50 protein-coding genes (2 of these 50 only partly in view) are annotated in these 57,671 nt (G+C 70.9%); 20 read left to right on the top strand and 30 right to left on the bottom strand.

What is annotated here, in order from left to right:
• Positions 1–2,644, top strand: partial view of a hypothetical protein gene (locus AB0B72_RS11695; protein WP_367738558.1) — the 3' portion only. Its footprint begins 212 nt before the window's first position; the window shows 2,644 of its 2,856 coding nt (coding positions 213–2,856); its start codon lies off the left edge, out of view; it ends in the stop codon at positions 2,642–2,644.
• Positions 2,645–3,091: 447 nt separating this feature from the next.
• Here AB0B72_RS11695 and AB0B72_RS11690 read toward each other — a convergent pair whose 3' ends face one another.
• Positions 3,092–3,724 (bottom strand): NAD(P)-dependent oxidoreductase, encoded by a 633-nt coding sequence (locus AB0B72_RS11690; RefSeq protein ID WP_367738557.1) that lies wholly within the window; start codon positions 3,722–3,724, stop codon positions 3,092–3,094.
• 391 nt (positions 3,725–4,115) lie between these two features.
• Between AB0B72_RS11690 and AB0B72_RS11685 the strand changes: the two genes are divergently transcribed.
• The gene (locus AB0B72_RS11685) at positions 4,116–4,607 is read left to right on the top strand and encodes a nitroreductase family deazaflavin-dependent oxidoreductase (RefSeq protein ID WP_367738556.1); all 492 of its coding nucleotides are present in this window, start codon (positions 4,116–4,118) and stop codon (positions 4,605–4,607) included.
• Between the two features lie 8 nt (positions 4,608–4,615).
• Here the strand turns inward: AB0B72_RS11685 and AB0B72_RS11680 are convergent, their stop codons facing one another.
• Complete coding sequence (locus tag AB0B72_RS11680; RefSeq protein ID WP_367738555.1) at positions 4,616–5,269, bottom strand: TetR/AcrR family transcriptional regulator; 654 nt, start codon at positions 5,267–5,269, stop codon at positions 4,616–4,618.
• A gap of 266 nt (positions 5,270–5,535) precedes the next feature.
• Here AB0B72_RS11680 and AB0B72_RS11675 point away from each other — a divergent pair, with 266 nt between their 5' ends.
• Positions 5,536–6,249, top strand: coding sequence for a hypothetical protein (locus AB0B72_RS11675; RefSeq protein WP_367738554.1), 714 nt, complete (start codon positions 5,536–5,538; stop codon positions 6,247–6,249).
• Positions 6,250–6,283: 34 nt separating this feature from the next.
• On the opposite strand, the gene AB0B72_RS11670 is transcribed toward AB0B72_RS11675, so the two are convergent.
• On the bottom strand, positions 6,284–6,814 hold the full coding sequence (locus AB0B72_RS11670; protein ID WP_367738553.1) for a TetR/AcrR family transcriptional regulator: 531 nt from the start codon (positions 6,812–6,814) through the stop codon (positions 6,284–6,286).
• A gap of 76 nt (positions 6,815–6,890) precedes the next feature.
• Here AB0B72_RS11670 and AB0B72_RS11665 point away from each other — a divergent pair, with 76 nt between their 5' ends.
• Positions 6,891–7,688, top strand: coding sequence for an NAD(P)H-binding protein (locus AB0B72_RS11665; RefSeq protein WP_367738552.1), 798 nt, complete (start codon positions 6,891–6,893; stop codon positions 7,686–7,688).
• A gap of 37 nt (positions 7,689–7,725) precedes the next feature.
• On the opposite strand, the gene AB0B72_RS11660 is transcribed toward AB0B72_RS11665, so the two are convergent.
• Together AB0B72_RS11660 and AB0B72_RS11655 are read right to left on the bottom strand one after the other, a co-directional pair.
• Complete coding sequence (locus tag AB0B72_RS11660; protein ID WP_367738551.1) at positions 7,726–8,745, bottom strand: MBL fold metallo-hydrolase; 1,020 nt, start codon at positions 8,743–8,745, stop codon at positions 7,726–7,728.
• 73 nt (positions 8,746–8,818) lie between these two features.
• A complete protein-coding gene (locus AB0B72_RS11655) occupies positions 8,819–9,241 on the bottom strand; it encodes a hypothetical protein (protein WP_367738550.1) in 423 nt (140 codons plus the stop codon).
• A gap of 350 nt (positions 9,242–9,591) precedes the next feature.
• Here AB0B72_RS11655 and AB0B72_RS11650 point away from each other — a divergent pair, with 350 nt between their 5' ends.
• Positions 9,592–13,293, top strand: a complete 3,702-nt coding sequence (locus tag AB0B72_RS11650) for a S8 family serine peptidase (RefSeq protein WP_367738549.1) — start codon at positions 9,592–9,594, stop codon at positions 13,291–13,293.
• 215 nt (positions 13,294–13,508) lie between these two features.
• On the top strand, positions 13,509–14,108 hold the full coding sequence (locus AB0B72_RS11645; RefSeq protein WP_367738548.1) for an HAD family hydrolase: 600 nt from the start codon (positions 13,509–13,511) through the stop codon (positions 14,106–14,108).
• On the opposite strand, the gene AB0B72_RS11640 is transcribed toward AB0B72_RS11645, so the two are convergent.
• Together AB0B72_RS11640 and mshB are read right to left on the bottom strand one after the other, a co-directional pair.
• The gene (locus AB0B72_RS11640; protein ID WP_367738547.1) at positions 14,105–14,587 is read right to left on the bottom strand and encodes a DUF6113 family protein; all 483 of its coding nucleotides are present in this window, start codon (positions 14,585–14,587) and stop codon (positions 14,105–14,107) included. The two genes, AB0B72_RS11645 and AB0B72_RS11640, sit on opposite strands and share 4 nt — an antisense overlap.
• 10 nt (positions 14,588–14,597) lie before the next feature.
• A complete protein-coding gene (gene mshB, locus AB0B72_RS11635) occupies positions 14,598–15,506 on the bottom strand; it encodes an N-acetyl-1-D-myo-inositol-2-amino-2-deoxy-alpha-D-glucopyranoside deacetylase (RefSeq protein WP_367738546.1) in 909 nt (302 codons plus the stop codon).
• Positions 15,507–15,583: 77 nt separating this feature from the next.
• Between mshB and AB0B72_RS11630 the strand changes: the two genes are divergently transcribed.
• Positions 15,584–17,659 carry a DPP IV N-terminal domain-containing protein gene (locus AB0B72_RS11630; RefSeq protein WP_367738545.1) on the top strand — a complete coding sequence of 692 codons (2,076 nt, stop codon included), beginning with the start codon at positions 15,584–15,586 and terminating at the stop codon, positions 17,657–17,659.
• 238 nt (positions 17,660–17,897) lie between these two features.
• On the opposite strand, the gene AB0B72_RS11625 is transcribed toward AB0B72_RS11630, so the two are convergent.
• Together AB0B72_RS11625 and AB0B72_RS11620 are read right to left on the bottom strand one after the other, a co-directional pair.
• The gene (locus tag AB0B72_RS11625) at positions 17,898–19,646 is read right to left on the bottom strand and encodes an ABC transporter ATP-binding protein (RefSeq protein ID WP_367738544.1); all 1,749 of its coding nucleotides are present in this window, start codon (positions 19,644–19,646) and stop codon (positions 17,898–17,900) included.
• A gap of 2 nt (positions 19,647–19,648) precedes the next feature.
• A complete protein-coding gene (locus AB0B72_RS11620) occupies positions 19,649–21,355 on the bottom strand; it encodes an ABC transporter ATP-binding protein (protein ID WP_367738543.1) in 1,707 nt (568 codons plus the stop codon).
• A 104-nt stretch (positions 21,356–21,459) separates the two neighbouring features.
• On the opposite strand from AB0B72_RS11620, the gene AB0B72_RS11615 reads away from it, so the two are divergent.
• Positions 21,460–21,693, top strand: coding sequence for an RNA polymerase subunit sigma-70 (locus AB0B72_RS11615; protein WP_367738542.1), 234 nt, complete (start codon positions 21,460–21,462; stop codon positions 21,691–21,693).
• Positions 21,694–21,695: 2 nt separating this feature from the next.
• The gene (locus tag AB0B72_RS11610; RefSeq protein WP_367738541.1) at positions 21,696–22,256 is read left to right on the top strand and encodes a Clp protease N-terminal domain-containing protein; all 561 of its coding nucleotides are present in this window, start codon (positions 21,696–21,698) and stop codon (positions 22,254–22,256) included.
• 81 nt (positions 22,257–22,337) lie between these two features.
• Here the strand turns inward: AB0B72_RS11610 and AB0B72_RS11605 are convergent, their stop codons facing one another.
• The gene (locus AB0B72_RS11605) at positions 22,338–23,309 is read right to left on the bottom strand and encodes a zinc-binding dehydrogenase (protein ID WP_367738612.1); all 972 of its coding nucleotides are present in this window, start codon (positions 23,307–23,309) and stop codon (positions 22,338–22,340) included.
• 125 nt (positions 23,310–23,434) lie between these two features.
• Here AB0B72_RS11605 and AB0B72_RS11600 point away from each other — a divergent pair, with 125 nt between their 5' ends.
• From AB0B72_RS11600 to AB0B72_RS11590, 3 genes are all read left to right on the top strand, one after another.
• Entirely contained in the window at positions 23,435–23,665 is a 231-nt protein-coding gene (locus AB0B72_RS11600) for a hypothetical protein (protein ID WP_367738540.1), read from the top strand.
• A gap of 2 nt (positions 23,666–23,667) precedes the next feature.
• The gene (locus AB0B72_RS11595) at positions 23,668–24,156 is read left to right on the top strand and encodes a Clp protease N-terminal domain-containing protein (RefSeq protein ID WP_367738539.1); all 489 of its coding nucleotides are present in this window, start codon (positions 23,668–23,670) and stop codon (positions 24,154–24,156) included.
• A gap of 209 nt (positions 24,157–24,365) precedes the next feature.
• Positions 24,366–24,707 (top strand): STAS domain-containing protein, encoded by a 342-nt coding sequence (locus AB0B72_RS11590; RefSeq protein WP_367738538.1) that lies wholly within the window; start codon positions 24,366–24,368, stop codon positions 24,705–24,707.
• A 12-nt stretch (positions 24,708–24,719) separates the two neighbouring features.
• On the opposite strand, the gene AB0B72_RS11585 is transcribed toward AB0B72_RS11590, so the two are convergent.
• From AB0B72_RS11585 to AB0B72_RS11570, 4 genes are all read right to left on the bottom strand, one after another.
• Positions 24,720–25,130 carry an STAS domain-containing protein gene (locus AB0B72_RS11585; RefSeq protein WP_367738537.1) on the bottom strand — a complete coding sequence of 137 codons (411 nt, stop codon included), beginning with the start codon at positions 25,128–25,130 and terminating at the stop codon, positions 24,720–24,722.
• A gap of 154 nt (positions 25,131–25,284) precedes the next feature.
• A complete protein-coding gene (locus AB0B72_RS11580; RefSeq protein WP_367738536.1) occupies positions 25,285–26,025 on the bottom strand; it encodes a succinate dehydrogenase/fumarate reductase iron-sulfur subunit in 741 nt (246 codons plus the stop codon).
• Positions 26,022–27,947, bottom strand: a complete 1,926-nt coding sequence (locus tag AB0B72_RS11575; RefSeq protein ID WP_367738535.1) for a fumarate reductase/succinate dehydrogenase flavoprotein subunit — start codon at positions 27,945–27,947, stop codon at positions 26,022–26,024. Before AB0B72_RS11575 ends, AB0B72_RS11580 begins: the two co-directional genes overlap by 4 nt.
• Complete coding sequence (locus AB0B72_RS11570) at positions 27,944–28,747, bottom strand: succinate dehydrogenase cytochrome b subunit (RefSeq protein WP_367738534.1); 804 nt, start codon at positions 28,745–28,747, stop codon at positions 27,944–27,946. The genes AB0B72_RS11575 and AB0B72_RS11570 overlap by 4 nt, the downstream gene beginning before the upstream one ends.
• 186 nt (positions 28,748–28,933) lie before the next feature.
• Between AB0B72_RS11570 and AB0B72_RS11565 the strand changes: the two genes are divergently transcribed.
• The 7 genes from AB0B72_RS11565 (at position 28,934) to AB0B72_RS11535 (ending at position 36,832) form a co-directional block, all read left to right on the top strand.
• Positions 28,934–29,863, top strand: coding sequence for a LysR family transcriptional regulator (locus tag AB0B72_RS11565; protein WP_367738533.1), 930 nt, complete (start codon positions 28,934–28,936; stop codon positions 29,861–29,863).
• Positions 29,864–29,933: 70 nt separating this feature from the next.
• Positions 29,934–31,253: a PP2C family protein-serine/threonine phosphatase gene (locus tag AB0B72_RS11560; RefSeq protein ID WP_367738532.1), complete on the top strand. Its 1,320-nt coding sequence runs from the start codon at positions 29,934–29,936 to the stop codon at positions 31,251–31,253.
• The gene (locus tag AB0B72_RS11555) at positions 31,250–32,821 is read left to right on the top strand and encodes an ATP-binding protein (protein WP_367738531.1); all 1,572 of its coding nucleotides are present in this window, start codon (positions 31,250–31,252) and stop codon (positions 32,819–32,821) included. The genes AB0B72_RS11560 and AB0B72_RS11555 overlap by 4 nt, the downstream gene beginning before the upstream one ends.
• The gene (locus AB0B72_RS11550) at positions 32,814–33,251 is read left to right on the top strand and encodes a response regulator (RefSeq protein ID WP_367738530.1); all 438 of its coding nucleotides are present in this window, start codon (positions 32,814–32,816) and stop codon (positions 33,249–33,251) included. Before AB0B72_RS11555 ends, AB0B72_RS11550 begins: the two co-directional genes overlap by 8 nt.
• Before the next feature lie 146 nt (positions 33,252–33,397).
• Positions 33,398–34,183, top strand: coding sequence for a hypothetical protein (locus AB0B72_RS11545; RefSeq protein ID WP_367738529.1), 786 nt, complete (start codon positions 33,398–33,400; stop codon positions 34,181–34,183).
• The gene (locus AB0B72_RS11540) at positions 34,155–36,080 is read left to right on the top strand and encodes a fumarate reductase/succinate dehydrogenase flavoprotein subunit (RefSeq protein ID WP_367738528.1); all 1,926 of its coding nucleotides are present in this window, start codon (positions 34,155–34,157) and stop codon (positions 36,078–36,080) included. Before AB0B72_RS11545 ends, AB0B72_RS11540 begins: the two co-directional genes overlap by 29 nt.
• Positions 36,080–36,832 (top strand): succinate dehydrogenase/fumarate reductase iron-sulfur subunit, encoded by a 753-nt coding sequence (locus tag AB0B72_RS11535; protein WP_367738527.1) that lies wholly within the window; start codon positions 36,080–36,082, stop codon positions 36,830–36,832. Before AB0B72_RS11540 ends, AB0B72_RS11535 begins: the two co-directional genes overlap by 1 nt.
• Before the next feature lie 136 nt (positions 36,833–36,968).
• On the opposite strand, the gene AB0B72_RS11530 is transcribed toward AB0B72_RS11535, so the two are convergent.
• Complete coding sequence (locus AB0B72_RS11530; RefSeq protein ID WP_367738526.1) at positions 36,969–37,445, bottom strand: MarR family winged helix-turn-helix transcriptional regulator; 477 nt, start codon at positions 37,443–37,445, stop codon at positions 36,969–36,971.
• A gap of 43 nt (positions 37,446–37,488) precedes the next feature.
• Between AB0B72_RS11530 and AB0B72_RS11525 the strand changes: the two genes are divergently transcribed.
• On the top strand, positions 37,489–38,412 hold the full coding sequence (locus tag AB0B72_RS11525) for an alpha/beta hydrolase (RefSeq protein ID WP_367738525.1): 924 nt from the start codon (positions 37,489–37,491) through the stop codon (positions 38,410–38,412).
• Positions 38,413–38,515: 103 nt separating this feature from the next.
• Here the strand turns inward: AB0B72_RS11525 and AB0B72_RS11520 are convergent, their stop codons facing one another.
• The 15 genes from AB0B72_RS11520 to AB0B72_RS11450 form a co-directional block, all read right to left on the bottom strand.
• Positions 38,516–39,646 carry a hypothetical protein gene (locus AB0B72_RS11520; protein WP_367738524.1) on the bottom strand — a complete coding sequence of 377 codons (1,131 nt, stop codon included), beginning with the start codon at positions 39,644–39,646 and terminating at the stop codon, positions 38,516–38,518.
• 151 nt (positions 39,647–39,797) lie between these two features.
• Complete coding sequence (locus AB0B72_RS11515) at positions 39,798–40,196, bottom strand: (deoxy)nucleoside triphosphate pyrophosphohydrolase (RefSeq protein ID WP_367738611.1); 399 nt, start codon at positions 40,194–40,196, stop codon at positions 39,798–39,800.
• A gap of 15 nt (positions 40,197–40,211) precedes the next feature.
• The gene (locus AB0B72_RS11510) at positions 40,212–41,360 is read right to left on the bottom strand and encodes an NlpC/P60 family protein (protein WP_367738523.1); all 1,149 of its coding nucleotides are present in this window, start codon (positions 41,358–41,360) and stop codon (positions 40,212–40,214) included.
• Positions 41,357–42,010, bottom strand: coding sequence for a hypothetical protein (locus AB0B72_RS11505; protein WP_367738522.1), 654 nt, complete (start codon positions 42,008–42,010; stop codon positions 41,357–41,359). The genes AB0B72_RS11510 and AB0B72_RS11505 overlap by 4 nt, the downstream gene beginning before the upstream one ends.
• 27 nt (positions 42,011–42,037) lie before the next feature.
• Complete coding sequence (locus AB0B72_RS11500) at positions 42,038–44,614, bottom strand: type IV secretion system protein (protein WP_367738521.1); 2,577 nt, start codon at positions 44,612–44,614, stop codon at positions 42,038–42,040.
• The gene (locus AB0B72_RS11495; protein WP_367738520.1) at positions 44,611–47,088 is read right to left on the bottom strand and encodes an ATP-binding protein; all 2,478 of its coding nucleotides are present in this window, start codon (positions 47,086–47,088) and stop codon (positions 44,611–44,613) included. The genes AB0B72_RS11500 and AB0B72_RS11495 overlap by 4 nt, the downstream gene beginning before the upstream one ends.
• Positions 47,089–47,301: 213 nt before the next feature.
• On the bottom strand, positions 47,302–50,835 hold the full coding sequence (locus AB0B72_RS11490) for a TcpE family conjugal transfer membrane protein (RefSeq protein WP_367738519.1): 3,534 nt from the start codon (positions 50,833–50,835) through the stop codon (positions 47,302–47,304).
• 23 nt (positions 50,836–50,858) lie between these two features.
• Complete coding sequence (locus AB0B72_RS11485) at positions 50,859–51,131, bottom strand: hypothetical protein (RefSeq protein WP_367738610.1); 273 nt, start codon at positions 51,129–51,131, stop codon at positions 50,859–50,861.
• Positions 51,132–51,196: 65 nt separating this feature from the next.
• Positions 51,197–52,126, bottom strand: a complete 930-nt coding sequence (locus tag AB0B72_RS11480; protein ID WP_367738518.1) for a conjugal transfer protein — start codon at positions 52,124–52,126, stop codon at positions 51,197–51,199.
• A 539-nt stretch (positions 52,127–52,665) separates the two neighbouring features.
• A complete protein-coding gene (locus AB0B72_RS11475) occupies positions 52,666–53,685 on the bottom strand; it encodes a hypothetical protein (protein ID WP_367738517.1) in 1,020 nt (339 codons plus the stop codon).
• A gap of 482 nt (positions 53,686–54,167) precedes the next feature.
• Complete coding sequence (locus AB0B72_RS11470) at positions 54,168–54,626, bottom strand: carboxymuconolactone decarboxylase family protein (RefSeq protein WP_367738516.1); 459 nt, start codon at positions 54,624–54,626, stop codon at positions 54,168–54,170.
• A 118-nt stretch (positions 54,627–54,744) separates the two neighbouring features.
• On the bottom strand, positions 54,745–55,200 hold the full coding sequence (locus AB0B72_RS11465; protein WP_367738609.1) for a cupin domain-containing protein: 456 nt from the start codon (positions 55,198–55,200) through the stop codon (positions 54,745–54,747).
• A gap of 24 nt (positions 55,201–55,224) precedes the next feature.
• Positions 55,225–56,145 carry an NADP-dependent oxidoreductase gene (locus AB0B72_RS11460; protein WP_367738515.1) on the bottom strand — a complete coding sequence of 307 codons (921 nt, stop codon included), beginning with the start codon at positions 56,143–56,145 and terminating at the stop codon, positions 55,225–55,227.
• A 203-nt stretch (positions 56,146–56,348) separates the two neighbouring features.
• Positions 56,349–57,239, bottom strand: a complete 891-nt coding sequence (sigJ, locus tag AB0B72_RS11455; protein ID WP_367738514.1) for an RNA polymerase sigma factor SigJ — start codon at positions 57,237–57,239, stop codon at positions 56,349–56,351.
• Positions 57,240–57,632: 393 nt separating this feature from the next.
• A protein-coding gene (locus AB0B72_RS11450; RefSeq protein WP_367738513.1) for a hypothetical protein crosses the window boundary here: on the bottom strand, positions 57,633–57,671 show its 3' end. Its footprint extends 333 nt past the window's final position; only the last 39 of its 372 coding nucleotides appear in the window; its start codon lies beyond the right edge, outside the window; its stop codon occupies positions 57,633–57,635.

The following is a 57,671-nucleotide window of genomic DNA, read 5'->3' as shown; positions in this document are numbered from 1 at the left end:
GGTCTCAGCGGACGACTACCTGCGGCTCAGCCTGCAGCGCATCGCCCAGCCCGACAAGCTTCCGGCGGAGTACCGCCCGAAGGACAGCCTGCCCTCATCGGCAGGGCTGGCGCTCGGTTACGCCCTGTCGCAACGGAGGGGCGATTCCAAGAACAAGGACTCATCGATCGACACGCAGCTATCCGTCACCGAGACCAAGTCCGCCGCCGCCGCGTCCACGAGCTGGCCCGACTGCGACGCAATGGACTGGGAATATCTCACTCACCAGTTCGACTGCAAGAAAACGTATATCCAGATGTCGAAGGAATTCAACATCTACTACAGCGTCACGGGAGTCCACAATTTCACAGGCGTGCCGGCGGTCGACGGCAACGCCAACGGCGTCCCCGACGCCATCGACGAATTCATCGGCCACCTGTCGACGGCCTGGACCACCTACAAGGCGTGGGGCTACGACGTACTCGGCAGCTATGTCAGCGTTTATTTCGGGTTCAATGAGAACAACAATCCCGGAGTGACGCTGCCCTTCGGCGATCACATAATCGATAAGCTGGAGGGTTCGGTGATCCTTCTTCCCTCCGACCCGGGAGCCGACAGGTATCGATACCTGGCCTACCACGAGTTCTTCCATGTGATGCAGTACACCTTCATACCGAAGCTCAACCTGATCGCCGACCTGCCCGCCGTCACCTGGTGGATGGAGGCGACCGCCGAGTGGGCCACACATCGCATGTACAACCAAATAGACCCATACGCGACGGGCTGGGACTTATACAGCACCAATATTTCCCTGTTTCTCAGCGAGCCGTACAAGGCCATCAACTCGAGCACCTGGCCCTGGGGGCCGAAGAAGCGGCAGTACGGCGCCTTCATCTTCGCGCAGTACCTGTCGGAGCAGACCGACGTGAATTTCGTTCTGCACTCCTGGGAAGAGATGAACATCACCCGGCTTCCCCTAGAGGTCATTCAGGAGGTGGTGGAAGGCTACGGCCTCACCATGCAGAACATGCTGATCGGTTTCTGGATGGCGACCTACCGGCTGAACGGAGACGCTCCCGATCTGAGCAGGTATCTGGGCACAGCCACGGGGTATCGCGACCCTCACGCGCCCACCCTATGGGCGTCCGGGTTACCGGGCCTGCGGCCCACGAGAGCCGTCGAGCGGACTCTATTGTCGGGAGGATCGGCCAATGGAGAAACGGCCATAGCCCCGGGGGGTGCCGCCTATCTGGAGTTCACCGGGTCATCCACCACATCCAGCTTGCTCACCCTGCACCTCACGCAGCAAGGCACGGAGATGAGTCCAGACGCTGACATGCGTTATCTGCTGGTGAGCTGGCCGGCCGGCGCCGGCGGTCCCTTCGATACGCCATCCCGCTGGAGCCGGTCCACGGGCGACGGAGACATCAGCGTGACGCTGAACCCGGGTGAGATCGCAACGCTGATAGCAGTACGCACCGATCTCATGGAGCATTCCGGCGACGCCGACGCTGCGCTGGTCGGGATCAACTGGAGCGCGTCCATGGCGGACAGCGGGCCACGGCTCACCAGCGCTCTCAACACGATGTGGGCCAATCGATCGTCCTCCGCCGGCTGCGCCGACTGGAGCGGCGGTGACGCCGTCCAGTCGACCCCGTTGCCGAACGGAGCCCGAGCATGGTTCTTCTCCGACACCTTCCTCGGAGATCCGGCCAAACGCTCACCGGGCAGCGCGGTCAGCTACATTCGCAACTCCATTGTCGTCCAGCAGGGTTCCGGCCTCCGTACTGTCACGGGCGGGCGCACCTGTCAGGAGACGAACACCGCCACGGACGCCTGGGATCGGTACGCGAAGACCCCCGCGGGCGAGGGCGGGCAGTACTGGACCGGAGACGCCAAGATGCTCAGCGCCCCCGCCGGGACTCCGGACCTGGTCAAGTTCTACTACGAGGGCGTCGGCGACGAGAACACCCGTGGCGCTTACGCCCGGTTCTCGCAGACCGAGCTGCTGAACTCCGACACGGTGAGCCTCGTACCGACGAAGCTCCAGGACTGCTCCGTCAGGCCGCCTTATCCCATCATCTGGGGAGCATCTCTACTGGACCGAGCGGGGATGACCTACATCTATGGATGGGAGGCGGATGCCGCGAGCGCGGAGAAATCACTCTACTTGGCACGTACGGCGAGCACGGCGGATCCCGCCGACCAGAGCCGTTGGCAGTACTTCGCCGGCACCGCCGCCGACGGGTCGGCGCAGTGGTCCGCGTCCTGCAGCGCCTCCAAGCCTCTGCAGCCGAAGTCTGAGGTCGACTTCAGCGTCATCTATCTCAACGAGCGGTTCTGGCTCGTGCATCACACGCCCGCCTCGCAGGCGCCCGGGAAGATCGTCGCGCAGCCCGCCACCTCGGCATGGGGCTTCGGCTCGGACCAGGTGGACATTTACACTCCTCCAGAGACAAAGACCATTCCCAAATACTCGTCCGTGTACGGAGCACGCGTGCATACGAACGTTCTTCCGACCGACGGCAGGGTTGTCATTTCCTACACCGTGAGCACGAGCGCGACAGATTTGACCTGCTGGCCCAGAGGGCTCGCCTTCCCCGACGACTACCGGCCGCGCTTCTTCGACGTCCCCACGTCGGCGTTCTTCAGCCAGATAACATGATCAGTAAAGATGAGACGGTAATGAGCCGCAGGAAAAGTCGGCTGCGGGCCGGGGCGATGCTCGTGATGACTCTCGCTCTGGTGGCGTGCCAACCCTCCGCAAGTGAGTTCTTCATCATCTCCAATGAGACGGACGAGAATGTCGTCGTCCGCTGGAACGACGGGAACCAGTACGCCAGCCTTCCTCCAGGGAAGTCAAAGGAGGCGGGGTACAGTCCAGCCAACTGCCGTCACCCTCCCTTGCCCGTCGAGAAACTCACGGCCACGACGGAGAGCGGGAAGCGCTACATCTGGGATCGGCCCCTCTGCCCAGGCAAGACATGGCACATACGCGAGACACCGAAAGCCTCACCGTCGTGAGCCATGTCTTACAGCAGCTTGCGGCGCAGTACGAATCGGGAGAAGCGGATCATCGGCGGGTCCCGCTCGGTTCCCCTGATTGGCGAAGTCAGTATCCAAGTGAGATGGCGGCGTTGATCGGTTCGCGCTGGAGCAGGCACCGCAGGATGCAGTCGGCCAGGTCGGCGCGCGAGACGCGGAGTGCGCCGCGCACGTTGCGATCGACGGCGGTGCGGTAGACGCCGGTGTGGGGTCCGTCGGTCAGCATCGGGGGACGCACGATCGTCCACTCCAGACCACTGGCGCGCACGACGTCCTCCATCCGGCGCTTGTCGGCGATGGTGTGCTTGAGCAGGTTGCCCAGGAGGGGCTTCATGATCAGGCGGGTCAGTGGCCCGTCGCCCTCGGTGGTGAGAGTGCCGGCGCTGACCACGACGAGCCGCCGGACGCGTGCCGTGCGCATGGCCTGAACGATGCCGGCCGTGCCGTCGGCACAGACGGTGGTCGGCACCCGCCCGTCGCGTGAGCCCAGCGCCGACACCACCGCGTCACACCCCTCGACGGCCGGGCGGAGCGTGGCGGGATCCGTCACGTCGGCCCGCAGCACGGTCAGGTGGGGATGCGACTCGGTGAGCCGGGCCGGGTCCCGGACCACCGCGGTGACCTCGTCCCCCGCCTCGCAGATCTGCCGGATCAACTGCCGGCCGGTGCCTCCGGTCGCACCGAAAAGCGCGATCTTCATCGTTTCTCCTCTGTCATGAACCGGGATCGAGGCGGGGGTCCTGGGGTCTGGCACCGCTACACCGACGCCGCCTGCCGCAGCAGGGGAACGGCACCAGCGCGCGCAGGCCCAGCCCGTGCACTGAGTCACGATGCCGGACCCAGGCGGTCGTGGTCGTCGGACAGGGGACGCGTTCGCCTCTACCACTCGCGAGGCCTGGATCGGCGACGGCTACGTGCGGGGATGTAGCCGTGGCTACATCTCCCACCCGATGTGCGGCTCAGCGTGAACGTCTACCGTGCGTTCATGGGGCGACAAGGGCGCCGAACGCCGTCCGGTCCCCTCCCCGACGCTTTCCCGCGATGGCGGGCCCCAGGCCGTCCGGCCGACATCTTCCCGGGAAGGATTCACCGTGAGCGCACGCAGCACGATCTCGCCCAGGCACCGGGTGCGCAACCGCGTTTTCGCCTTCTTGCACCGCGTCGGCGTGCCGGTCGGCCCGACGTACCTCCTGACGGTCCCCGGGCGGAAGAGCGGCCTTCCGCGTACCACTCCGGTGGCTCCGGTGGTCGTCGACGGTGTTCGCTATGTCCTCCAGGCGTATCCGAACTCCGATTGGGCCAAGAACGCCCGGGCCGCGCGGCATGGTGTGCTCACACGCGGACGCCGGAGCCAGGCCGTGGACCTCGTGGAGATCCCCGAGGCTCAGCGCGCTTCCATCCTGCGGGAGTTCCCCCGCCAGAACCCCCGCGGCGTGCGTGCCTTCGTCCGGAACGGTCTGGTCGAATCCCCGTCTCCTGAGAGCTTCGCCGCGGCCGCCCCGCGTTGCACGCTGTTCCGCGCCACTCCCCGCACGACGAGCGCCGGCTCGTCGGATCCCAAGGACGTCAGAGCCGGCGAGTAGGTCCCCTATTACGGAGTCGCCGTGGGTACGGCGGCACCGGGTGCGGTGAGGGCCGCGAGCAGCGTCGCCCCGATGACTTCCGGGGCGTCCTTGGCGTCCAGCCTGCCCGCGGCGCTGTCTTCCGCCGCGGCGTGCATCAGGCTGAACACGGTCGTGACGAGCCACCTGTTCGGCAGGTCGTCGCGGAAGACGCCGGCACTTTGCCCCGCTTCGATGATTGTCTCGACGCGCCGCAGGATCCGATCGTGGACGGCACGGATCCGTTCCGCGGGCAACTCGCGCTGAGCGGCCAGGAGCACGGACTGGAACTCGTGGACGATCTGCCACGAGGCGCCCACGAGCCGGGTCAACGCCCAGCGTGGATCACCGGTGGTGTCTGTCGCGTCGAGCGTGGCGTCGGCCTCCTCCACCGTCTGCGTCAACACCGCGTCCACGAGGTCCGCCCGGGTTCCGAAGTGCCCGTAGAGGGTGACGCGGCCGACGCCCGCCGCCTTGGCGATGTCCGCGACGCTGGCGTCCGCATCGCGGGTCAGGCATGACCGGGCCGCGTCGAGGATGGACCTGATGTTGCGCCGGGCGTCGGCCCGGCGTTCGCCGTGCGCCCCTGCCGGGCTGGGCGCGGACTTCGGCTTGCCGCCGGAGCCGGGGGATGTGGCGACCATTCCACTCCTCCTTCGTGCGCGCTCACGTCGTCGCAGCAATTCGAACAGTGTAGTTCACGTTGACCTCGCCACACCCCGCAGCGCGCCGCGACCTCCGCAGCAGAACGACACACCCCGAACACCTGTGTACGAGTTAGTGCTAGCCTTGTAACTCGAACATATCTGTTCAGGTTAAGGCGCAGGCCGTCCGCACTCAGAAGAGAGCCCTGTAGGCAGGCGAATCCGCGGCACGTCGATCTGAACGCAACGCACGGAGGAGAACAACGATGAGTGCCCACCGCCCGGCGCGCGACGACGCCGGCACCATGCCCCCTCCCCACCCCCTTCGCCACGCCGGCACCGAGGACGACACCCGGTACGTACGGATGGCGGTGAAGCTCACCGCGATGATCGGGGGTCCGTTCTTCCTGCTCACCGTCATCCTGCACCCGGCTCGCGACGGCCACGACATCGCGGCGGGGGCCCAGTGGTACGCCTTCACCCATTCCATGGAGGCCATCAGCCTGCTGGTCCAGGCGACCTGCCTGGCCGGCGTCCTGGCTCTGGTCATGAACAGGTTCGGCTCGCGCGGGCTCACCACGCTGTACACCGCCCTGGTCGGGACCATGCTCTGGTTCGGCCTGATCGTCTTCGACGGCGGCCACAACCCGGTGACGGCCAAGTACGCGCCCGACCTCGTGCACACCTCCAAGGACATCGACATCGAGGGCGGCATCATCGTGCTGGCCGCGAACATCGTCTTCCCTCTGGGATATGTGCTGCTCGCCCTGCTGCTCAACCGGTACGGACAACGGTGGACCGGCCTGCTCCTGGGATTCGGCGGCGTCGTGTACGCGATCGGCGGAACCGTGTCCCTTTTCGGCTTCGGACCGCACTCGATGATCACATCCGTCATCGAGATCATCGGCGCCGCTCCGTACGCGCTGGGCTACGTGCTCCTCGGCCGCACCTTCGGACAGGCCCGGCGACTCTCCACCTGACGCCCCCGAAATGGGGGCCGCACGCCGGGCCCGATCAGCCGCTGGGGCGGTAAGGCCGACGCCGGTCCAGGCCGTCGAGCATGAAGGGGAGGAAGCGCTCCGGGATGACGCCCGGGTGGCAGGCGAACACGTTGAGCAGCTCCATGAGGTCGCCGGTGCCGGCATCTGAACGCATCGCGCCGTCCGCCTGCGCCTGCCGTACCAGCACGTCGAGTCGCTCCACCAGCGCCTGCCTCGCCTGGGGCGCGGAGGTGCCGGCCAGCGCGGCCGCAATGGCGCCGCGGCTCTTCCCCACACTGTGGACGACGAAGGCGCGAACGGCCGACCACGCGTCGGGCTCGGCCGCCACGGCGTCGTCCAGGGCGTCCATGAGCTCGTGAACGTACTGCTCCGCCAGGGCGGCGAGCAGCACGCCGCGGTCGGGGAACCGGCGGTAGAGCGTGCCGACGCCGACGCCGGCCCGGCGGGCGATCAGCTCCATCGGCGCATCCGTGCCGCGCTCGGCCACCGTGTCGCGCGCCGCCTGGAGGATCTTGTCCCGATTGCGGCGGGCATCGGCGCGCATTGAATCTCCTCGAACTGGACGACAGCCTTCCGGTTAGTATAGAACCGGAGACTGACATTCCGGTTAGGAGGTTGCGATGATTGTGGTGACGGGTGCGACAGGCACGATCGGGCGTGCGCTCATCGACGCGCTGGGCGGTGCCGCGCGAGCCGTGGTGCGGCGCGCGGAACAGGGGGAGGAGCTGGGATGCGACTACGTGGTCGGCGACCTGGAGCGGCCGGAGAGCATCCCGCTCGAACCGGGTGACAGGCTCTTCCTCAACAGCGCGCTGTGGCCGGGTTTCGTCCGAGCGCACCAGGCGGTCATCGATCGTGCGGCGGCCCAGGGGGTGGCGCAGGTGGTGACCGTCTCCGTGCGCGGCGTCACGTCGAGCAGCCTGCTCGGGTTCGGCATGCACGGGCAGGTCGACGAGCACCTCAAAGCCTCGGGAGTGCCGTGGTCGATCCTGGCGCCCGTCGGCTTCATGCAGAATCTCGCGGGCGACGTCGACGAGGAGGGGCGGATCTTCGGCTCGTACGGCAGGGGCAGGGTCGGCTACATCGACGCACGTGACATCGCGGCGGTCGCGGCCGCGCTGCTCACGCGTCCCGTCGGGGCCGACGCCACCTACGAGCTCACCGGGCCGGTGGCTCCCACCTATGACGAGATCGCCGCCGAGCTCACCCGAGCGCTCGGCCGGGTCGTGCGTTATGTGGACCTGTCGGTCGAGGAAGCCACCGCGCACCTGGAAAAGCGTGGAATGCCCACCCCTGCGGCCCGCGACCTGGCCACCCTCATGTCACAGATCGGGGATGGGCGCTGGGCGAGCACGACCACGACCGTGGCGGACATCCTGGGTCGCCGGCCGCGCTCGCTGCGGGAGTTCCTCGGGTAGCCCCGCGCAATGGCGCCTCACCGTCGTGAACCATGTCCTACGGCAGCGTACGGCTCTCCCCTACGGCGAGGTCCCACAGGTCGGCGGGGTCGAGGCCGTGGGCGGCCCAGGCGTCCCGGGTCTCCACGACGGGGCCGAGCAGCGGCTCGCCGGACAGGACGAACGTGCCCCAGTGCATGGTGGCCATCCGCCTCGCCCCGACGTCGAGGCAGCCCTGGACGGCCTGGGCCGGGTCCACGTGAGACGCCTTCATGAACCACCGGGGCTCGTAGGCGCCCACCGGCATGAGGGCGAGGTCGATCCCCGGGTAGCGCTCCCCGATCTGGGCGAACCGCTCGCCGTACGCCGTGTCGCCGGCGAAGTACACCCGGTGCTCCGGTGAGGTGAGGACCCAGCCGCCCCACAGCGTGCGGCAGGTGTCCCACAGCGCCCGGCGGCTCCAGTGGTGGGCGGGGACGAAGTCGAACGACACGTCGCCGAGACGCGCGGACTCCCACCAGTCCAGCTCGGTGACGTCGCGGAAGCCACGCCGGGTGAACCACGGCCCGAGCTTGGCGGGCACGAACATCGCCGTGTCCTTCGGCAGCCGGCGGATCGTGGGAGCGTCGAGGTGGTCGTAGTGGTTGTGGCTGATGACGACGGCGTCGATCTCCGGCAGGTCGGACCAGGCCACGCCGGGAGGGGTGAGCCGCTGCCGCACCCCCGGGATCTTGCGCGACCAGACGGGATCGGTCAGCACGGTCAGCCCGCCGGTCTGCACCACGTACGTCGCGTGCCCGACCCACGTCACCGCCGTCTCGGTGGCGGCGGCGCGGGGCAGCCCCGAGCGGCGTACGGGGATCTGGTCGGCGTCGCCCACATCGGCGCGGAACTCCCCGTGCCACATGACGCTGAGGACCTCACGGAAATCCGGAAGGGGCACGGTCAGACGGTCGGCGAAGCTCGACGGCCACTGGCGGCGGCCGGGAGCGGCCGGAGGAGCACCGGGAACGGTGGGGACTGCGGGGACGGGGATGTGCGGGGTCTCGGGGCTCTCCGGCTGGATCGTCTGCGACATGGGGGCCCTCCCTTCCGCTCTCCATGATCCCCACAGGACCGGAAATATGCCTCCTACGACCGGCTGATTGGCCTCATCCTTGAGACCTGGTCCACCAGGGGGTGACGCGGGGATAACCGCCGTCGTCGAGGCCCGCCATCCGCTCGAAGAGGTTCCACGACGCGGGGTGGCCGCAGATGAGCAGCGACAGACCGGAGGCCAGCACGTAGAGGGCGAGCATCGGCAGGCCCACGCAGGCGGCGTACTGGGTGGCGTGCCGCGACTCGTGGTCGAGCAGGCTGCCGGTCAGATAGCCGTCCTGGTGCTTGGTGAGGATCACGTTGCCCACGGTGAACGCCCCCGCGACGGGGAACGGGATCCGGTAGCCGTGCGCGTAGACGAGGCCGCGCTCGCCCCTGCGCGTGGTGGCGCGGCCCAGCCGCGCGATGAACAGCCCGAGGGGCGTGGACAGGTTGACGTAATTGATCACCTGCCGGACCCGGTGCGCACGCCGCATGTCCCCAGCATCGGCCGACTCCCTCGCGGGGTAAAGCACGAACCGCCCTTGGCGGGAGCGAGGCGCGGCGCATGCCCAGCTCACGGCAGTTGACTGGCCTTTCGCGACACAACCGACTAGCGATGTCGATATGCGCCTTTTATTGGGCCGGAACCTGTCCGTAACCCAGGCGGCGCGGGGACGGCCGCAGATCCACAGGCTCGGGCTATGCGGTCCACGACTCTGACAAGCACCCTTCCAAAGCCGATTTTTGTCCCGTAAGATTGCCGCGTTTCGGTCTTTGCCGATAATATCCCTATTTAGGGTATTTGTCTGCTTTTTCCTTTTGCTCCATATCAAAGGACACCCCCTTGCCCTACCTCCCCCGCCGCTCGAGGCTGATAGCCCTCGGCGCGGCTCTGGCGGCGCTCGCGGTCACCCCGCCGGCCTTCGCCGGCGCCTCGGACACCCCACCCGGTACGCCCGCGCCGCCGAACGCGACCGCCGGCGTCCCTCGCACGGTCACCCTGATCACCGGGGACAAGGTCACCGTGAGCACCGCCCCCGACGGCACCGAGACCAGATCGGTCCAGAGCCCGGATGGCGGCTCAGCCGGATTCCACGTCACCAAGCAGGGCGCGGACACCTACCTCTACCCCGACGCCTCCCTGCCGTACGTCGGCGCCGGGCTGCTCGACAAGGAGCTGTTCAATGTCACCCGGCTCCTCGCCGACGGATACGACGACGCGCACACGGGCCATCTCCCACTGATCGTCACCTACACCGACGCCGCCGCCCGCTCACGCACCCAGGCGGTGCCCTCCGGCGCGGCCAAGGTCCTGAACCTCAGCAGCATCCAGGGCGCCGCGCTGGCCGAGGACCGGGGCCACGCGGCCGACTTCTGGTCCTCGCTCACCGGAGGCGCCGCCGCCCGCCGTACCACCGGGAAGCCCGCCCTGACCGGAGGGATCGCGAAGGTCTGGCTGGACGGCAAGGTCAAGGTGGACCTCGCCGACACGACGGCGCAGATCGGCGCCCCGCAGGTGTGGGCGGGAGGCGACACCGGCGAAGGTGTGGACGTCGCAGTCCTGGACACCGGTATCGACGCCGAGCACCCGGACCTGGCCGGCAAGGTCGCCGACTCGGCCAGCTTCGTCCCGGACGAGGTCATCGTGGACCGCAACGGCCACGGCACTCACGTCGCCTCGACCATCGCCGGCAGCGGCGCCGCGTCCGGCGGCAAGGAGAAGGGCGTCGCCCCCGGGGCCAGGCTGCTCGTCGGCAAGGTCCTCAACAGCGACGGGAGCGGCCAGGACTCCTGGGTGCTCGCCGGCATGGAGTGGGCGGCCCGCGACAAGCACGCCAGGATCATCAGCATGAGCCTCGGCGCCGGCCCGACCGACGGCACCGACCCGCTCAGCCAGGCCGTGAACACGCTGAGCGCGGAGACCGGCGCGCTGTTCACCATCGCCGCGGGCAACGCCGGCCCGCACAGCGTCGGCACGCCCGGCGCCGCCGACGCCGCGCTGACCGTCGGGGCGGTGGACGGCTCCGACCAGCTCGCCGACTTCTCCAGCACCGGCCCGCGCTGGGGAGACCTCGGCCTCAAGCCCGAGCTCACCGCCCCGGGTGTCGACGTGCTCGCGGCGCGGTCGCAGTACGCCATGGAGGGCGAGGGGTACTACCAGACACTGAGCGGCACCTCGATGGCCACCCCGCACGTGGCGGGCGCCGCCGCGCTGCTGGCCGCGGCGCACCCCGCCTGGACCGGCGCCCAGCTCAAGGACGCCCTGGTCAGCTCCACCAAGCCGGCCCCGCAGAACACGGTCTCCGAGGTCGGGACGGGGCGCCTGGACGTCGCGGCCGCGATGAAGAGCACCGTGTTCGCCACGGCCAGCGCCTACTCGGGCTACCACGCCTGGCCCCACGAGGCCGGCGAGAAGGACGCCAAGGAGGTGACGTACACCAACATGGGGGACACGCCCGTCACCCTCGACCTGGCGGTCGACATCCCGAACGCCCCGAAGGGCCTGTTCTCGCTGTCCGCCCCGAACGTCACCGTGCCGGCGCACGGAACGGCGGCGGTCACGCTCACCGCGGACCTGGACCTCGCGCCGCTCGACGGCTACTACGCCGGCACGATCGACGCCTCCGGCGCCGACGGCGCCATCGTCGCCCGCACCCTGGCCGGGATCATGAAGGAAGGTGAGCGCTACAACCTGTCGATCACGGCCAAGGACCGCGCGGGCAAGCCGCTGGGCGGGCAGCTGGTCCTGATCGGCAAGAAGATCTTCGCGCCGTTCCAGCTCGACGAGTCGGGCATCGGATCGGTACGGATGCCCAAGGGCACGTACACGGCGTGGCTCGAAGCGGACGTGCAGGGCAGCCATGGTCCCGGCTCCCTGGGCTACGCGATGCTGAGCGTGCCCGACATCGACCTGAGCCGGGATCGCGCGGTCACGCTGGACGCGTCCGCCGCTCGCCAGGTCACGGCGGTCACGCCGAAGAAGACCACGTCCTCGGCGCTCCGCATGGAGATCTACCGCGGCTTCGGGCCGGACGACTACTCGTGGAGCGCGCGCCTGCCCGGGCCGGAGTACGACAGCATGTGGACGCTGCCCACCGGCAAGAAGGTCACCGAGGGCGAGTTCATCTTCGGGGCGCGGTGGCGTGACGAGGAGCCCGCTCTGACGGTGGCCTCCGCGACACGCGAATTCGACGACCTGCTGGTGCGGCGGGGCGCGACGCCGCTGCCCGAGGGACGGACGACGCTCGACGCGGTCTTCGCCGGCGACGGCGCGGCCGCCGCCCTCGCGACGGCGCGGCCTCGCGGCCAGGCCGTGGTGGTGCGCCGCGACGACGCCGTCCCGGTGGAGCAGCAGGCGGCCGCCGCGGCGGCGGCCGGCGCGCGACTCCTGATCGTCGTCAACGACGGCGTCGGACGGCTGCAGCCGTGGGACGACTCCATCTGGTACTCCACCGAGCCCCCGCCTCTCACGGTCGCGACGATCACGCACCAGGAGGGTGAGGAGCTGATCTCCCAGATCCAGCGCGGCAGGGTCCCGCTGACCCTGGAGTCGAGCCCCACCACCGACTACCTCTACGACCTCGTCCACCACTACGACGGCGCGATCCCCTCGGACCTGACCTACCGGCCGGACAAGCTGGCCCGCGTCGACGTCTCGTTCCGCAACCACCGGCAGGGCAAGGCGGGCGAGTACCGCCTGGACGCCTGGCAGGGATACGCGCTCGGCAACCTCCTCCTCCAGCCCGCCCAGGGCGACCGCACCGACTGGGTCTCCGCCGACCAGGACACCCAGTGGCTGGAGCAGGCGATGATCCCCGGCGAGGTGAGCCAGTTGTCCCCGCCGGAGCGCTACAAGGCGGGCTCGACCACCGCGCTGGACTGGTTCGGCCCGATCCACCGCCCGCGCCTCGGCGCGAACTCCGCCATCCGGCAGGACGACATGATCGCCGCCTTCGTGCCGGGCTGGAGCGACTCCGGCTCCGACCACGTGGGCACCACCTTCGGCAACTGGCAGGTGAAGAACGCGGTGTCGCTCTACCAGGGCGACACGCTCCTCGGCCACAGCGACATCGACCAGTTCTCCGTGGCGGGGCTCAGCCCGAGCCGCCTGCCCTACCGGCTGGTCTCGGAGAACTCCCGGGGCGACTGGGCCAACCCCTACTCCACCGGCACCCGCACCGAGTGGGGCTTCACCTCGGCCGCCGGCGACCCCGGCGCCGTCGCGGCCCTGCCGCTGATCCAGCTCGACTACGACGTCGACACCGACGCCGCCGGGCTGGCGCGAAGGAACGCCGACGTCACCATCACCCCGTCCCACCTGCCGGGTGGGCCCAGCTCCGCGTCCATCAAGGCCGTGACGCTCGACGTCTCCTACGACGACGGGGCGACCTGGCAGAAGGCGTCCGTCGCCCACCGCGACGGGCGCTGGACGGTCAAGCTGCACGCTCCCGTCAATGCCGGGTTCGTCAGCCTGCGCACCACCGCGCGGGACGACGCCGGCGACAGCGTCACCCAGAGCATCACCCGGGCCTTCGGCCTGCGGTGACAGGAAGGGGCACCGCCGGTCGGACGGCCGGCGGTGCCCCTTCTGGCACGTCGGCTCCTGTGGGCGGACGAGCCGGCTGACCGCGGCGGCGAGGCCACGCGGTGCGCTCCCGACCTGGCGGGGACGACGCGGCGGCCGTGCCGTGGCGCGTGTCGGTAGGATACGTCTCACCTGGCGTGATACCTCGCGAAGCGCACGAAAGGCGGCACCGTCGCGTGCTCTCCCCACTTGCCCCGCACGACGACGCCGACGGCCTGCTGTTCGACTGGGACGGCACACTGGTGGACAGCCAGAGCGCCAACTACCAGGCGATGGCGGCAGCGCTGGCCCCGCTGGGCGTGACGCTGGAGGAACCCTGGTTCAACACCCGGACCGGGCTGTCATCAGCGGAGATGATCGACCTGCTGATCGACGAAGCCGGCCTGGACCTGCCCATCCCGGTGAGCGAGATCGTCGCCAGGCGCGACGAACACTTCCTGCGGCAGGCCCACCACATCCGGACGCACCCCGCCGTGCTGGAGATCGTCGAGACCTACCACGGCCGCCTGCCCATGGCCGTCGCCTCCGGCGGATCCCGTGCCGTCATCAGCCAGACCATGCGGCACCTGCCCTATGCCTCCCGCTTCGCCGCCGTGGTCACCCGCGAGGACGTCGAGCGCGGCAAACCGGCGCCCGACATCTTCCTCCTGGCCGCGCACCGACTCGGGATCGCTCCCGACCGGTGCACCGTCTACGAGGACAGCGACGAAGGCATCGCCGCCGCCCAGGCCGCAGGCATGACCGTCATCGACGTCCGCTCCCACACGGGCCGCTAGTACCTGCCGTACGACTTGAGCAGCCAGGAGCCGGTGGACCGGGTCGCCCCGACGGCGGCCACCACGGCGACGGCCCCGCCGTACAGGTAGATGTAGCCCGAGGTGTCGCCGGCGATCGCGAGGTCACCGGCGGGCTGCGGGGCGGCCAGCAGGAACGACACGACGAGCCAGCCGAGAGCCGGCACCAGCGCGGCCAGCTTCCCGCCCATCAGCCTCCCCATGGCGTACGGCACGGCGAACAGCGCCACCAGCCAGGCGACGGACGCGAGCGGGGCCGGCCCGACGTACCAGGAGTGCTGGAAGCCCCCGACGACGCCGAGCACCAGGCCGAGCAGGAAAAGGACGCCGTAGGCCGCTCCGGTGACGACCCCGGCGACCACGCCGATCATCTCCCCGGGGGCCGTCGCGTCCTCGCCGTACGGCGGCGGGCCGTTCAGGGGGCCGTTGAGGGGGCCGGCCCCGGGCGTCTCCTCGGTCATGCGGCCGAGGTTAGCCGATGCCCGCGAACAGGTCGGTCTCCCGGTCGTACGGCTCACCCAGCCCGCCCGCCTCGTACGGCGCGCCGATGGCGGGCGGGCCCGGCACCCCGGCCCGCAGGATGTAGTGCTCGACGCCGAGCGCCTGCTGGCCGACGTTGTTGGACAGCGCGAACCAGGGCGCGTCGACGGCGATCTGGGTGGCGTGCGCCCGCATCGCGTCGAGCTTGGCCTCGATGTACGGCCGGGCGTCGATCTCCGTGGTGACGTCCCCGTCGGCACAGCCGAACGGCATGTCGTCCACGGACTCGGCGGTCCAGAAGCCGATGTCGGCCTCCCGCATCGCCTCGGCCGCCCGCCGCATGACCGACCTCGGCATCGCGGTGAGGTAGAACTTGGCGATCCGCCACGGCGCGTCGCCAGGGTGCGCCGGATCTGCGGCCAGCTCGAAGGCCCGCCAGGCGACCCGGTGGGCCTGGATGTGGTCGGGATGGCCGTAGAAGCCGTTCTCGTCGTAGGTGACCAGCACCTGCGGCCGCACCTCGCGGATCACCTTGACCAGCTCGCCCGCGGCCTCGTCGAGGTCGGCCCGCCAGAAGCACCCGGGGCGGTCGTTCGACGCGACGCCCATCATGCCGGAGTCGCGCCACCGGCCGGCCCCGCCGAGGAACCGCTGGTCGGTCACGCCGAGGGCCTTGCACGCCGCGGCCAGCTCGCCGGCGCGATACCGGCCCAGGGTGTCCTCCCGGTCCGCCGCGTGGTGGGCCAGCTCTGACGGGATGATCTCGCCTTCCTCGCCCAGAGTGCAGGTCACCAGCGTCACGTGGGCGCCCTCGGCCACGTACTTGGCCATGGTCGCCCCGGTGCCGATCGACTCGTCGTCCGGGTGGGCGTGCACGAGCAGCAAACGCCGGTCTGTCATGGTTCCGAGCCTAGGTCATCCACAGGTGCCGCACCGTCCCTGCCGGGACGCCCGGCCTGCTGGCAGGATGAAGGACTATGACTGAGAGCTTCCCGCGCCTGCACGCACGGACCCGCCGGTTCACCCTCGGAGTGCCCCGCGCCTTCACGATCTCACCGGAGGGCGATCGGGCGATCTTCCTGCGGACGAGGTCCGGCACCGACCCGGTGACGTGCCTGTGGGAGCTGGACGTGGCGGCCGGGACCGAGCGCCTCGTGGTCGACCCCCTCGTGCTCGGCGCGGCCGACGAGGACCTGCCCCCGGAGGAGCGGGCCCGGCGCGAGCGGTCGAGGGAGTCGGCGGGCGGCGTGGTGGCATACGCCACGGACCAGCGGGCGAGGCTGGCCGCCTTCGCGCTGTCCGGCGAGCTCTACCTGGCCGACCTGGCCGAGGGAGACGTGCGCGTGCTTCCCGCGGCCGGGCCGGTGATCGACCCCCGGCTCGACCCGTCCGGCGCCCGCGTGGCGTACGTCACCGGAGGGGCGCTGCACGTCCTCGACATCGCGACCGGCACGGACACGACGCTGGCGGCCCCCGACGGGGATGAGGTCACCTACGGCCTGGCCGAGTTCGTCGCCGCCGAGGAGATGGACCGGATGCGCGGCTACTGGTGGTCTCCCTCGGGGGACGCGCTGCTGGTCGCCCGGGTGGACGAGTCCCCCGTCGCCCTGTGGCACATCGCCGACCCGGCCAATCCTGACCGTCCGGCCGTGGCCCAGCGCTACCCGGCCGCCGGCACGGCCAACGCCGAGGTGACGCTGTTCGTGCTCGGGCTGGACGGCTCCCGGGTCGCGGTGCCGTACGAGCAGGAGTATCTGGTGACGGCCGCGTGGGACGCTCACGGCCCGATGATCGTCACGCTGTCGCGCGACCAGCGGACCATGCGCCTGCTGTCGGTGGACCCGGCCGGCGGCGGGACGTCGCTCGTGCGCGAGGACACCGACCCGGCGTGGGTGGACATCGTCACCGGCGTGCCGGCCCACCTGACGGACGGCACGCTCGTGTGGGTGGCCGACGCCGATGGAGGCCACCGCCTGGTGATCGGCTCCGAGCCGGTCACGCCACCGTCGCTGCAGGTCAGGGCCGTGCTCGACGTGGACGGTGACACGGTGCTGTTCCAGGCGAGCGGCGGGGAGCCCGCGGAGATCCACCTGTGGGCCTACGCCGGAGGCGTGATCAGCCCGCTCACCACGGAGCCCGGCGTGCACACCGGCAGGCGGGCCGCCGGGGTGACCGTGATCGCCCGGCAGAGCCTCGACACCGAGGGCACGTCGATCACCGTCGTGCGCCCGGACGGCTCGTCGGCGCCGGTCCGCTCGGTCGCCGAGCGCCCGCCCCTGGAGCCGCGCGTCTCGCTCGTCCGGGCAGGCTCGCGGGGGCTGTCGGCCGCCGTCCTGCTGCCCTCCTGGCACGTGCCCGGCTCCGCGCCGCTGCCCGTCCTCATGGACCCGTACGGCGGGCCGCACGCGCAGCGGGTGCTGACGTCGCGGCGGATGTTCCTGGAGTCCCAGTGGTGGGCGGAGCAGGGCTTCGCCGTCATCGTGGCCGAAGGCAGGGGCACCCCGGGGCGGGGGCCGGCGTACGAGCGGGAGATGCTGCACGACTTCACGGTCAGCCTGGACGACCAGGTGGACGCGCTGCAGGGGGTCGCCGCCCTGCACGGCGATGATCTCGACCTGTCCCGCGTGGCGATCCGGGGCTGGTCGTTCGGCGGCTACCTGGCGGCCCTGGCGGTGCTGCGCCGCCCGGACGTGTTCCACGCCGCCGTGGCGGGGGCGCCGGTCACCGACTGGCGGCTGTACGACACCTGCTATACCGAGCGCTTCCTGGGCCACCCGGACGAGGGCCGCTACGAGGCGTCGTCCCTGCTCGGCGACGCCGAGAAGCTGGAGCGGCCGCTGCTGCTCATCCACGGCCTCGCCGACGACAACGTGGTGGCGGCGCACACCCTGCGCCTGTCGTCGGCCCTGCTCGCGGCCGGACGCCCGCACACCGTGCTGCCGTTGTCTGGCGTCACCCACATGACCCCCCAGGAGGTCGTCGCGGAGAACCTCCTTCTCCTGCAGCTCGACTTCCTCAAGAAGGCCCTCGGTCCGGAGGCCTTCGGACGATGAGGCGCCACTGCGAGCGGTAGGACCGCGTCGTTCCGGGCCGGCGCGACCCGGCGGACGGCTCAGGTCAGCTCGGCTCCGCGGACGGCCCGGGCCGCCGCGACAAGGACCGTGAGAAGGGTCGCGAGAAGGAGGGGATGGGCGTGGACCCGCCCATCCCCTCGGCTTCGTGGCTCCCGCTCGCCGGCTGCCGGCTTCGCGAGCGCCTCTCCCACCAGCCGGCGGCTTGGTGCCGGCCCGCCTACTGGGCGGTGCCGTGCCAGCTCTCCCACAGGGCCGCGTAGGCGCCCTCGGCCGCGACCAGCTCGTCATGGGATCCGAGCTCGCTGATCCGGCCGTCCTCGACGACGGCCACCCGGTCGGCGTCGTGGGCCGTGTGCAGCCGGTGGGCGATCGCGATCACCGTGCGGCCCTCCAGGACGGCGCCGAGCGACCGCTCCAGGTGCCTGGCGGCACGAGGGTCGATCAGCGAGGTCGCCTCGTCCAGGACGAGCGTGTGCGGGTCGGCCAGCACCAGCCGGGCGAGCGCGAGCTGCTGGGCGTGAGCCGGTGAGATCGCCGCCTCGCCTGAGCCGATGACCGTGTCCAGCCCGCCGTCGAGGGCGGCCACCCACTCCCACGAGTCGACCGCCTCCAGAGCGCGGCGGACATCGTCGTCGGAGGCCCCGGGCCGGGCGATCAGCAGGTTGTCCCGGAGCGTCCCCCGGAAGACGTGGTGCTCCTGCGTGACCAGCGCGACGTGCCCGCGCAGCTCGTCGAGCGGCAGCTCGACCAGCGAGACCCCGCCCACCGTGACGGAGCCGTCCCGCGGGCCGTGGACGCCCGCGAGCAGGCGCCCGAGCGTGGACTTGCCCGCGCCCGACGGGCCGACCATCGCGAGCCGCTCGCCCGGGCGGACGTCCAGGTCGATGCCGTGGAGCACGTCGTGCCCCTCCCGGTACGCGTACCGGACATCGGAGGCCCGCAGGTTCTCGCCGTCGGGCCGGGCGGCGCCGGTCGTGCGGTCGTCCGGGACGTTGGCCACGCCGAGCAGCCTCGCCATGGACGCGCCTCCGACCTGGAGCTCGTCCACCCACGACAGCAGCCGGTCGAGCGGGTCGATGAGCTGCTGCACGTACAGCGTGGCCGTGGTGACCTGCACCAGCGACACCCAGCCCTCGACGTAGAACAGGCCGCCGAGCAGCAGGGTCGCCGCCACCGGCATCACGTAGCCGAACTCGACGGCGGGGAACCAGATCATGCGCAGCCCCAGCGTGTACCGCTCGGCGGCGAACGACCGGGCGATGTCGCGATCGGTCCGGTCACGACGGCGTCCCTGAAGGCCCAGGGCCTCCACGGTCCGCGCACCTTCGACGGTCTCGGTCAGCCCCTCGGTCATGTCGGCGTACGCCGCGTTCTCGCGCAGGTAGCCGTCCCTGGCCCGGGACAGGTACCACCTGGTGGAGAACCACAGCACCGGGACGGCGACCAGCGAGGGAAGCGCCATCACCGGGCCGACCAGGATCACCGCCCCCACGATGAAGGCGCCGGTGACGACCGCGATCAGCGTCTCGGGCACCGCGTGCCGTACGGTCCTGGACAGGGCGTCCACGTCACGTGACGTACGGGTGATCAGGTCGCCCGAGCCGGCCCGCTCGACCGTCGACATGGGCAGCGCGAGCACCTGGTCGACGAACTCCTCCCGGAGCTCGGCCAGCACCTTCTCGCCCAGCCTCGACGAGGCGTAGACGGCGAACCGGATCAGCACGGCCTGCACCGCCACGAACCCGACGATCGCCAGAACGACGACGTCCACGTCGACGTCGCTGGAGCCGTCCGCCACTGCCTGGACGAGGCCGCCGAGCAGGCGGGGGGACGCCAGCCCGGCGATCGCGGCCAGCGCGTGCAGGCCCAGCGCCACGCCGAGCTCCCGCGGATACTTCAGCGTCAGCCGCCTCGCGTACGCGCGCACCTGCGCCTGATCCGCGACCGGCAGGATCTCGCGTGCCATGCTCAGCCCTCCCCTCGTGTGACGGTCGATCGGTATCCGGGCTCGGCCGCCAGCAGCTCCCGGTGGCCGCCCTCGGCCAGGACCACGCCGTCCTCGACGTACAGGACCAGGTCGGCCCGGTCGAGCACGAGCGGGCTCGTCGTGCAGACGAGGGTGGTGCGCCCGGCGCGCGCCTTCGCCAGCCGCTCGGCGACGCGCGCCTCCGTGTGCGCGTCGACGGCGCTGGTCGGCTCGACCAGGATGAGGATCTCCGGGTCCGCCAGCAGGGCCCGGACCAGCCGGAGCCGCTGCTGCTGACCGCCGGAGAACTCGCGGCCGGCCTCCGCGACGTGCCCGTCCAGGCCCTCGGGCAGGGCCTCGATCACGTCGTCGGCGCAGGCCGCGTAGAGCGCCTGCCGCATCTCCTCGTCCGTGGCGCCGCCCCGGACGTCCAGCTCGTCGCGCAGACGGCCGGTGAACAGCCTGGCGCCGTTCTCCGCGACGAGGATGTGCCGCCTCACCTCGGCGATCGGCAGGTCGCCGAGCGGGACGCCGCCCAGCGTCACCTCTCCGGGGGAGTACCGCCCGAGCCGGTCGGCGATGGCGATCGCGTCCTCGGGCACGGCGGCCGCCAGCGCGGTCAGCCGCCCGGGCGGCACGGCGACGCCGGACCGCTGGTCCAGCAGCGTGCCGCCGGGAATCCCGCCGCCCGGCAGGGCGGCGGCACCGGTCATCTCGGGCTCCAGCGACAGGATGTGGCAGACCCGGCGGGCCGCCACGTGCCCCTTGGTGAGCTTGTCGGCGACCTCGGTGAGTGTGCGCAGCGGCGCGATCAGGAAGACCGCGTAGCCGTAGAAGGCGACGAGCTGGCCGGCGCTGATCCGGCCTTCCAGGGCGAAGTGCGCGCCCATCCAGGTGACGCAGCCGATGAGCAGGCCGGGCAGCAGGATCTGCGCGCCCTCCAGGGCCGACTCGACCGACGCGACGCGCACGCCCGCGTGCCGTACCCGCTGCGACTCCTCGCGGTAGCGCGCGGCGAACACCTGCTCGCCGCCGATGCCCCGCAGCACGCGCAGGCCCGCCACGATGTCGGCGGCGCGGGTCGCGAGGTCGCCCTGGAGACCGCGCTGCTCGTGCTGGCGGGCGTGCAGGGGCCGCAGCAGCGGGGCGACCGCCACCGCCATCAGCGGCACTCCGATGAGCACGCCCAGGCCCAGCGGCGCCGACGTGGTGAGCAGGATCACCGTCACGGCCACGATGGCGACGAAGGCGCCGCTGCCCCGCAGGAGGACGTCCATCGAGTTGCCGATCTGAGCGATGTCGGAGTTGCCGACGCTGACCACCTCGCCGGTCGACAGGCGCCGGGGCAGCGTGGCGCCCAGCCGGGCCGCCTGCCGCGCGGTGACCTGCACCGTGCGGTACGCCGCCGACAGCCAGGTCACGACGGCGTAGCGGTGCCGCAGCACGCCGGCGACGGCCTGGACGGCGCCGAGGGCCAGCACCACGCCCGTCCACCGGACCAGCAGGCTCACGTCCTTGGCCACCAGCGCGTCGATCGCCCGGCCCAGGGCCGCCGGGACCAGGGCCTGCCCCAGCCACCAAAGGACGGCCATGCCGATGCCCAGAAGCATCGGCGCCCCCTGGACGCGCGCCACCCACCACAGGTACCGGAGGGGACTGCGGGCGTCTGGTGTGCCGGGATCGGCGGCGGGCAGCGTGCGCATGGTCATGCCAGCGTCGCAAGATCCCAGGTCATGGGGCAAATGGTTTTCCCCCGCCAAGCGGGGCGTCAATTTAGGTTGACATCGGGCCGGCGTCAACCTAGGTTTACATCATGAGCGACACGGCACAGCTGGCCAACGACGCCGGCAGCCGCGACCCCGCCACCGGCCTGCGGGCCGTACGGGCCCTGCGGCTGCTGGTGGAGCGGCTCGAAGCACTACAGGTGGAGAACGCGCGCACCGCCGGGTGGTCCTGGCAGGACATCGCGCTGCTGCTCGGGGTCTCCCGGCAGGCGGTGCACAAGAAGTACGCGGGTGGACGAGGACTGCTGAGGCGGGAGAAGTAACCATGCTCGAACGGTTCACCAACGAGGCCCGGCAGGCCGTCGACCTGGCCCGGGAGGAGGCGCGGCGGCTCAGGCACGAGCACGTGGGCACCGAGCACCTGCTCCTCGGGCTGCTCGGCCGCCCGGAAACGCTGTCGGCCCAGGTCCTGGGCGACCACGGGCTCGACCACGACCAGGCGTCCGCCGCGGTGACGCGCGTCCTCGGGACCTCACCCGTGGGCGATCTCGACGCCGACGCCTTGGAGTCGATCGGCATCGACCTGTCCACCGTGCGCGAGAAGATCGAGTCGGTCTTCGGGCCCGGCGCCCTCGACCGCGACCCGCACCGTGACCACAAGGGCGTCCTCGTCAGCGGCCGCCGCATCATGTTCACGCGGAGGGCCAGGAAGGTGCTTGAGCTCGCGGTGCGCGAGTCCATCGCCATGCAGAGCGGCGACATCCGCGACGGCCACGTCCTCCTCGGTCTCATCCGGGAGGGTGAGGGCCTCGCCGCCCGCATCATGGCCGACGCGGGCGTCGACTTTCCCAGCCTCACGGTGGAGGTCCGCAGGCGCCTCACATGAAGATCGACGGACAGCACACGGCCGGAGCGGAACGAGCCGGGCGCTCGTCGCCCGCCCTGTCCGGCCGGGGGTCTGCCGCCGCTACGAGATGAGCAGCAGCGACTTGCCGGCCGTCGCGCGTGCGGCGAGCGCGACGTGGGCGTCCACGGCCCGCTCCAGGGGGTAGGTCGCACCGATGGCCGGGCGGATCCGCCCCTCGGCGGCCAGCGCGAGCGCCTGGCCGAGCAGCTCCCGCACGGTGGCCGGATCGGGCCGCCCGGCCGCGAGCAGGTTGGTCACCCGCACTCGCCGCCGCCCGGCCACCTGTGGGTCGATGTCGGCGAACCCGCCCTCCGACGTGCCGTACGTGACGAACCGGCCGCCGTCGGCCGCCGCCTCGAACGCCGCCCTGCCGAGCTTTCCGCCCGCGCCGTCGAAGACCAGATCGGCCCCCGCGCCGCCGGCCGCCTCGCGGACCCGGCGCACCCACCCCTCCTCCGAGTAGTCGACAGTGACCTCCGCACCCAGCTCGCGGGCCAGCGCCAGCTTGCGCTCCCCCCTGGCCGCCGCTATGACCCGGGCGCCGGCGTCGCGCGCCAGTTGCACCAGCAGCGAACCCGCGCCGCCCGCGGCCGCGGCCACCAGCACCCACTCGCCCTTCTCGATCTCCGCCACGCGGGCGAGGCTGAGCGCGGTGACACCGTCGTGCAGGACCGCCGCCGCCTCGGGAAGGCCCAGGCCGCCTGGCACCTCCACGACCTCGTCCACGCCCGCGACGATCCGCTCGGCGTAGCCGCTGGAGGTCCTGGCGACGACCCGGCGCCCGACCCAGGCCGGATCCACCCCCTCCCCGGCCGCCAGCACCTTCCCCGCTCCACCGCCGCCGGGCACATACGGAAGCTCGCGCGGGAAGAATTCCCTCCCCCAGCCACTGCGCAGCAGCGTGTCGAGGTAGATCACATCGGCGACGGCGAGCCCCACCACGACCTGTCCCGGACCGGCGACCGGATCGGCCACCTCCCCGGGCACCAGCACTTCCGGACCGCCGAACTCCCGCACCAGGATCGCCCGCATCATGACCACACTCCCCGTCTCGATCGACTCGTACGCCCAGTCTTCAAGTTGAAGTAACGTTGAAGTCAATACGGAATTAGCAACCTGCGTTGACTACCCTCGATTAGTCAACTACGGTTGCTTACATGTCCGGTGCTGAGATCTCCGTTTCCCATGAGCCCGCTGACGCGCTGGCGGCTGTGGCGGCGTTGCGGCGCCTGGCCGACCAGATAGAGGACGCCGCCGTCGAGCAGGCCATGCGGGCGGGCTGGAGCTGGCCGCAGGTCGCCGAGGCCCTCGGAGTGACGCGCCAAGCGGTCCACAAGAAGCATGCCAAGCGGCTCATCGCCGCCGGCGTAAGCCTGAGGAGGCGCTGACGATGGCCGCGATCGACGAGTACATCACCACGATCATCGACCGAGGGGCGTACGAGGCCCACGCGGACGGGTCGGCGGCAGTCGAGGCACACCACCTCCTGCTGGCGATCGCCGCAGGGCCCGAGAGCCCCGCACATCAGGTCCTGGCCTCGGCCGGGCTCGATCGTGACGCGATCCGCGACGCGCTGGACCGGGAGTTCGAGCACAGCCTGAGCGCGGCGGGAGTCTCCCTGGCCGCCTTCGACCTTCCACGGCCCAGCAAGGCCGCCGAGCGGCCGTCGCACCTGGGGGCGTCGGCCAGGCTCGCACTCGAACGAGGCTTCGCGTCCATCCCGCGCAGAAGAGATCTGCGGCCCGCGCATCTGCTGCTCGGGATTCTGGAGGCTCAGGTCGGCACGGTGCCCCGCGCGCTCACTCTGGCGGGTGCCGACCGCGCCGCCCTCGTCACGCAGGTACGGCAGGCGCTCGCGGAGGACGGCGGCACACCATGAGACGGATGGGCCACGACGAGGCCCCGCGCCGGGCCGGATAGGACCGGGTGAGGAACAACCTGTTTCGTCGGCGTGGCCGCGCGGTGCGCGCCGCCGCGCTCCCATACCATCACGATGTCAACCGTCCCGCTGTGAGGCTTGCCTCCCCCCTGTATGGCACGGTAGTCAGGGGTGTAACTTCTCTGTAGATCTTCGGGACGAGGACAGAGATGACGACGAGACTTGGCGTCACGGTCAGCCGGGAGGCGACGCACACCGTCGTCACCGTGGCAGGCGAGCTTGACGTCATCTCCGCGGAGCGGCTGCGCGCCGCCCTCGGCAAGCTGCTCGACGAGGGCCGCGACCGCCTGATCCTGGACGCCTCCGCGTTGACCTTCTGCGACTCGATGGGGCTCAGGCTCCTGCTGGAGGTTCACGACGCCGCCGAGCAGACCGGCGGCTTCCTGCGCCTGGTGGGCGTCCAGGGGGTCTTCCGGCGAATCCTCACCGTGACCGGGCTGAGCGCCGCTTTCACCATCTACGAGACGACGGGCGACGCCGCGGACGCGTGATCCGCGGCCCGCCTACCGGGCGGTCTCGTACAGGCCGCCCATGTCGTTGCCCGGCGCCGACACCGCCTTGAGCGCGTCCGGCACCGTCGCGCGCTGCTCGAACACGTTCCGCAGGCCCGTGATGGTCAGCACGCGGCGCAGGACGCCCTGGACGCCGGCGAGGATGAGGCGCACGTTCGCCGCCTGGCCGCGCTGGAGGGCGCCGATCAGCTCGCTGAGACCGCGCGAGTCGCAGAACTCGATGCCCTCGACGTCGATGACCAGCGCGGACACGCCGGAGGTCGCCCAGACCTGGCGCAGCTCCTCCCGCAGGAGGTGAACGGTGGTCGCGTCCAGCTCCCCGGTGGCATGAATGACGATCGCGTCGCCCTGGGCGGCGGACGCGACGCTCAACGTGGACCTCGGGCCGGACATGAACGTCATGCTCACTCCCTCGCCTGCGGGATCAAGGCAGGCGTGTTGCGCCAACACAACCGACACGTTACCCGGGAAGGGGGGTGATTATGTCCATGCGGAGAGGAACGAACAGGCGGATTTACGGCTTGACACCCCAAAGATCCGTCCGGCGCGGGCCTGCCTACGTGGAGACGGCCTTGAGATAGTCGGCGTTCATCCGCGAGATGGTGTCGAGCGGGATGCCCTTCGGGCAGACCGCCGTGCACTCACCGGTGTTGGTGCAGCCGCCGAAGCCCTCGGCGTCCATCTGCTCGACCATCGCCTTGGCACGCGAGGCGCGCTCCGGCCTGCCCTGCGGCAGCAACCCCAGGTGGGTGATCTTGGCGGCGGTGAACAGCGAGGCGGACCCGTTCGGGCAGGCCGCCACGCAGGCGCCGCAGCCGATGCAGGTGGCCGCGTCGAAGGCGTCGTCCGCGTCGTCCTTCGGCACCGGTACGGCATGGGCGTCGGGCGCCGAGCCGGCGGGAACGGAGATGAAGCCGCCGGCCTGGATGATCCGGTCGAACGACGACCTGTCGACGACGAGGTCCTTCACCACGGGGAACGGCGCGGCCCGCCACGGCTCGATGGTGACGACGGCGCCGTCCTCGAAGTGCCGCATGTGGAGCTGGCACGTCGTGGTGGCCCGCTGCTCACCGTGCGCCACGCCGTTGATGACCATGCCGCACATGCCGCAGATGCCCTCGCGGCAGTCGTGGTCGAAGGCGACCGGGTCGTCTCCCTCCAGGATCAGCCGCTCGTTCAGCACGTCGAGCATCTCCAGGAAGGACATGTCCGGCGACACGTCCTCGACCCGGTACGTCACCATCCGTCCGCGGTCGGCGGAGCCGTTCTGGCGCCAGATCCTCAGGGTCAGGTTCACTTGTAGCTCCGCTGGCTCATCGTGACGTACTCGTACTCCAGGTCTTCCTTGTGCAGGACCGGGCCCTGCGGCGTCCACTCCCAGGCGGCGACATAGGCGAAGTGCTCGTCGTCGCGCAGCGCCTCGCCGTCCGCGTCCTGCGACTCGGCCCGGAAGTGGCCACCGCACGACTCCGTCCGGTGGAGCGCGTCGACGCACATGAGCTCGGCCAGCTCGAAGAAGTCGGCGACCCGGCCGGCCCGCTCCAGCGCCTGGTTGAGACCCTCTGCGTCGCCCGGCACCTTGACGTTGCGCCAGAACTCCTCGCGCAGCTCGGGGATCCGCTCCAGCGCCTTGCGCAGCGACTCCTCGGTCCGCTCCATGCCGCAGTAGTCCCACATGATGCGGCCGAGCTCGCGGTGGTAGGAGTCGGCCGTGCGGGTGCCGTTCACGGAAAGGAGCTTGTCGATCCTCTCGGTGACCGCCGCGCGGGCACGCGCCACATCGGCCTCGTCCACCGGCCCGAGCGTCCCCGCCCCCGCCAGGTAGTCGCCGATCGTCGTCGGCAGCACGAAGTAGCCGTCAGCGAGGCCCTGCATCAGCGCCGACGCCCCGAGGCGGTTGGCGCCGTGGTCGGAGAAGTTGGCCTCGCCGATCACGAACAGGCCGGGGATGCTGGACTGCAGGTCGTAGTCCACCCACAGGCCGCCCATCGTGTAGTGGACGGCGGGGTAGATGCGCATCGGCACCTCGTACGGGTTCTCGCCCGTGATGCGCTCGTACATCTCGAAGAGGTTGCCGTACTTCTTCTCGACGGCGTCGCGGCCCAGCCGGGAGATCGCGTCGGCGAAGTCGAGGTAGACGCCGAGCCCGCCGGGGCCGACGCCGCGGCCCTCGTCGCAGACGTTCTTGGCGGCCCGGCTGGCGATGTCGCGCGGCACGAGGTTGCCGAACGCCGGGTAGATCCGCTCCAGGTAGTAGTCGCGCTCCGCGTCCGGGATGTCGCCCGGCGCCCGGTCGTCGCCCTTGCGGAGCGGCACCCACACGCGGCCGTCGTTGCGCAGCGACTCCGACATCAGCGTCAGCTTCGACTGGTACTCGCCGCTGACGGGGATGCAGGTCGGGTGGATCTGCGTGAAGCACGGGTTCCCGAAGTACGCCCCCTGCTTGTGCGCCCGCCAGATCGCCGTGGTGTTGCAGCCCTTGGCGTTGGTCGACAGGAAGAACACGTTGCCGTAGCCGCCGGTCGCGAGGACCACGGCGTCGGCGAGGTGGGTCTCGATCTCACCGGTGACCATGTCTCGGACGATGACGCCGCGGGCGTGCCCGCCGCTGACGACCAGCTCCAGCATCTCGTGGCGGGTGTGCATCTCCACGGTCCCGGCCGCGATCTGCCGCTCCAGGGCCTGGTACGCCCCGAGGAGGAGCTGCTGGCCCGTCTGGCCCCGGGCGTAGAACGTCCGCGACACCTGGGCGCCGCCGAAGGAACGGGTGTCGAGCAGCCCGCCGTACTCGCGGGCGAACGGCACGCCCTGCGCGACCGCCTGGTCGATGATGTTCACGCTGACCTGGGCGAGCCGGTAGACGTTCGACTCGCGGGCCCGGAAGTCGCCGCCCTTGACGGTGTCGTAGAACAGCCGGTGGACGCTGTCGCCGTCACCGCGGTAGTTCTTGGCCGCGTTGATGCCGCCCTGGGCGGCGATCGAGTGGGCGCGGCGAGGCGAGTCCTGGTAGCAGAACGACTTGACCTTGTAGCCCAGCTCGCCGAGGGTCGCCGCCGCCGAGCCGCCCGCCAGGCCGGTGCCGACGACGATGACGGTGAGCTTGCGCTTGTTCGCCGGGTTCACCAGCTTGGCCTGGAAGCGCCGGGTGTCCCAGCGGTCCTCGATGGGCCCGGCGGGAGCCTTGGTGTCGCGGATGGGCGCACCGACGGTGTAGCTCACTTGACCACTCCGATCATCACGGCGACGGGGGCGGCGACGAAGCCGAGCACGAGGACGGCGGAGACAACGGCGGCGCCCGCCTGAAGTGCCCGGTAACGCCGGGCCACGCCGAGGGTCTGGAACGCGCTCCACAGCCCGTGCCGCAGGTGCAGGCCGACCACGACCATGGCCACCAGGTAGAAGGCGGTGACCCACCAGCGGGAGGGCTGGAAGTCCGCCACCATCCGCGCGTACGGCGTGGCGTCGCCGCCACGGGGGTTCACCACGCCGAAGGTCATGTCGAGCAGGTGCCAGACCACGAACAGCACGATGATCACGCCGCCGTACCGCATCGTGCGCGTGGCATACCCGTTCGCCTGCGACTTGCGCCGGGCGGCGTACTTGACCGGACGGGCCTTCGCCGCGCGCCTGGCCAGCGACACCGCCGCCCACATGTGCAGCGCCACCGCGACGACCAGCCCGATCTCCGCGATCGTGAGCAGAGTGCGGTCGGGGAGCGCGGGCGAGCCGACGGTGCGCAGCCACTCGGCGTAGTGGTTGAACGAGTCGGCGCCGAGGAAGACCTTCAGGTTGCCCAGCATGTGGCCGACGAGGAAGAGCACGAGGACGGCGCCGGTCACCGCCATGACGGCCTTCTTGCCGGCCGAGGAGGCGAGCAGGGCGCGCACGCCCCTGCGCGGGCGGTCCGGGCGCGGGGTGGCGGGCGCGCGGGACGCCCTGCGTGCGGGCGCGTGCCGGTCCGCGGGGACGGGCGCGGTGGCCACGCCGCGGTCGACAGAGTGGTCAACGGTGGCTGTCACGAAAACTCACGTTAGGTTCCGCGTTTCGAGACGTCTAAGTCATCGCGGGTCTGGTTTCGATAGCCGGCGGCTATGTCCGCTGTTTCCCAGGGGCTCCGCACTTGGCCCGGCTCGCCGGTGCGACGAACTTCACAGCCGCCCGGCCCCTCATCGAACCGGTCACGGCGATAGCCGTACGCTATCGACGTGCAGTTGCAGCAGCTCACCTACTTCGTGGCGGTCGCGGAGACACGGCACTTCACGCAGGCGGCCGAGCACACGCGCGTGGCGCAGCCGTCGCTGAGCAAGCAGATCAAGGCGCTGGAGACCGAGCTGGGCACGCCCCTGCTCAGCCGGGCGCGGGGCAACGTCACCCTCACACCGGCGGGCGAGGCCCTGCTCCCCCTCGCGCGTCGCATCCTGGCCGACGTGGAGACCGCACGCCGCGAGGTCGCGGAGCTGGCGGGGCTGCGCAGGGGACGGGTGCGGCTCGGCGCGACGCCGTCGCTGTGCGCGGGGCTCCTCGGCGACGTGCTGGCCGGTTTCCACCGCGACTACCCGGGTGTGGAGCTCCTGGTGGAGGAGGGCGGCTCGCGCGACCTCGTGCGCGACCTGGCCAGGGGTCAGCTCGATCTGGCGCTGATCATCCTCCCGCTGCAGAGCAGCGACCCTTCGCTGGTCACCGAGGAGATCCTGCGGGAGAACCTGGTCGTGGCCTCGGCGTCCTCCGCCACGGAGCGCCGGCCGTACCTGCGGATCGAGGATCTGCGCGGGCGGCCTCTGGTGATGTTCCGCCGGGGGTACGACCTGCGCGAGGCGACGCTGGCCGCCTGCCGCCAGGCGGGATTCGAGCCGCGCTTCGCGGTGGAGGGCGGGGAGATGGACGCCGTCCTGCGGTTCGTCGAGGCCGGGCTGGGGATCGCGGTGGTCCCGTCGATGGTCCTGGAGAGCAGGCCGGGGCTCGCCGGGACGCCCCTGCTGCCGGGGCTTCGCCGGACCGTGGCCATCGCCCACAGAAAGGACGTCGAGCCGACCCGGGCGGCGCAGGCGTTCCGCGGCACCCTGCTGTCCTTCCTCGGCAGGGCGGCCAGGGAGGGCACACTGCCCCCCGGTATCGAGGCACTCACCGGCCCGTAACTCTCCTTGCGATGTCCCGCTGGCGATAGATTTGTGCGCACATTCTTTTCGACGCTGATGAGAGGCGTTCGTGACCCCGGCCTCCCTTGACCTGCCCGATCCGCTCACGCTCCTGCTCATCGAGGACGACGCCGCCGACGCGTTCCTCGTCGAGGAGCTGCTCGCGGGCGCCGAGAGGCCTCCCAAGATCACCTGGGCGCGGACGCTGGCCGAGGGCCGGCAGCGGCTGACCGGCGACGTGCAGTGCGTGCTGGTCGATCTGTCCCTGCCCGACGCCTCCGGGCTGGAGGCGCTGGAGCAGGTGCTGGCGATGGCGCCGGACACGGCCGTGCTGGTCCTCACCGGCCTGATGGACGCGCACGTCGGCATCGAGGCGGTGGCGGCGGGCGCGCAGGACTTCCTGGTCAAGCAGGACGTGGACGCCCGGCTGCTGATCCGCGCGATCCGGTACGCCATCGAGCGCAAACGCGCCGACCTGGCCATGCGCGAGCTCCTGCAGGAGCGGCTCGTCAGCAATGAGACGTCCCGCCTGGAGCGGGGCCTGCTGCCGGTGCCGATGCTCACCACGCCGCTCCTGCACCACCAGGCCCGCTACCTTCCCGGCCGTGTACGCGGGTTGCTGGCCGGCGACTTCTGGGACACCGTCCAGACGGCCGACGGCGCCGTCCACGTGCTGATCGGCGACGTGTGCGGGCACGGCCCCGACGAGGCCGCCCTCGGCACCGCCCTGCGGATCGCCTGGCGGACGCTCATCCTCGCCGGGCACACCGGCGACGACGTGCTCTACACGCTCGACACGCTGCTGCGGCACGAGCGCAAGTCGCCGGAGATCTTCACCACCATGTGCTACGCGGCCGTCTCGCCCGATCTCACCCGTGCCCGGATGTACGTCGTCGGCCACCCGCCGCCGCTGCTGCTGCGGGACGGCGTGATCGACGTGGTCACCGACACCCCGTCCGGCCCGCCCCTCGGCATCTTCCCGGACGGCACGTGGCACCCCTTCGACATAACGCTGGGCGACCGGTGGGCGCTGCTGCTCTACACCGACGGGCTCATCGAGGCCACCGTCAACGACAACCGGGATCTGCTCGGCACCGACGGGCTGCTGCGGATCATCCGCGAGCACTCCAGGATCGACCTCGACCGGATCATCGCCAGCCTGGGCGACGCCCTGCACGACGACGTCGCCGCCGTCCTCGTCTCCCGGGGGCACCGGCACGTCCAGGGTGACGTGCTCCCGACCTCGGCCATGTCGGGAGACGGCCCGGTGGACGGCTCGGTGGACGGCGCCGTGGACGGCGCCGTGGACGGCTCGGTCGACGGCGCCCGGCATGGTCCGCGACACGGCGTCCGAGAGGGCGTCCAAGAGGGCGGCCGGGGGGCGACGTGAGCGTGGCGCCCGCTCCTCTCAGCCCGCCGCGGGCGGCCGATGGACGGCTGACGGTCACCCGCTGGTTCCTCCTCACCGGTGCGGGCATGGCGCTCGTCGTGGGCCTGGCGGTCACCGCCATCCTGGTGACGCTCGGCCAGACCAAAGCGGCCCGCGACGTCCTCATCGACGCCATCGACCCCGCGGCGCTGGAGATGATCCAGATCACCACGGCGCTCCAGGCGCAGGGCAACTCCATCAGGGCGTACGGCCTCACCAACGAGGCGCAGTACGTCCAGGCGTACCGGCAGGCCATCGGCGACGAGCAGGCGGCCACCGCGTGGATCACCACGACGCTGCCCCGCCTCCCGCGGTCCTCCGAGATGGGGGCGGAGCTGCGGCGGCTCGAAGCGGCGATCGCCGTCTGGCGGCACGACTACGCCGAGCGGGTCGTCGCCGCCGTCCCCACGGCCGGCCGGGACGCCCTGTCCCGGGAGCTGACGACCGTCAACGTGCAGCGGTTCACGCCTGTCAGGGCGTCGCTGGGGAGGCTGCGGAGCCTGCTGCAGGAGCTCCACGACCTCGGCAAGGAGCGGCTCCAGACAGGCTGGCAGACCATCTACGTCACGGTGTGGATCCTGATAGTCGCCCTCCTGCTGGCGGCGCTCGGCTGCACGCTGATCGTGCGCCACGCGGTGCTGCGCCCGGTGGCGCGGCTCACCCGCCAGGTGCGCGCCGTGGCCGCCGGGGACTTCCGTCACGAGCTGGACGTGGAGCGGCCCGCCGAGCTGTGGGAGCTGTCCGGCCACGTCAGCGGCATGCGCGATCGGATCATGGCCGAGTGGCAGTCCTCGGCCGAGGCCCGGCAGCGCCTCGCCGACCAGGCCGCCGAGCTGCGCAGGTCCAACGCCGAGCTGGAGCAGTTCGCCTACGTGGCCAGCCACGACCTGCAGGAGCCGCTGCGCAAGGTGGCGAGCTTCACCCAGATGCTGGAGCAGCGCTACGGGGACCGGCTCGACGACAGGGCCCTGCAGTACATCGGCTTCGCCGTCGACGGGGCCAAGCGCATGCAGCAGCTCATCAACGACCTGCTCGACTTCTCCCGGGTCGGCCGCATGGGCGGCGAGCGCGTCCCGACGGACTCCGGCGGCCCCCTGCGCGGCGCTCTGCGCAACCTGGACGGCCTGATCGTCGAGACCGACGCCTCCGTGACCCACGACGAGATGCCGAAGGTCGTCGGCAACCCGGTGCTGCTGACGCAGCTCTTCCAGAACCTCGTCGCCAACGCGCTGAAGTTCCGCTCTCCCGAGCCGCCCCGCGTCCACATCGGCGTACGCCGGGACGGCGAGATGTGGGAGTTCAGCTGCGCCGACAACGGGATCGGCGTGGAGCCCAGGTTCGCCGACCGGATCTTCCTGATCTTCCAGCGCCTCCACGGGCGTGAGGCGTACTCCGGCACGGGCATCGGCCTGGCCCTGTGCAGGAAGATCGTGGAATATCATGGCGGCCGCATCTGGCTCGACACCGAGGCGGGGCCGGGTGCCACCTTCCGATGGACGCTGCCCGCCGCGGAGGATCCGGATGAATGAGCTGCGCCCCATCGACATCCTCCTGGTGGAGGACGATCCGGGCGACGTGCTGCTGACCAGGGAGGCGTTCTCCTACAACAAGGTCCGCAACACCCTCAGCGTCGTCAACGACGGCGAGCAGGCCCTCGCGTACCTGCGCAGGGAGGGGCCGTACGCCGACGCGCCGCGGCCGGACCTCATCCTCCTCGATCTCAACCTGCCCCGGGTCGACGGTTTCGAGGTGTTGCGGGAGGTCAAGGACGACCCGGCGCTCCGGGTGATCCCGGTTGTGATCTTGACGACCTCGGAGGCCGAGCAGGATATCCTTCGTGGATACAACCTGCACGCCAACGCGTACATCACGAAGCCGGTGGATTTCGACCAGTTCGCCCGCGTGGTGCGCCAGATCGACGAGTTCTTCTTCACGGTGGTGAAGCTGCCGGCGAAGTGACCGGAATCACAGCCGGGAGGAGTGACCCTCCTCACAACTCGTGATGCGCGCGTCGTAATGTTTCCCCCACCAATACGCACGTGGCCAGAGCAGTTCGGCGCGAGCGCTCCGGCGTACGCGGAGTCAGTGAGGGTGGAAGGTCTCCGATGACCCAGACAACGGCCGAGAGCCCGGCCAGGAAACAACGCGCACAGTTGCGGGTGCGCACACTTCGCACCGACAGGTGGTGGCTCGCTCCGGCGTTGACGTTCGCCGGCCTCATGTCGTTCCTGATCTACGGATTCTGGGCGATTTTCGATAAAAGCTACTTCATCGAACCGTATATCGCGCCCTTCTCGTCGCCCTGCCTCGCGACCTCGTGTCCCGAGGGGGCCCGCTTCCTCGGGCTGGCGCCGTTCGGCGACTGGTACGGGCTGCCGCCGGGGCTGCTGATCCTCGGCCTGCCCGGCGGGTTCCGGCTGACCTGCTACTACTACCGCAAGTCGTACTACCGGTCGTTCTGGCTGTCGCCGCCGGCCTGCGCGGTCGCGGAGCCGCACGGCAAGTACACCGGCGAGACCCGGTTCCCGCTGATCATCCAGAACATCCACAGGTACTTCTTCTACGGCGCCATCGTGATCGGCGCGATCCTGACGTACGACGCCGTGCTGGCCCTGGTGCACAAGCCCGGCGGCCTGGGGACCTGGATCCTGCTCGTCAACGCCGCCCTGATCCTGGCGTACACGCTGTCGTGCCACTCCTGCCGCCACATCACCGCCGGGCGTCTCACGCACTTCTCGAAGCACCCGCTGCGCTACAAGGCGTGGACGTTCGTCTCGAAGCTCAACGCCAAGCACCAGCCGCTGGCCTGGGCCTCGATGTTCTCCGTCATGATCGCCGACCTGTACGTCCGGCTGGTCGCCCATGGCGTCATCAACTTCCCGTTCGCTTAAGGATCTCAAGGTGGAGCGTCACGAATACGACGTCGTCGTCATCGGAGCCGGCGGAGCCGGGCTCCGCGCGGCGATCGAGGCGCGGCAACAGGGCAAGCGGACGGCGATCGTCTGCAAGTCGCTGTTCGGCAAGGCCCACACGGTCATGGCCGAGGGCGGCGCCGCGGCCGCGATGGGCAACGTCAACTCCGACGACAACTGGATGGTGCACTTCCGCGACACCATGCGCGGAGGCAAGTTCCTCAACAACTGGCGGATGGCTGAGCTGCACGCGAAGGAGGCCCCGGACCGCGTCTGGGAGCTGGAGGCGTGGGGCGCGCTGTTCGACCGCACCAAGGACGGCAAGATCAGCCAGCGGAACTTCGGCGGCCACGAGTACCCGCGCCTCGCCCACGTCGGCGACCGCACGGGCCTGGAGCTGATCCGCACGCTGCAGCAGCGGGTCGTCGCCCTCCAGCAGGAGGATGAGAAGCTGCACGGCGACCCCGAGGCGTACATCAAGGTCTTCGCCGAGTGCACGGTCACCCGCCTGCTCAAGAACGACGGCGCCATCGCGGGGGCGTTCGGCTACTGGCGGGAGACCGGCGACTTCATCCTCTTCGACGCCCCGGCCGTCGTGCTGGCCACCGGCGGCATCGGCAAGTCGTACGTGGTCACGTCGAACTCCTGGGAGTACACGGGCGACGGCCACGCGCTGGCCCTGCTCGCGGGCGCCAAGCTGATCAACATGGAGTTCATCCAGTTCCACCCGACGGGGATGGTCTGGCCGCCCTCGGTGCGCGGCATCCTCGTGACGGAGTCGGTCCGCGGCGACGGCGGCGTCCTGCGCAACTCCGAGGGCCGCCGGTTCATGTTCGACTACATCCCTGACGTGTTCAAGGACAAGTACGCCACGACGGAGGAGGAGGCGGACCGCTGGTACAACGACCAGGCGGGCAACCGCCGGCCGCCGGAGCTGCTGCCGCGTGACGAGGTGGCCAGGGCCATCAACTCCGAGGTGAAGGCGGGGCGCGGCTCCCCGCAGGGCGGGGTGTTCCTCGACGTGTCGACCCGGCTGCCCGCCGCCGAGATCACCAGGCGGCTGCCGTCGATGCACCACCAGTTCAAGGAGCTGGCGGACGTCGACATCACCAAGGAGCCCATGCAGGTCGGCCCGACCTGCCACTACATCATGGGCGGCGTGGAGGTGGACGCCGACACCGGCGCCGCCTCGGTGCCCGGCCTGTTCGCGGCCGGCGAGGTCTCCGGCGGCATGCACGGCTCCAACCGCCTCGGCGGCAACTCGCTGTCCGACCTGCTGGTCTTCGGCCGCAGGGCGGGAGCCGGGGCGGCGGCGTACGTCGCGGGCCTGGCCAGGCGGCCCGCCGTGACGGGTGTGGACGAGGCCATGGCGGAGGCGATCGCCCCCCTGGAGCGCACCGGCGGCGAGAACCCGTACGAGGTCCACCACGAGCTGCAGCGCACGATGAACGACCTCGTCGGCATCATCCGCAAGTCGGAGGAGATCGCCGAGGCCCTCCAGGTCATCGAGAAGCTCAAGGAACGGGCGAAGAACACCGCGTCCGCCGGGAGCCGGATCTACAACCCCGGCTGGCACCTCGCCATCGACCTGCGCAATATGCTGCTGGTGAGCGAGTGCGTGGCCCGGGCCGCGCTGCTCCGCGAGGAGAGCCGCGGCGGCCACACCCGGGACGACTTCCCCGGCATGGCGCCGGAGTGGCGGCGCAAGCTGCTGGTCTGCTCCGCCGAGCCGGACGCCTCCGGCGTCGTGGTCGCCGAAAGGGCCCAGCCGCCCATGCGGAGTGACCTGATCACCCTGTTCGAGCGGTCCGAGCTGGAGAAGTACCTCACCGAGGACGAGCTGGCGGACTACGACACCGCGGTCAAGGAGTCGTGATGGGTTACAAGGCGAAGTTCCGCGTCTGGCGAGGCGAGGGCGGCGACGGGCAGCTGGAGGACTTCACCGTCGAGGTGAACGAGGGCGAGGTCGTCCTCGACGTCATCCACCGGTTGCAGGCCACCCAGGCCCCCGACCTCGCGGTCCGGTGGAACTGCAAGGCGGGCAAGTGCGGCTCCTGCTCGATGGAGATCAACGGCAGGCCGCGGCTGGGCTGCATGACCCGGATGTCCACGTTCGAGGAGAGCGAGACCATCACGGTCACGCCGATGCGGACGTTCCCGGTCATCAAGGACCTGGTCTGCGACGTGTCGTTCAACTACAAGAAGGCACGGGAGATCCCGTCGTTCACGCCGCCGGCCGACGTGAAGCCCGGCGACTACCGCATGCAGCAGATCGACGTCGAGCGGTCCCAGGAGTTCCGCAAGTGCATCGAGTGCTTCATGTGCCAGAACGTCTGCCACGTCATCCGTGACCACGAGGAGAACAAGCAGTCCTTCGCGGGACCGCGCTTCCTCATGCGGATCGCCGAGCTCGACATGCACCCGTACGACGTGCTGGAGCGCAAGGAGTCGGCGCAGGAGGAGCACGGCCTCGGGTACTGCAACATCACCAAGTGCTGCACCGAGGTCTGCCCCGAGCACATCAAGATCACCGACAACGCGCTGATCCCGATGAAGGAGCGCGTGGTCGACCGCAAGTACGACCCGCTGGTGTGGCTGGGCTCGAAGATCTTCAAGCGCTCCAGCTGAGCGATCCCCTTCGCGAAGACGCCGACCGGATCCCCGGTCGGCGTTTTTCGTTCTCATCCCGCTTTCCGCGGCTTCGCGAACGCGGCGGCGGTCCCGCGCCGCCCCGCGCGCCCGGCCACGACCGGGGCGATGTCCGTCAGCCTGTGGGCGTGCCGATCTGGTCGCGTTCGAGCACGGAGCGCAGCTTCGAGATGGCGCGTACGGCGGACGAGGCGGACAGGTCGTCGAACGAGTCTCCGATCAGCGCGGCGAGTCCATCGGTGAACGTCTTGTCCGCCGCGTCGACGAGCCGCAAGCCGCCGTCGGTCAGAGCCAGCAGCGAGGACCGGCGATCGGACGGATTCGGCTGCCGGAGGACCCACCCCCGTCTCTCCAGACGGTCGATGCCCTTGCTGGTCGCCCCGACGCCGACGGCGAACTCGGCGGCGAGGTCCGCCACGCGAGATCCGGGGTGGTCGCGCAGGTAGCGCAGGAATTCGAACTGTGAGGTGACGATCCCGTGCCGCTCACGGAGTCGGTCGTTGAGGGCGTTGTACAGACGCGTCTCGCATCGGACCAGATCGGCGAAGAAGCCCGGGAGGTCGACCAGGTCACCGCTCGATTTAGATGCCATGGCATATAGTGTAGTGGAATCCACTTACGCCAGGAGTACATCCATGAGCAGGGAACAGCGCGCCCGGATCGACGCGATGATGCGACAGCCACGGCCTGAGGGCCCCCGGTCGGTCGACGAGCTACGCGCCGGATTCAGGGCGCTGATGGCCCAGATGATCGTGCCGGACACCATCCGCACCACGCGGACGACGCTCGGCGGCCGGCCCGCACTGCATGTCGAGCCGCACAACGGTCCCCGCGCCGGGACGATCCTGTACTTCCACGGGGGCGGCTTCGTGTTCGGCTCCCCCGAGACCGCCCTGTCGCTGACGGGACACCTCGTGGCCAAGACCGGCTTCGAGGCGTATTCGCTGGACTACCGGCTTGCCCCCGAGCACCCGTACCCGGCCGCGATCGACGACACCCTGAGCGCCTACCGCGCCCTCCTCGACAGCGGCGAAGACCCCTCGGTCATCGCGTTCGCCGGAGACTCCGCCGGCGGCGGCCTCGCCGTCACCACCTGCCTCGCCGCCCGTGACGCGGGCCTCCCACTGCCCGCCGCCGTCGTGGCGTTCTCCCCGGGCCTCGACGCCACCCGCACGGGCGAGAGCATGGACACCAAGGAGGGCATCGACCCGATCTTCACCCGTGAGGCCGTCGAACGCACCGGGGCCATGTACCTCGCTGGAGCCGACCCGCACCAGCCCTTGCTCAGCCCGGCCGTCCTCGCCGACCTGACCGGCTTCCCCCCAATGTTGATCCAGGTGGGCACGAACGAGCTCCTGCTGGACGACTCCACGCGCCTCGCCGCGCACGCGAGGGCGGTCGGGGTGGACGTCATTTTGGACATCACCGCCGACGTGCCGCACGTGTTCCAGTCGTTCGCCGGCATTCTGGACGAGGCGGACGAGGCACTGGACCGCGCGGCTCTCTTCCTCACCCAGCGCATTCGCGCCGGGTGCACGGCGCACAGGTCAGGGGATTAGGGGCGGCCCCGGCTCCTAAGGGCACCGCATCGGGCGCATAACAGCGGTGGACGTCCGCCTTGGTCCACCCGTAGAGCTGATCGCCCGCGGGCCGGTGCCCGCGTCAGCGGCCGTCGGCGCTGGAGGGGTCGCCCGGGAGAGGGTACTGAACGGTGCGGTCGGGAGGTGAGGCGTCGCCGTGCGGCGGGACGGCGGCCGGGCCGTCGGTCGCCTCTCCCCACACGCCCTGCGGCGACTCGCCGACCGCGGGTCCCCAGGCGTCGACCGGAGGGCTCTGCCAAGCGGCGGGCTGCCGGGCGTCCGGCTGTGCGGCGCTCTGCTGAACGGCACCCTGCTGCGCTTCACCTTGCTGACCGGCGCCCTCGAAACCCGGCTGCGCGTAGCCCGGCTGGGTATAGCCCGGCTGCGCGTACCCCTGTGGCACGTACCCGGGGGGCACGCCCTGGCTCGGGTCCATCGGATACCCCTGGGCACCGTACGCCTGCGGGTACCCATAGGGCGCCGGATAACCGTACGGCTGCTGGGGATAGCCCATCGCATACTGAACCGGGACGAAGCCAACCATCGGCGCGTATCCCTGGCCCGCCGGGTATCCGGCCGCCGGTTCGTCGCGACCGCCGCGCGCGGACTGCGGCCCGGCCCGCCGTACGGCCGCCGCGTGGGCCATGCGACGCAGGCGCCCCTCGAAGACCAGCCACGCGAGCAGCACGACCAGGACGAGCACGGCCCCGGGGATGGCGAGCTTCTGGCTCAGCGTCACCTTGTCGTACTGCGGTGTCGCGTTGCGGATCTCGATCGGCACCGACTCGGGCGCGGGCTCCTCGAACGACGGGCTGGTCGTGGGCGTGGTGCTCGGCGTGCTGGGCAGCGGCGTCGCACCGGGCAGGACCACGGCCGGGTCGGACGTCGCGGGAGCCGCCGTCGTGGCGGGAAAGCTGGGCTGGGCGGTCGAGGCAGGCAGATCCGGCTCCAACGTCGACCGCTGCGTCGGCTGGGACGCGGTGGTCGTCGCGGGCGCCGGCTTGGTCTTGGTCGGCTTCACCGTCGGCGTCGGCGTGACCGTGACGGTCTTCGTCACCACCGGATCGCTGGTCGGCCCGGGGGTCTGGGTGACGGTCACGGTGACGACCGGGTCGCAGGTCTGGCCCGCGTCGCACGGGTCCACCGGGTTGGCCGCCGCGTTCGCGCCGATCGCCGGCCCCACGACGAACACCGCCAGTGCCGTGATAGCCACGGAGGCGGCTGCCGAGGACGCGGCCCTCACAAGTGCGCGTCCTGTCACCGCTCGCCTCCACCCTGTGAGATGCCCTTGGGCCACAGTAGATTCTAGTTCCGTAAACCTACCGCAAAGCACGATCTATGACATGTGCCCGTACACGCGTGGATCAGTCTCGTGGAACGTCCCACAGAAGCCTCTCCACGGCGGCGACCACGGGCAGGTCCGCCGGAAGCCACGCCACCTCGTAGAGCTGGTGCGGCTCCAGCCAGCGCAGCGCCAGGTGCTCGTGCGGGTGCGGCACGCCAGAGCCGATCTCGGCCAGCCAGATCCGCATGACGTAGCCGTCGGACAGGGCCCAGTCGCCCCCGACTTGGCGGCCCACCACGATCTTGACGCCGATCTCCTCGACGCACTCCCGGACCAGCGCCTCGTGCTCGCTCTCCCCCGGGTCGACCTTGCCGCCGGGGAACTCCCACCCGCCCCTGAGCGCCGGCGGCTCGGACCGCTGGGCGGCGAGCAGCCTGCCCTCCTCGACGATCGCCGCCCCCACGACCACCCTCACCATCGCGTCCATGCCCGTCTACGTTAGAGCCCGCTTGAGCTGTTCCAGGACATCTTCGTTCTGGAGTGGCCGGGTGAATCCGACGATGTTCTGCCGGTCCCCGTACGTCGTCACCTTGATGGGCCCGCAGAGCGTGCAGCGCGCCTCGATCATCTTCCCTTCCGAGACCACCATGCCCACGTGTCCCGGATGGTCCTTGGCCGTTCCTGGGCCCGCGTTGAAGAACACCAGGTCGCCCGGTTGCTCGCTGCCCTCCTCGACCCGCACGCCGAACGGCCACTGGCCGAACGTCGTCCGCGGGATGGTCAGCCCGGCGTTGCGGTAGGCCATGTAGATGATCCCCGAGCAGTCGAAGGCGTCGGGACCGGTCCCGCCCCAGCGGTACGGCTTGCCGCGCTGGGCCAGGGCGTACTCGAGGATCTTGCGGACCACGTCGTCCGGCGCGGTCTCCACGTACGCCGAGTCGCAGTCCGGGTCGGCCTCCGGCGGCACACCGATGTCGCCGGTGGACGCGTAACGCTTGGCGATCTCCAGCACCTGGTCGACGTACCAGGTCGCCCGGTTGTAGACGAAGATCGCCCGCCTGAGGTCGTCGGGCGCGCCGTTGCGCTTGAGCATCTTCGCCGCGCCGAGGATCGCGTCGGCCGGGTTGTAGATGTCGCCGTACCCGTCGCCGTCGCCGTCGGAGGCGTAGCCATTGATCCCGGAGCCGATCTTGATCTTGGCCTTGCCGCCCCAGGTGGAGACGAGGAACTGCATCGGCCCCGCCGCGCCCGCGTAGTTGGTGCCGCTGCGGACACCCGGCAGCGACGAGCGGCCGTGGTCGGTCTCGCGCTTGCCGATCGCGGCGAGCACGTTCCACTGGACGCCGATCTTCTCGCCGAACTTCTTGTAGAGCGCGAGGTAGTCCTCCGGGACGTCGGCGCGGGCCGTGGCGGACTCGCCGGTGGCGGTGGCCGCCTGGGCGCAGTCCTCGCCGGACCGGCCGCCGCCCAGGAGCATCGACGGCGACGGGGTCATCAAGATGATCGATCCGAAGAGCGTCAGCGGGACGATCACGGCGAGGGCGACGGCCAGCCCGCGCCAGGACCGCCCCCGGGACGCGAGCCGGCGCAGGCCCACCCGCCGGGCCACCTCGACGGCCGTGGAGCGCGGGGGGGCGGTCACGTCGTGGTGTCCCCGTCCTGCCCGGCGTCGGCGAGCTCCAGGTCGTAGACCCGCCAGTCCACCCCCACCTTGATGACGGTCACGGCGTACCGGTCGGGCTGGTCCCTCTGACCTGTCCTGTCGGTCACGTGCCTGACCGAGTCGACGACGAAGATCACCTGGTTGGCGGTCATGTCGCGGATGGTGGCCACCTTCGCCGACGCCCGCGACACCACCTGGTCGGCCTTGTTCTGGTTCACCAGCGCGGGGTCGGTCATGGCACGGGTGAGCTGCGCGCCGAACTCGTCGGTGGCGAACGCCTTGAGCCGCTGGGCGAACGCCACCGGGTCCTCGCCGTACTGGAACGTCCCGTACGACCCGGTGAACCGCCGTGCGAGGTCGGCGGCGGCGGCCAGTTCGTCCCTCGACAGCGGCAGGTACGCGTAGACGTCGAAGGCGCCCGGCGTCGTGGCCACCTGGCTCGGCACCTGTACCGGCGCGCTCGCCTTCGCGGTGGGCGCCGCCTGCACCCCGGCCGCCCGCTCCGGACCCGTTTCGCCGCCGCCGGGCGGCCCGCTCATCGTGAGGTAGACCCCCACGGCGGCGAGCAGCACGACGGCACCGGCGAACGCGAGGTGTTTGCCCCGGTCTCTGCTCTGGCTGGACATCATCTGCGCATCACCCGCCGGCGGAGCCCGTCACTCGCCGGAGTCGCGGTCGGACGGCTTCGCCCAGAACGGGGTGGGCGCGTCGTTCGAGCGACGGCCACCGTCCCCGCGGCTCGGCAGCCACAGCGGAGGCGCCTCGGAGGACCGGGGCCTGCTGGAGGAGCCGCCGGACGGCGGAGCGGGCCGGGAGCGGCCACCGCCGGAGCTCTCGCTCCGCCGGGACGAGCCGCCGAAGAGCCCTCCTCCGCCGGACGAGCCGCCCGAGCCTGACCCACCACCGGACCCGCCGGACCCGCCGGAGGAACGCGAGCCACCCCCGAACAGGCCGCCTCCCGAGGAGCGGGAGCCCCCGCCCGACGAGCGGGAACCTCCGCCGAACAGGCCGGGCGAACGGCCACGTGACGCGGAGCCTCCCGCGCCGGAGGGCCGGGAGGCCCATCCCCCGGACCGGCCGCTGAACCAGCCGCCGCCCGAGGCGCCGGACGAGGAGCCGGACGGGGAGCCGGACGGGGAGCCGCCCGAGGAGCCGGACGCCCTGACGGCGCCGGACGCGAATCCCGACGTCCGGCCGGAAGCGGCGCCGGACGCGGAAGCGGGCAGTGAGCCCGACGACGCTCCGGAGCCGGCGGAGACGCCGGATGCCGGTCCGGGACCGGACGCCGAGGGAACGCGCCGAGGAGGTGATCCGCCTCCCGGAGAAGCCGGACGGGGACCGCCGGAGGGCCGGACGGTGGCCGCGGCCCGCGCGCCCGACAGGTTGAGCGGAGGCGCCTGACCGGGCCGCGGTGCCGCCGCTCCCGCCTTGCGGCGGCCGGCCGCCTGCGCGTCGGTCTCCAGCGGCACCGGCTGTGCCCCGGCCCGCGCGCCCGCCTGGCCGACGGCGGCCGGCGCGCCCTCCTCGCCTCGTACGCGCCCCTGCGCCACGGAGGAGGCCGCGGCGGCGGCTGCTCCACCCCCGGCGACCATGGCGGCCGCGCCGATGACCGGCTCCGCCTTGCGCAGGCCCCACCGGCCCGCACGGGCCACCCCGACCGGGGGCAGCGCGTTGGCCGCCCGCGACAGGGTGGGAGCGGACGCGGCCTCCCCGAGCATCCGGGTGGCGAGCGTGTGCCCGTCCATCGAGGCGAAAAGATGCTGGAACGGCCGGCGGTAGAAGAACACGGCGATCGTCAGCAGCGCCATGAACAGGATCTGCATGCCCCAGGGCAGCGTGGTGGAGATGATCAGGGCGTAGCCGTACACCAGGACGCCCAGCACGAGGGCGAGCACGGCCTGGCGCAGCAGGGTGCCGACGAGCATCTCGACCCAGCGCATCGCGATGATCCGGCCGGAGCCGGGATGCACGCCGATGAGCAGGAAGATCGGCCCCATGATCAGCAGCAGCAGGAAGCCGACCTTCAGCACCAGCAGCGACACCGCCACAAGGAAGATCAGCACCCCGGCGACCATGGCGGCGATGAAGGCGCCGATCGCGATGCCGAGGCGGCTGGTCCAGTCCTTGCCCTGGAAGAGGAAGAACACCGGGGTGTTCTCCAGCGGCTTGGCGAGCTCCTCCTCGAAGCGCCTCTGGTGGCTGTCGCCGCTCGGCATCTGCTTGGCGGCCTGCTCGGTCGCGTCGATCGCCTGGATGTCCAGCGTCTTCGCGGCGAGCGCCCGGACGATCGGGGCGTTGGTGTCGGCCGTGCCGAACTCGCCCATCAGCCATGGCTTGCAGACGAGCGTCGACCACAGCGCGTCAGCGTTCTGCGCCACGCCGGGGGTGCCCGGCTCTCCGTACCCGCCGGCCTTGACGGCGGTGGACGGCTGGTCCTTGGTCGGCATGCACGAGGCCCCGCCCGCGCCGGGCAGGCCGGAGAACGCCGAGTTGACGACCTCTCCGGTCTTGTCGGTCACGGTCTTGCCGATGCCGGTGAAGTCGCCGGGGCGGCTGAAGAACCAGATCGCCACGGTGACCGCCAGCACCATCCAGATGACGCCCTCGGTGGTGGTCGTGGCGCGTTTACGTATCAGGCCGTACCAGGCCAGCCAGATGGCGCCCAGGATGACGATCGGCCGCAGGTACGGCCAGTACATGGCGTTGGCCAGGTTGGTGATGATGTCGTCGGCGACGTCCTTGATGGGCTGGATCGGCCCCTCGGTGGCCGCCGCCTGGTAGGTGCTGATCGTCAGCCGGTCGACCGCCTTGGCCCAGGAGAAGACGGTGTTCGCCCATGCGTTGCCGAGCACGGCGGTGACGTCGGAGCAGCCCAGGCCGTACGTGTGCCAGAACTGGCCGGCCATGCCGTACCGGTCATAGTTGGTGACCGGTTCCTTGGGGGCGGCGGTCGGAAGGGCGTCGCCGGGTGCGGCGATCGGAGCGCCTCCGTCGGGCGGCGGCGGCTGCACGAGGCCGTCGACTCCGCCGCCGGCGATCTCAGGCGCGAGGGCGGGCGACAGGTCGCACGGGCCCGCCGCGCCGGCTGTGTCGGCGGGGAAGACGAACGGCAACGTCACGAACAGGGCGAACGTCGCCAGCAACAAGGCGAGGACCCGCGGGAGCCGCCGCCGGGCCTTGGCCCCGCCGCGCACCCGGCTCGCCCTGGGAGGACCGTTCCTGCGCACGCTCACGATCGCACCTCCTGCGCGACCCCCGACCGACCGGAGCCCCCGTCAAGAAGATCATGCCCTTTCTCATCGGGTTTGTCGTGTGTCGGATTGGTGTCAAGCCACCGCAGCAGCTCCTCCGAGATCAGGTCCACCCCGATACGGCCGGCACGGCCGTCCAGATCCCGGAAGACGCACTCCCCGTTGTGGAGGGAGCGCAGCACGGCCTTGTGCTCCTCCGACGGGTCAACCCCGAGGAGCTCCATCACGTGCCCGACCTCCACCCGCTCGGTGGAGCGGAACGCGAAGACCGACGACAGGCAGTTGGTGACCTGCTCGCTGAGCAGGTCACCGGCGTTCTGCGACACCAGGACGAGCGCCGTGTTGCGTGAGCGGCCCATCCGGGAGACCTCGGGCACCAGCTTGGCCCCCTCAGGTGTGGCCGTGATCGCCCACGCCTCGTCGAGGAAGATCGCCTTCGGCGTACGCCGGTCCAGGCCGTTCATCAGCCGCCGGGCGAACTGCGACACCAGGTAGAGCAGGGCCACCGAGAGCCGCTGCTCGTAGGAGTAGTCGTCCCGCACGGTCATCACGTCGGGCAGCGTGAGGCCGCCCAGCGTGAACACCGTGGTCCACCCCTCGGTGTCGATCTGGTCGCCGCCCGACGGGTCGAAGCACAGCTTGGCCAGGGACATCTCCGACATCGACCGCAGCACGGCTCCGAGGTTCTTCGACGCCGGATCGGCTGAGTGCTCCAGATGGTCCACGACTTTGCCCAAAGAGGGGTCCGGCTCGTTCGAGACGGCCGCCACCGCCTGGATCATGGCCGACTCGCGCTCCTCGGACATGCGCGGAAGCAGCAGCCTGAGCGTCTCGGTGGCCATCGTCTTCTTCGCCGCGATGTCGTCGCCGAACGAGAACGGGTCGAGCAGACCGGGCGCCGCCGACCCGAGCGGGATGATCCGCGCCCTGCGGCCGCGCCGCTGCAGCAGCTGCACCAGCGACTCCGCGTCACCCTTCGGGTCGATGACCGCGACCGTCACCCCGCGCAGCGCCATCTGGTAGATCAGCAGCAGCGCCAGCGTGGTCTTGCCGCCCCCGGGCTCGCCGGTGATGGCGATGGCGGTCGGGCGGTTCCTGGTCGCGGCCACCAGCGGGTCGAAGTGGACGATGCTGCGCGCACGCCCCAGGGTCTCCCCAATGTACGGCCCGATCCAGCCGGCGTTCGACTCGTCCACCCGGTCGCCGAGCTCGACCGTCGCCGTCGCCATGCCGCCGGCGATCGTCCGCAGGGGCTGCCGCTGCGCGTACGCGTTGACCCGCAGCTTCTCCCCCGGCAGCGACTCGCAGAACAGGGAGAACTGGTCGCCGGTGGAGTTGACGACGTCGATGCCGAGGTCACGGTAGTGCTCGACGACGGCCTCCACCCGCTGGACGCAGATCTCCTCGGTGGGGGCGCTGACACTCAGCCGGTGCCAGCCGTACACGAACGGGAGGCGCTCCTTGGTGATGCCGTGCTCCAGCATCCGGGCGGCGTCGATCTGCTCGGCCAGGGCGAGCGGGGCCTCCGCCCCGGCCTCCCTGATGTGGATGTCCATGTCGCGGGCGTGGGCGAGCTTGCGCGCCACGTCCTTGCTCGCCCGTACGGGGGAGATCAGCCGCATCCTGCTGGAGACCTCCACCGGGAACGGGAGCTGGTCCGCGAAGTGCAGCCACGGCTCCCCGTCGGGGAAGGGCATCAGGTCGGGGAACCGGGCGAACGACAGGTGCGCCGTGAACGAGTCGCCGGACGGCTGCTCGATCCGCAGCAGCGACCTGCCGTTGTGGATCTGGCCCTCGACGAGCGCCTCGACCTCTCCCTTGCCCCATCTGCGGCGCGGCGTGGCCGACGGCATCGGCTCGCCGAGCCCGCCCGCGGCGGCGTGCTGGAACAGCCAGGCGATCTCCGTGGAGGTGGCGTGGCGGGCGTACAGCGCGCTGGACGCCAGAGCCCGGCCGAGCCGCTCCGAGGCCTCGGTCCACCGGGTGATCTCCCGGTCCGGCACGTGGTCGTCCTCCATGCCCAGCGCCTTCTCGCTGCGCTGGTAGAAGCCGAAGAGCTGGGCGAGGACGCCGTTGCCGAGCTGGGCCCCGCGCGGGCCGAGCCGTACGCCCAGGTAGACCTCCTTGCTCCAGAAGTCCTTCGCCCAGACGTGCCGGTACATGTCCTCCAGGTACTCCCGCCAGCCCGGCCCCTCGTCGGACGTCGAGTTGAGCGCCATGGCCCACTCGGCCGCCGGGTAGGCCCGGTGCGCGATCCGCAGGTGCACCTCCGCGTCGGGCATCCGGATGCCGGCCAGCGCGATCGTGATGTTGGTGACGAGCGCCTCGCGCTCCTCGGGCGTGAGGAACTCGTAGCTCACCGTCGGCAGCCGGAAGTACGCCCAGGCCGCCGAGTCGGTGAGCAGGACGCGATCGTCGAAGTACCGCACGGCGATGCGGCTGCGTGCCCTGCTCATCGGGCGCTCACCCGCTCCGCAGCCCAAGCCCTCGCGACCCGCGTCGCAGACGCATGCGCCCTCGGCACCTGTGCCCTCGACGCCTGTGCTCGCGCCCGCAGGTCCGAGCACCCCCGGCGCGCGGCACGCGCGCCGGCCCCACCGGTGCTCATCGATCGCTCACCCGCTCTCTCGCTCACCCGTACCAGGACCCCTTACGCGCCGCTCGCTCGCTCATCTGGCCACCTCCTGCTTGGCCTGGATCGCCGCCAGACCGCTCACGACCACTCCCGCGAGGGCAACGTACGCCCTGCGGCCACCGGCCCGGAGGTGGTTGACGTCGACCGGTCCGGGACGGCCGGGGGCGAGCTCGTCCTCCCACGGGACGCGGACGATCGCCCGGCACCGGCCGCTGGCCACCGCCTCCGCCTGCTCGACGTCCGGCAGGCTGCGGCGGCTCACGCCGTTGATCACCATGATCGCCCGCCGGCGCAGGTCCGAGCACCCATGCCCGTCGAGCCACTCGTACGTCATCGCGACCGCGTCGGAGGCGTCCTCGCTCGCCGGGGCCACGAGCACGAGCTGATCGGCGTACGGCAGGAGCCGCGCGGCCAGCGCGGCCGCCGGGTCGATCACGGTCAGCCGGTAGTGACGGTCGAGCGCGCCGAGCGTCCTGCGCCAGTCGGCGAGCAGTGCCCGGTCCGCGAGCCGCTGGGCCGCCTGATCGTCGGTGTCCGCGCCGACGACCTCCAGACCCGACTCGCACCGCGTCGTGTACGCCCGCATGCCGAGGTAGCCGCTGACCGCGTCGGAGCCCTCCAGCAGGGAGCTCAGGGTTTCCGGCGACTCGGCCGCGATCCGCGTCGTCAGCGTGTCGTCGCCGGTGTTCGCGTCGAGGGCCAGCACCCGGTCGTCGCGGTAGCGGGCGAGCGTGTGGCCGAGCATCAGCGCCGTGGTGGTCTGCCCGGCGCCGCCCGTGCAGCCGAGCACCATGATCCTCCTGCTCATGGAGAGCGGCGCGCGGGCCCGTGCCTCGTCGACCTCCATCCCGTCGGTACGGCTCCCGCCCACGACCACCTGCGCGAGCCTCCGCCAGCCGCCTGAGGGGTCACGCCCGACGACGGACTCGACCCGGCGGACACGGGGGTGCTCCTCTGCGCCCTGCTTGCCGGGCTTGCCGGCGGGAGGGGCGGGGCTGCTCGGGCCGGATGCGCCGCCGTGCAGAGGGCCGGCCGGCACGGCGCGAATGGAGACCGCGGCCGGGCCGAGCTGAGGGGGCGGAGGGATGGACGGCATCCCCCGCCCGCGATCGGTGGAGGCGGTTCCAGCGGCCGGAGGGAGAGAAGCGGCGGGAGCCACCGGCTCAGCGGGCACGACGGGCCTCGGGGAGCCTGGGGACCTCGGGGGCGTCACCGGCTCAGCGGGGGCAACGGGGCTCGCTGAGGCCACGCGTTCGCCGGGCGTGGCGGGCTCGGCGGATGTCACGGGCGGTACACGCTCGGGCGCTCCAGCGGGCGCCACGCGCTCCTGCTCGACGCGCCGGGCACGCTCGGCAGGCCGGGCCGACGCGGCACGCGCGGCGGACTCGGCAGACACGGCGGACTCGTCGGACGCGGCGGACTCGTCGGACGCGGCGGACTCGTCGGACGCGGCGGACGCGGCAGGCGCGTCGGGACTTAAGGGCGCCGGTCTTGTCATGCGAGGGCCGGCGGGAGGCGGTTCGGCAGCCTGTCGCTCCAGATCACCGGACACCTGCTGCGGCGTCCTCGGCTCTCTGGGACGCACGAGCCGGGGCGGCTGCCCCTTGCGATGCTGCTCCCGCGCCTGCCTCCGCCACGCCTCAGCGTCGGCGTCTGGGGTGAGATCAGGATCAGGGCCGGGGTCGGCCGGCTCGGTCCCGGCCACACGCTCGACCGGCTCCATCCGCGCCACACGCTCGGCGGCCGGCTCAGCCGATTCGCTCCGCTCGACGGAGTCGCTCTCGGCGACCTCGACGCGGCCGGCGGACATGCTGGATTCGGCAGGTTCAGCCGACGCGGGAGCACCGCCGGACTCGGTGCCTTCGGCGGACTCAGCGCGCTCGACAGACTCGGTGCCTTCGGCGGGCTCAGCGCGCTCGACAGACTCGGTGCCTTCGGCGGGCTCAGCGCGCTCGGCGGACTCGGAGTGCTCGGCGGGCTCAGTGCGCTCGACGGGCGTGCTTGACTCTGTCGGCTCGACTGGCGTACCGGGCTCGGTGGGCTCGTCCGTGGGTGCGGCTGTCTCAGGGTGGCCATGTACGCCGCCTGGGAGGGCATCCCTCTGGTCCGCCACGTCAGGCAGGTCCCGTGGGTGCTCTACGCCGGGTTCACCGGCGGCCTGGCCGGTCTCGGGGTGGGCCGTCGCCCGATCGGCGTCCGGAGCCGGGACGGCTGACTCCGCGACCACATCGGCGGCTTCATCCCGAGTGGGCTCCTCGGCCTGCCGGTGCTCCGTCTCCTCGTCCCGCACGGCCGGCCGGGCCGGGGCGGCCGGAGCCGGATCCGCGTAAGCCGCGACGCCGGGCCGTACGGAACGGGGCTCCGCCGAGGCGGCGAGCCGCCGGAGGCGGCGGAGCGCCTCGGTCCCGATCGGAGGAACGGCCGGCGGGCTGTCCGGATGGGCTTCTTGTGACGTCGGCGCGATCTGCGGCGCCTCCGTCCGCGACGCCTCGGCGGGCGAAGGGGCCACCGCACCCTGCGCGACCTCCGAGCCGGGATCACGCCGCAACTGCGGTGCCACGCCGCGGAGTGAACCGCCCGGCTCTCCCGCCGAACCGGAGCCCTGACCGGAGCCCGGACGTGAACCTGGAACGGCGAAACCGCCGCCCGCCGCGGGCCGCTGCCGCGAGCGCGCGCCGTGAAGGGGAGCGTCCGGGTCGGTGGAGGAGCGACCCGGCTCGAGCCCCGGAGGCCGCTTGTGCCCAAGGAGTTCCGGGTCGTGACCGGTGGGCAGCTCGTGCAGAGGCCGGGCCGGATCGTGGGCGGACGGCCAGTCGTGGCCGGGGCCGACCGGCTCGGCGAGCCCGGCACGGGGCCGGGTGGACGGCTCCGGCAGGTAGAAGACCCGCTCGCCCACTGCGCTGCCGGCGGCGGAGATCGCGGTCCTCGAGACCGGCGGCGGGGCGTCGGTCCCCGGAGCCGCGGCGGCCGCGGCCGCGGCCACGACAGGGCGGACGAGGCGGGAGGGGGCCACCTCCGGTCCGGCGGCGGCCGCCGAGGTGAGAGGAGCGGGCAGCGCGCGCTCGGGCGACCACGGCTCGGCCTTGCGGCCACCCTTACGGGTCCGTACGGGTGACTTGTCGGCGATGTCGACCCGCGTCTTGGCGACGGCCTTCCGGCGAGCCCGGCGCGTGAGCGTGGCGCCGTCCCGGACGGTCAGGGGGGCGGCACGCCAGACCCGTACGGTGACCGTCACCTCGTCCGGCTCGCTCAGCGGCGCCATACGGCACCAGGTGCGGGGCTCGGCGAGATACCGGACCTGCGACTGGAGAAGCTCGGTGAGGCGCTTGCTCTCGATGACCGGCCGGGTGGACAGCCAGGTGAGGATGCCGGGGGGCACGAGGTAGACCACGTGCCACGGCGCCTCGAACGGCACATTGACGAGATAGAGGAGAAGCCACCACGGAACGAGCACGCCCACGAACACACCGATCCAGACGACTGGAAGCGGCATCGGCAGCCGAAGGTCGTACAGCTTGTAGAGCCGCTTCTCAATTCGCCAAATATTGGTATATGTGGGCAGGTCCACCCCGAACCTCCTCTCCGCCCGATCTACTTGATTCCGAGCGCGCCCGCGATGGCCTTCGCCGTCACCTCGATGATGTTGGGAACGTAGAAGATCACGCCGATCGCGATCGCCAGGATGATGAACTGCACGAATCTGGTGATCTCACGGGTGAAGAGGAAGAAGATCGCCACAACGGAGACGACCGCGAGGAAGAGCGGGGCGAAGAACTTCCGGAGGAAGTCGGCCAGCCCCTCGGTGTTGATGCCCGTCGTCGGCGCCGGCGACGGTGCGGAAAGATCGAGGACGTTGTCCACGATGGTCTTCAGAATCAACTTTCGCCCTCCCGGGGGTGTGGATCAGCGATGTCTCGGCCGGGCATGCGCTACCCCACGGATCGTTTCGCGCCTTGGACGTCCTTGACGAACCATTTGCCGCCCTGCTTCTCGACAGTCAGCTCGTAGGCCTGCTCCAGCCCGGCGGGCTGAGCGGCCGGGTCGGCTCCCGGGGTCGGGACCGCGGTCGCCTCGCTCGACCCCACGGCCCACACCACCACGGCGGTGACCTGCCGGTCACTGGCCCCTCCGGGCGGCACGACGACATCCTTCAGCTCTGCCAGCGTGAACTCGCCGCCGAACCCCTCGATGGTCGCGCCGTTGGCGACGTAGCGCTGCAGGTCGGCCTGGTCGCCCGCCGCGTACGCCTTGAAGAAGCCCTCCAGCAGCGGGCGGAGCTCGCTCTCGGCGGCGGCGTCTCGGTCCGGGTCGGGCAGTTGCGGCAGGCCGGCGGGCCCTGGCGCGGGCAGCAGGGCCGGCTGTGCGGACACCACGAACCTGCTTCCGTCGTAGTACACCGGGACCGCCAGCAGGCCGCGGCTGCCGCCCGACTGGTAGGTGACGGTGACGCGGGCGTTGTTGGCGTCGATCACGCTGATCCCGTCGAACTGGAAGGCGCCGGCCGACATCCGGCCGTAGCCGTTCCATCCGAACTGCGCGTCCGCCCCCTCGGGCAGGAACGCCTTGAGCCGTTCGGCCCGCTGCTGCGGGTTGGTGGCGTCGTAGTTGAGGTAGACGGCGGCGAACTGGTTGGCGAACGCGGACGCCTGGGTCACCGGGAAGCCGGAGCCGGTCGGCTCCGCCGAGGACACCGTCCCCCCGCCGGTCTGTGTGTACCGTTCGAACATCGCCCGGACGCCGTTGACGACGATCACGATGATCAGTGCCCAGAGGATGATCCGGCCGGTCCAGACGAGCCAGCGGCCCCCGCCGCCGCTCCAGCCTCCGCGCCGCCGCGGCACGCCACGCTCGGCAGTCACCTGATCAAGACCCTCTGGAGGGTACGACTCGGGGCCGCCAGCGATCCGCGGATCCTGCTGGACGGTTGACCTGCGAGCCATCACGCCTCCGCTCGCGCCGATCCCCCCGGCTGGCGCGGTGTCGTCTTACTCTCGATCCGGTTAGCCGCATTGAAGTATTCACCCTAGCGGTCGCACCAATTCTTCCAGGTAAGCCACGCCCATGGTGCAAGCATCGCCGCGACCGAGCAAACCGGGTCTACATCCCGATGAGACGCCCCACACCTATCCAGTCCGCGGAAATGCACGTTACGCCTGGCCAGCGGGGACATCGATTACTTAACCGCCACGTGTTGCTGTCCCCCCAGCTCAGAGACGTATCGATACCGATGATCGCAGATCTCGGGCAACCGGGCGTCGTCCGTCCTCCGTGGACGCCGGGGCGCATGCGAACGGCCCCGCACCTGGACGGTGCGGGGCCCCCATCAGCCGGTCGGCCACGTGGGCCACGAGGGCCGGCAGCGGCCTTCAACGGCCTTTCAACGGCACTTCAGCGGCCCTCAGTAGGACGAGGGACTCGTCTCGCTCTGCGAGTGACCGGACTCCTCCTGGCCCGACTGCCGCAGCTGGGCCGCGCGAGCCTCGACGCTCTGCCGCGCGGCACTGGCCGTCTCCTCCCCCAGCGACGTGCTCTCGTACCGCTCCGGCGACGCCTCGCTCTCGTACGCGGCGCTCCGATACCGCTGCGGGTACGACACCGTCGACACCCGCTCGCTGCGGTACGTCTCCGGGTACGACACGGTCGACAGCCGCTCGCTGCGGTACGTCTCCGGATACGACACCGTCGACAGCCGCTCGCTGCGGTACGTCTCCGGATACGACACCGTCGACAGCCGCTCAGTGCGGTACGTCTCCGGGTACGACACCGTCGATACCCGCTCAGTGCGGTACGTCTGCGGGAACGCCTCGCTCTCGAACGCGGCGCTCCGATACCGCTGCGGATACGACACCGTCGACACCCGCTCGCTGCGGTACGTCTCCGGGTACGACACGGTGGACGGCCGCTCGCTCTGAAGGCGCTGCGGGACCCGCTGCGGAACCTCCTGCGGAACCTGCTGCACCGACTGCGGGCGGATGGTGACCGAGACGGTCATGGGTACGCCGGAGGCCGGGACCGTCATCTCGGGAAGCCCGGTGACGGAGACCGTCCGCGGCATCGCTGTGGTGGTGCCGATTTCGGGTGCCATGGCGGCCGTGCCGGACAGCCGAGGCATGGTGATCGTCGTGGTGATCTCCGGCATCCCCGTGATCGTCATGGCCGACGGCATCCCGGTGATGGTGCCGGTGAAGCTCATCGGGGCGGACACGGGCAGGTTTCCGGTCTCCAGACTCCGCTCCGTGATGGTTCTGTACGACGCCGACTCCGCCGAGCCGCCCGGCGTGATCTCTTGAGGCGTGATCCCCGCCGCGGTGGGGCTTGTGGCGGCGAATGCGGGGCCGCTCAGAAGCGCGGCGCCTCCCGCCGTCAGTGTCGAGGCGATGACTGTCGCTAGAGCCAGCTTTCCGGGTGTCCGATGCATGGTGCCTCCTTGGGCCCTGTAGGGCTAGGCAGGTCAGGCCACCAGTTGTTTTCTCCTGGTTCCCATTTGGCCGTGAACCGTCCCTCTCAATGCACGCCGCAATAACGGCGGAAATTGTTGAATTGCCGAGAGAGGGAGTTTTTCGGCGACGTCGCGCCGAACGGCCACATCTCGATGCTTAATCGCGCTTCCCGAATGCGTCTAGGGCATTTGATGCAAGCGTGCCCGGTGGCCTTGAAGGATGTGACCCGGCCAAGACCTGAGACGCGTTTCACGGGTGGGGCTGTTTGCGACTTCTTGCGCACCAGCGGGGTCTGAGGCCGCCGAGCCCCGGCGGAGGCCGGGGACCCGGGGTCCGCGACGCGGCCGAGCGCGCCCACCATGCGTAACCGGACGACCCAACCGGGCGTGACCTCGCCTTTAGGTGACCCCCGCCCTCGCGGCGCGAGCAGTGGTTCACGACACCGGTGTCACCGTCGAGGTCAGTTGCCCACGGGGTACCGGCTGGTGATCGCGACGCGGTTGAAGGCGTTCATCACGGTTGCCAGCCAGGCGACCGCCGAGACCTGGTCCGCGGTGAGCACGGCCGCGGCGGCGTTGTAGTCCTCGTCGCTGACGTGTCCGTCCGGCACGCGTGTGATCGCCTCGGTCAGGCGGAGGGCGGCCCGGTCGGTCTCGGAGAAGTAGCCGGTCTCCTCCCAGCCGGGCAGCACGGCGATCCGGTCGGTGCTCTCGCCCTTCTTGAGGGCCTCGCGGGTGTGCATGCGCAGGCAGAACACGCAGCCGTTGATCTGGGAGGTGCGGATCTTCAGCAGCTCGACCAGGAGCGGGTCGAGGCCCGCCGCGGCGACGGCCTCGTCCACCTGCGACGACAGGGCGATGAGGGCCTTGTAGGCGGCTGGGTGCTGCTCGCCGATGTTGACGCGCTGGAGGTTGGTCATGGTTCCTTCGATTCGTTCGTGTGGTGTGCGCGCCCTTCGGGCGCGTCTTGGTCGCGGGTGGTGTGTTCCGGCAGGGCGGAGTTCGTGCGGAGTGTTGCCGCCCGCCGCGTGCCCCGCGCTATGACCCCGGGTCGTCGACCTTGAGCTCGTCTCCGGTGGCTGAGACGAAGACGACCAGGAGCTTGGCCGGTTTGGTCGGGCTGGGGTTCTCGGTGAGGACGTGGTGGGCGCCCGGCTGCTCGACCCAGTTCTCGCCCTGGTGGTAGGTGGTCACGGGCTTGTCGTCGAGCTCGCTGCGCACGGTTCCTTCGAGGACGTAGGCGTAGACGAACGCCTGGCCGTGCCGGTGCGGCAGGGCGCGTGCGCTGGGCGGGAGGCTGACGATCGCCGAGGTGAACGTCTTGCCTTCCACATTCGGAAGGGCCTGCTGAAGCAGCGGTTTGAAGCTTTCTGCGGGGGGCGTCGACACCGCGGACGCGGTCGGCCCCTCGGCGTAGGCGGGCCGGCCGGAGGCCGAGCAGGCCGTGGCCGCGGTCAGCGTGGTGACAGCCATGAGGGCGGCGGCGATCCGCATTCCGATCACGATGGGCCTCCTTGCTCAGTCCTGCGCGACGCGGATGATCGTCTTGCCAGGGGTGCGCTTGCCGGGGGCGAACGCGGCGGGCGCCTCGGCGAGCGGCCGCACAGCACCGACGAACGGCCTGAGCCGGCCTTCCCTCACTCGCTTGGCGAGGTCGGTGAGCCGGGCGCGGTCGGGTTCGACGACGAAGAAGACCGCCCGCCCGTCCTTGGGCTGGACCTTGGGCGGCATGACGATGCTGACGAGCGTGCCGCCGGCCCGGACCAGGGCGGCCGAGCGGTCGAGGGTGTCGCCGCCGATCACGTCGAACACGACGTCGGCCTGGTCGGCGTCCTCGAGCCTCTCGGTCTGCAGGTCGATGAAGGTGTCGACGCCGAGTGCGAGTGCCCTGTCCCGGTCATGGCCCCGGCCGGTGCCGATGACGCGGGCGCCGGCCTCGCGGGCGAGCTGTACCGCGATCGAGCCGACGCCGCCCACGGCACCATGGATCAGGACGGTCTGGCCTGTGGTGAGGCGGCCGTGGTCGAACAGGCCCTGCCAGGCGGTCAGCCCGGAGATCGGCAGCGCGGCGGCCACGGTGTGATCGACGTCCGCCGGCAGCGGGGCGAGGTTGCGGGCCTCCACCGCGGTGTACTCGGCGAGCGTGCCGTTGCGGGCCCAGTCGGCCAGGCCGAACACCCGCTGTCCGACGCTCAGGCCGGTGGTGCCGTACCCCAGCTCCACGACGACACCGGAGAGCTCGTGCCCGGGCACGCTCGGCGTCCGGTCGCGGCCGGCGCGGTCGGTCCACGTGGCGGGCCACTCCAGCTCGCCAGGGGTGAAGCCGGCGGCGTGCACCCGCACGATGACGTCGTTCTCGGCCGCGTGAGGGTAGGGAATGTCCGTCAGGGACATCCCGGCGAGACCGGCGTTACGGTCTCGTACAGTGATGGCTTGCATACAGATCCTTACTGCGGAGGAGCGACCCGAGCACACAGCCCGCTAGCCCGAGCACACAGCCCGCTAGAAGGCAGGGCTCGTAGCGGCCACAGGTGGATCCATGCCGTTCCGCATGTTCGATCTCACCTGCTCTCGCGTATTCCTTCGTCGCCCGTTTTGCGTTGTCATCAGGGAGACGAGGCAGCCCCTCCAGGTGTGACGGCTCAGACGCGCACGAGTTTGTCGGGATTGACGACCCTGCGGTACGCGGTGATCAGCCCGTCTGCGATCTGGACCGTGTCGACGGAGTAGACCCGTCCCTCCCGGTGCACCACGAGGGCGAGCTCGCCGCCGACCTCGGCGAAGTCGATGCGGTCCGGGTGCCACTGGCGCCCCACACGCACCATGACCTCGGCGATGCGCTCACCGCCGTGGATGAGCTTGCGTGCCGCGTTGACCTTGCCGCCGCCATCGGTGACGTAGACGGCGTCCGGGTGCAGGAGCCTGACCAGGCCGGCCAGGTCCCCGGCCAGGTAGGCGGCGCGGAAGACCGTGAGGATGCGTTCACGCTCCGCCTTCGACACCTGCGGCGCGGACTGCTTCGCTTTGGCCACCCGCCGTCGTGCCCGCGAGGCGAGCTGCCGGGCACCCGGCGCGGAGACGTCCAGCACTTCGGCGATCCGGCCGAACTCAAGACCGAAGACGTCGTGCAGGACCAGGGCCACCCGCTCCGGCGGGCTCAGCTCCTCCATGATCAACAGCATCGCCGAGCTGACGGACTCGTCGACGAGCACCGGCTGCGACGCGTCCGGCCCTGTGAGCAGCGGCTCCGGCAGCCACGGCCCGACATAGGTCTCCGAGCGGAACCGGGCACTCTTGAGAATGTCGTACGACCGCCGCGCGGCCACCGTCACCAGCCAGGCCCGCAGATCACCGATGTCCCGCAGATCCGCTCCGGCCGCCCGCAGCCAGACGTCCTGGGTCACGTCCTCGGCGTCGGCCACACTTCCCAACAGCCGGTAGGCCACACCGAAAATCGCGGGCCGGTGCCTCTCCCATTCGGTTCCGAGCGGATCCTCCTGCTCAGACCACCCGAACCCGTGCCCGTCACCCATACAGACCGCAACCTCCCCCAGCTTGCGGATCCAGCGTAACCATCCGAATTCACGATCTTCGAAGGCAGCTCCGCGGAAGGTGCCCAGCGTGGTATCTGCTTGATCGGTGCTGGTCTGCGAGTTGAGGCGGCCCTGGTCTCGCCCCGGCGAGGGCCGCCTCGGGGTGTGCCCGGGGACGAGGCGCCGGAGGCGTGAACGGCCTGGACGGGGCCGGTTCAGACGTTGAAGCGGAACTCTGATCGCCATCCTGCCGACCTGGGTCGGGATGCACGCTGCGCTGGTCGGGCGGTCTTCTGGTCTCGCGTCGGTGATCGTTGGTTGTCGACGTTTCACGGTGGCTTGTGCCCCCTACGTGCCCCAGCGGCCAGTCCGCATCGCCCTCCCCTGAATAGATCAGGCCTCGTCGAGGGCCACCTGCTCGGTGCAAGCGGC

Origin of the sequence: Microbispora sp. NPDC049125 (assembly GCF_040802045.1) — a bacterium.
In the GTDB taxonomy this organism is placed as follows: domain Bacteria; phylum Actinomycetota; class Actinomycetes; order Streptosporangiales; family Streptosporangiaceae; genus Microbispora.
This window is presented reverse-complemented; position numbering and strand designations above follow the sequence as displayed.

Bases quoted from the DNA above. Each gene is read 5' to 3' on its own strand.
- AB0B72_RS11690 (WP_367738557.1), bottom strand. From the start codon at position 3,724: ATGAAGATCGCGCTTTTCGGTGCGACCGGAGGCACCGGCCGGCAGTTG.
- AB0B72_RS11680 (WP_367738555.1), bottom strand. From the start codon at position 5,269: ATGGTCGCCACATCCCCCGGCTCCGGCGGCAAGCCGAAGTCCGCGCCC.
- AB0B72_RS11675 (WP_367738554.1), top strand. From the start codon at position 5,536: ATGAGTGCCCACCGCCCGGCGCGCGACGACGCCGGCACCATGCCCCCT.
- AB0B72_RS11670 (WP_367738553.1), bottom strand. From the start codon at position 6,814: ATGCGCGCCGATGCCCGCCGCAATCGGGACAAGATCCTCCAGGCGGCG.
- AB0B72_RS11665 (WP_367738552.1), top strand. From the start codon at position 6,891: ATGATTGTGGTGACGGGTGCGACAGGCACGATCGGGCGTGCGCTCATC.
- AB0B72_RS11660 (WP_367738551.1), bottom strand. From the start codon at position 8,745: ATGTCGCAGACGATCCAGCCGGAGAGCCCCGAGACCCCGCACATCCCC.
- AB0B72_RS11655 (WP_367738550.1), bottom strand. From the start codon at position 9,241: ATGCGGCGTGCGCACCGGGTCCGGCAGGTGATCAATTACGTCAACCTG.
- AB0B72_RS11640 (WP_367738547.1), bottom strand. From the start codon at position 14,587: ATGACCGAGGAGACGCCCGGGGCCGGCCCCCTCAACGGCCCCCTGAAC.
- mshB (WP_367738546.1), bottom strand. From the start codon at position 15,506: ATGACAGACCGGCGTTTGCTGCTCGTGCACGCCCACCCGGACGACGAG.
- AB0B72_RS11630 (WP_367738545.1), top strand. From the start codon at position 15,584: ATGACTGAGAGCTTCCCGCGCCTGCACGCACGGACCCGCCGGTTCACC.
- AB0B72_RS11625 (WP_367738544.1), bottom strand. From the start codon at position 19,646: ATGGCACGCGAGATCCTGCCGGTCGCGGATCAGGCGCAGGTGCGCGCG.
- AB0B72_RS11620 (WP_367738543.1), bottom strand. From the start codon at position 21,355: ATGACCATGCGCACGCTGCCCGCCGCCGATCCCGGCACACCAGACGCC.
- AB0B72_RS11615 (WP_367738542.1), top strand. From the start codon at position 21,460: ATGAGCGACACGGCACAGCTGGCCAACGACGCCGGCAGCCGCGACCCC.
- AB0B72_RS11610 (WP_367738541.1), top strand. From the start codon at position 21,696: ATGCTCGAACGGTTCACCAACGAGGCCCGGCAGGCCGTCGACCTGGCC.
- AB0B72_RS11605 (WP_367738612.1), bottom strand. From the start codon at position 23,309: ATGCGGGCGATCCTGGTGCGGGAGTTCGGCGGTCCGGAAGTGCTGGTG.
- AB0B72_RS11600 (WP_367738540.1), top strand. From the start codon at position 23,435: ATGTCCGGTGCTGAGATCTCCGTTTCCCATGAGCCCGCTGACGCGCTG.
- AB0B72_RS11595 (WP_367738539.1), top strand. From the start codon at position 23,668: ATGGCCGCGATCGACGAGTACATCACCACGATCATCGACCGAGGGGCG.
- AB0B72_RS11590 (WP_367738538.1), top strand. From the start codon at position 24,366: ATGACGACGAGACTTGGCGTCACGGTCAGCCGGGAGGCGACGCACACC.
- AB0B72_RS11585 (WP_367738537.1), bottom strand. From the start codon at position 25,130: ATGACGTTCATGTCCGGCCCGAGGTCCACGTTGAGCGTCGCGTCCGCC.
- AB0B72_RS11550 (WP_367738530.1), top strand. From the start codon at position 32,814: ATGAATGAGCTGCGCCCCATCGACATCCTCCTGGTGGAGGACGATCCG.
- AB0B72_RS11545 (WP_367738529.1), top strand. From the start codon at position 33,398: ATGACCCAGACAACGGCCGAGAGCCCGGCCAGGAAACAACGCGCACAG.
- AB0B72_RS11540 (WP_367738528.1), top strand. From the start codon at position 34,155: ATGGCGTCATCAACTTCCCGTTCGCTTAAGGATCTCAAGGTGGAGCGT.
- AB0B72_RS11535 (WP_367738527.1), top strand. From the start codon at position 36,080: ATGGGTTACAAGGCGAAGTTCCGCGTCTGGCGAGGCGAGGGCGGCGAC.
- AB0B72_RS11530 (WP_367738526.1), bottom strand. From the start codon at position 37,445: ATGGCATCTAAATCGAGCGGTGACCTGGTCGACCTCCCGGGCTTCTTC.
- AB0B72_RS11525 (WP_367738525.1), top strand. From the start codon at position 37,489: ATGAGCAGGGAACAGCGCGCCCGGATCGACGCGATGATGCGACAGCCA.
- AB0B72_RS11515 (WP_367738611.1), bottom strand. From the start codon at position 40,196: ATGGTGAGGGTGGTCGTGGGGGCGGCGATCGTCGAGGAGGGCAGGCTG.
- AB0B72_RS11505 (WP_367738522.1), bottom strand. From the start codon at position 42,010: ATGATGTCCAGCCAGAGCAGAGACCGGGGCAAACACCTCGCGTTCGCC.
- AB0B72_RS11495 (WP_367738520.1), bottom strand. From the start codon at position 47,088: ATGAGCAGGGCACGCAGCCGCATCGCCGTGCGGTACTTCGACGATCGC.
- AB0B72_RS11475 (WP_367738517.1), bottom strand. From the start codon at position 53,685: ATGCATCGGACACCCGGAAAGCTGGCTCTAGCGACAGTCATCGCCTCG.
- AB0B72_RS11470 (WP_367738516.1), bottom strand. From the start codon at position 54,626: ATGACCAACCTCCAGCGCGTCAACATCGGCGAGCAGCACCCAGCCGCC.
- AB0B72_RS11465 (WP_367738609.1), bottom strand. From the start codon at position 55,200: ATGCGGATCGCCGCCGCCCTCATGGCTGTCACCACGCTGACCGCGGCC.
- AB0B72_RS11460 (WP_367738515.1), bottom strand. From the start codon at position 56,145: ATGCAAGCCATCACTGTACGAGACCGTAACGCCGGTCTCGCCGGGATG.
- sigJ (WP_367738514.1), bottom strand. From the start codon at position 57,239: ATGGGTGACGGGCACGGGTTCGGGTGGTCTGAGCAGGAGGATCCGCTC.